The 57,671-nt window shown below is 37.0% G+C and carries 62 protein-coding genes, 2 tRNA genes and 1 pseudogene (1 of these 65 running past the window's edge); all 65 read right to left on the bottom strand.

What is annotated here, in order from left to right; genetic code table 11:
• Nucleotides 1-400 carry the 5' portion of a 50S ribosomal protein L5 gene (gene rplE, locus PHY73_04095; GenBank protein ID MDD3374888.1) on the bottom strand. 146 nt of this gene lie to the left of the window's left edge, so 400 of the gene's 546 nt are visible here — the first part of the coding sequence; the start codon lies at nt 398-400; its stop codon lies off the left edge, out of view.
• A 1-nt stretch (nt 401) separates the two neighbouring features.
• Nucleotides 402-710, bottom strand: a complete 309-nt coding sequence (rplX, locus tag PHY73_04090; protein ID MDD3374887.1) for a 50S ribosomal protein L24 — start codon at nt 708-710, stop codon at nt 402-404.
• A 4-nt stretch (nt 711-714) separates the two neighbouring features.
• The gene (gene rplN / locus PHY73_04085) at nt 715-1,083 is read right to left on the bottom strand and encodes a 50S ribosomal protein L14 (protein MDD3374886.1); all 369 of its coding nucleotides are present in this window, start codon (nt 1,081-1,083) and stop codon (nt 715-717) included.
• The gene (gene rpsQ / locus PHY73_04080; protein MDD3374885.1) at nt 1,083-1,346 is read right to left on the bottom strand and encodes a 30S ribosomal protein S17; all 264 of its coding nucleotides are present in this window, start codon (nt 1,344-1,346) and stop codon (nt 1,083-1,085) included. The genes rplN and rpsQ overlap by 1 nt, the downstream gene beginning before the upstream one ends.
• The gene (rpmC, locus tag PHY73_04075) at nt 1,343-1,534 is read right to left on the bottom strand and encodes a 50S ribosomal protein L29 (GenBank protein MDD3374884.1); all 192 of its coding nucleotides are present in this window, start codon (nt 1,532-1,534) and stop codon (nt 1,343-1,345) included. Before rpmC ends, rpsQ begins: the two co-directional genes overlap by 4 nt.
• Before the next feature lie 14 nt (nt 1,535-1,548).
• Nucleotides 1,549-1,968: a 50S ribosomal protein L16 gene (gene rplP / locus PHY73_04070; GenBank protein ID MDD3374883.1), complete on the bottom strand. Its 420-nt coding sequence runs from the start codon at nt 1,966-1,968 to the stop codon at nt 1,549-1,551.
• Nucleotides 1,969-1,972: 4 nt separating this feature from the next.
• Nucleotides 1,973-2,665 carry a 30S ribosomal protein S3 gene (gene rpsC / locus PHY73_04065; GenBank protein ID MDD3374882.1) on the bottom strand — a complete coding sequence of 231 codons (693 nt, stop codon included), beginning with the start codon at nt 2,663-2,665 and terminating at the stop codon, nt 1,973-1,975.
• 11 nt (nt 2,666-2,676) lie between these two features.
• A complete protein-coding gene (gene rplV, locus PHY73_04060; protein ID MDD3374881.1) occupies nt 2,677-3,015 on the bottom strand; it encodes a 50S ribosomal protein L22 in 339 nt (112 codons plus the stop codon).
• 12 nt (nt 3,016-3,027) lie between these two features.
• Entirely contained in the window at nt 3,028-3,315 is a 288-nt protein-coding gene (gene rpsS / locus PHY73_04055; GenBank protein MDD3374880.1) for a 30S ribosomal protein S19, read from the bottom strand.
• A gap of 3 nt (nt 3,316-3,318) precedes the next feature.
• Nucleotides 3,319-4,164 (bottom strand): 50S ribosomal protein L2, encoded by an 846-nt coding sequence (rplB, locus tag PHY73_04050; protein ID MDD3374879.1) that lies wholly within the window; start codon nt 4,162-4,164, stop codon nt 3,319-3,321.
• Nucleotides 4,164-4,442, bottom strand: a complete 279-nt coding sequence (gene rplW / locus PHY73_04045) for a 50S ribosomal protein L23 (GenBank protein MDD3374878.1) — start codon at nt 4,440-4,442, stop codon at nt 4,164-4,166. The genes rplB and rplW overlap by 1 nt, the downstream gene beginning before the upstream one ends.
• A gap of 60 nt (nt 4,443-4,502) precedes the next feature.
• Nucleotides 4,503-5,126 (bottom strand): 50S ribosomal protein L4, encoded by a 624-nt coding sequence (gene rplD / locus PHY73_04040; protein ID MDD3374877.1) that lies wholly within the window; start codon nt 5,124-5,126, stop codon nt 4,503-4,505.
• 112 nt (nt 5,127-5,238) lie between these two features.
• Nucleotides 5,239-5,835: pseudogene (gene rplC / locus PHY73_04035) on the bottom strand (50S ribosomal protein L3).
• A gap of 12 nt (nt 5,836-5,847) precedes the next feature.
• Nucleotides 5,848-6,156 (bottom strand): 30S ribosomal protein S10, encoded by a 309-nt coding sequence (rpsJ, locus tag PHY73_04030; GenBank protein ID MDD3374876.1) that lies wholly within the window; start codon nt 6,154-6,156, stop codon nt 5,848-5,850.
• A gap of 7 nt (nt 6,157-6,163) precedes the next feature.
• Complete coding sequence (gene tuf / locus PHY73_04025) at nt 6,164-7,357, bottom strand: elongation factor Tu (GenBank protein MDD3374875.1); 1,194 nt, start codon at nt 7,355-7,357, stop codon at nt 6,164-6,166.
• Nucleotides 7,358-7,391: 34 nt separating this feature from the next.
• A complete protein-coding gene (fusA, locus tag PHY73_04020) occupies nt 7,392-9,485 on the bottom strand; it encodes an elongation factor G (protein ID MDD3374874.1) in 2,094 nt (697 codons plus the stop codon).
• Nucleotides 9,486-9,491: 6 nt separating this feature from the next.
• Nucleotides 9,492-9,962 (bottom strand): 30S ribosomal protein S7, encoded by a 471-nt coding sequence (gene rpsG / locus PHY73_04015; GenBank protein MDD3374873.1) that lies wholly within the window; start codon nt 9,960-9,962, stop codon nt 9,492-9,494.
• Nucleotides 9,962-10,333, bottom strand: coding sequence for a 30S ribosomal protein S12 (rpsL, locus tag PHY73_04010; GenBank protein MDD3374872.1), 372 nt, complete (start codon nt 10,331-10,333; stop codon nt 9,962-9,964). The genes rpsG and rpsL overlap by 1 nt, the downstream gene beginning before the upstream one ends.
• Nucleotides 10,275-14,378, bottom strand: a complete 4,104-nt coding sequence (rpoC, locus tag PHY73_04005; protein ID MDD3374871.1) for a DNA-directed RNA polymerase subunit beta' — start codon at nt 14,376-14,378, stop codon at nt 10,275-10,277. The genes rpsL and rpoC overlap by 59 nt, the downstream gene beginning before the upstream one ends.
• A 6-nt stretch (nt 14,379-14,384) precedes the next feature.
• Nucleotides 14,385-17,834: a DNA-directed RNA polymerase subunit beta gene (gene rpoB / locus PHY73_04000; GenBank protein MDD3374870.1), complete on the bottom strand. Its 3,450-nt coding sequence runs from the start codon at nt 17,832-17,834 to the stop codon at nt 14,385-14,387.
• A gap of 33 nt (nt 17,835-17,867) precedes the next feature.
• A complete protein-coding gene (rplL, locus tag PHY73_03995) occupies nt 17,868-18,254 on the bottom strand; it encodes a 50S ribosomal protein L7/L12 (GenBank protein ID MDD3374869.1) in 387 nt (128 codons plus the stop codon).
• Between the two features lie 73 nt (nt 18,255-18,327).
• Nucleotides 18,328-18,858 (bottom strand): 50S ribosomal protein L10, encoded by a 531-nt coding sequence (gene rplJ / locus PHY73_03990; GenBank protein ID MDD3374868.1) that lies wholly within the window; start codon nt 18,856-18,858, stop codon nt 18,328-18,330.
• Nucleotides 18,855-19,535: a 50S ribosomal protein L1 gene (rplA, locus tag PHY73_03985; GenBank protein ID MDD3374867.1), complete on the bottom strand. Its 681-nt coding sequence runs from the start codon at nt 19,533-19,535 to the stop codon at nt 18,855-18,857. Before rplA ends, rplJ begins: the two co-directional genes overlap by 4 nt.
• Nucleotides 19,528-19,956: a 50S ribosomal protein L11 gene (gene rplK / locus PHY73_03980; GenBank protein MDD3374866.1), complete on the bottom strand. Its 429-nt coding sequence runs from the start codon at nt 19,954-19,956 to the stop codon at nt 19,528-19,530. Before rplK ends, rplA begins: the two co-directional genes overlap by 8 nt.
• A 1-nt stretch (nt 19,957) precedes the next feature.
• The gene (gene nusG, locus PHY73_03975) at nt 19,958-20,482 is read right to left on the bottom strand and encodes a transcription termination/antitermination protein NusG (GenBank protein MDD3374865.1); all 525 of its coding nucleotides are present in this window, start codon (nt 20,480-20,482) and stop codon (nt 19,958-19,960) included.
• Nucleotides 20,483-20,486: 4 nt separating this feature from the next.
• Nucleotides 20,487-20,672 (bottom strand): preprotein translocase subunit SecE, encoded by a 186-nt coding sequence (gene secE / locus PHY73_03970; GenBank protein MDD3374864.1) that lies wholly within the window; start codon nt 20,670-20,672, stop codon nt 20,487-20,489.
• Nucleotides 20,673-20,690: 18 nt separating this feature from the next.
• Nucleotides 20,691-20,764 (bottom strand) — tRNA-Trp (locus PHY73_03965).
• 3 nt (nt 20,765-20,767) lie between these two features.
• Nucleotides 20,768-20,920 (bottom strand): 50S ribosomal protein L33, encoded by a 153-nt coding sequence (rpmG, locus tag PHY73_03960; protein ID MDD3374863.1) that lies wholly within the window; start codon nt 20,918-20,920, stop codon nt 20,768-20,770.
• A 26-nt stretch (nt 20,921-20,946) separates the two neighbouring features.
• A tRNA-Thr gene (locus PHY73_03955) sits at nt 20,947-21,019 on the bottom strand.
• Nucleotides 21,020-21,123: 104 nt separating this feature from the next.
• Nucleotides 21,124-22,305, bottom strand: coding sequence for a tyrosine--tRNA ligase (tyrS, locus tag PHY73_03950; protein MDD3374862.1), 1,182 nt, complete (start codon nt 22,303-22,305; stop codon nt 21,124-21,126).
• Between the two features lie 74 nt (nt 22,306-22,379).
• The gene (rpsA, locus tag PHY73_03945; protein MDD3374861.1) at nt 22,380-23,960 is read right to left on the bottom strand and encodes a 30S ribosomal protein S1; all 1,581 of its coding nucleotides are present in this window, start codon (nt 23,958-23,960) and stop codon (nt 22,380-22,382) included.
• Between the two features lie 165 nt (nt 23,961-24,125).
• Nucleotides 24,126-24,725 (bottom strand): lysophospholipid acyltransferase family protein, encoded by a 600-nt coding sequence (locus tag PHY73_03940; GenBank protein ID MDD3374860.1) that lies wholly within the window; start codon nt 24,723-24,725, stop codon nt 24,126-24,128.
• A 1-nt stretch (nt 24,726) separates the two neighbouring features.
• Nucleotides 24,727-26,154, bottom strand: a complete 1,428-nt coding sequence (locus PHY73_03935; protein MDD3374859.1) for a phosphoglucomutase/phosphomannomutase family protein — start codon at nt 26,152-26,154, stop codon at nt 24,727-24,729.
• A 32-nt stretch (nt 26,155-26,186) separates the two neighbouring features.
• The gene (gene nadD, locus PHY73_03930; GenBank protein MDD3374858.1) at nt 26,187-26,768 is read right to left on the bottom strand and encodes a nicotinate-nucleotide adenylyltransferase; all 582 of its coding nucleotides are present in this window, start codon (nt 26,766-26,768) and stop codon (nt 26,187-26,189) included.
• A 25-nt stretch (nt 26,769-26,793) separates the two neighbouring features.
• On the bottom strand, nt 26,794-28,074 hold the full coding sequence (locus PHY73_03925) for a glutamate-5-semialdehyde dehydrogenase (protein ID MDD3374857.1): 1,281 nt from the start codon (nt 28,072-28,074) through the stop codon (nt 26,794-26,796).
• Nucleotides 28,062-29,150 (bottom strand): glutamate 5-kinase, encoded by a 1,089-nt coding sequence (proB, locus tag PHY73_03920; GenBank protein ID MDD3374856.1) that lies wholly within the window; start codon nt 29,148-29,150, stop codon nt 28,062-28,064. Before proB ends, PHY73_03925 begins: the two co-directional genes overlap by 13 nt.
• Nucleotides 29,123-30,106: a GTPase ObgE gene (obgE, locus tag PHY73_03915; protein MDD3374855.1), complete on the bottom strand. Its 984-nt coding sequence runs from the start codon at nt 30,104-30,106 to the stop codon at nt 29,123-29,125. The genes proB and obgE overlap by 28 nt, the downstream gene beginning before the upstream one ends.
• Before the next feature lie 28 nt (nt 30,107-30,134).
• On the bottom strand, nt 30,135-30,452 hold the full coding sequence (gene rplU, locus PHY73_03910) for a 50S ribosomal protein L21 (protein ID MDD3374854.1): 318 nt from the start codon (nt 30,450-30,452) through the stop codon (nt 30,135-30,137).
• Between the two features lie 33 nt (nt 30,453-30,485).
• Nucleotides 30,486-31,784, bottom strand: a complete 1,299-nt coding sequence (locus tag PHY73_03905; GenBank protein MDD3374853.1) for an Rne/Rng family ribonuclease — start codon at nt 31,782-31,784, stop codon at nt 30,486-30,488.
• Between the two features lie 5 nt (nt 31,785-31,789).
• Nucleotides 31,790-33,208 (bottom strand): type IV pilus secretin PilQ, encoded by a 1,419-nt coding sequence (gene pilQ, locus PHY73_03900; protein ID MDD3374852.1) that lies wholly within the window; start codon nt 33,206-33,208, stop codon nt 31,790-31,792.
• A 1-nt stretch (nt 33,209) separates the two neighbouring features.
• Nucleotides 33,210-33,560, bottom strand: coding sequence for a hypothetical protein (locus tag PHY73_03895; GenBank protein MDD3374851.1), 351 nt, complete (start codon nt 33,558-33,560; stop codon nt 33,210-33,212).
• Between the two features lie 13 nt (nt 33,561-33,573).
• Nucleotides 33,574-34,170: a type 4a pilus biogenesis protein PilO gene (pilO, locus tag PHY73_03890; protein ID MDD3374850.1), complete on the bottom strand. Its 597-nt coding sequence runs from the start codon at nt 34,168-34,170 to the stop codon at nt 33,574-33,576.
• Nucleotides 34,151-34,756 carry a PilN domain-containing protein gene (locus tag PHY73_03885; GenBank protein ID MDD3374849.1) on the bottom strand — a complete coding sequence of 202 codons (606 nt, stop codon included), beginning with the start codon at nt 34,754-34,756 and terminating at the stop codon, nt 34,151-34,153. The genes pilO and PHY73_03885 overlap by 20 nt, the downstream gene beginning before the upstream one ends.
• Nucleotides 34,746-35,837, bottom strand: a complete 1,092-nt coding sequence (pilM, locus tag PHY73_03880) for a type IV pilus assembly protein PilM (protein ID MDD3374848.1) — start codon at nt 35,835-35,837, stop codon at nt 34,746-34,748. The genes PHY73_03885 and pilM overlap by 11 nt, the downstream gene beginning before the upstream one ends.
• A 257-nt stretch (nt 35,838-36,094) precedes the next feature.
• The gene (locus PHY73_03875; protein ID MDD3374847.1) at nt 36,095-36,484 is read right to left on the bottom strand and encodes a prepilin-type N-terminal cleavage/methylation domain-containing protein; all 390 of its coding nucleotides are present in this window, start codon (nt 36,482-36,484) and stop codon (nt 36,095-36,097) included.
• A 253-nt stretch (nt 36,485-36,737) separates the two neighbouring features.
• Entirely contained in the window at nt 36,738-37,775 is a 1,038-nt protein-coding gene (locus PHY73_03870) for a hypothetical protein (GenBank protein ID MDD3374846.1), read from the bottom strand.
• Nucleotides 37,776-37,780: 5 nt separating this feature from the next.
• The gene (locus tag PHY73_03865; GenBank protein MDD3374845.1) at nt 37,781-38,989 is read right to left on the bottom strand and encodes a type II secretion system F family protein; all 1,209 of its coding nucleotides are present in this window, start codon (nt 38,987-38,989) and stop codon (nt 37,781-37,783) included.
• A 56-nt stretch (nt 38,990-39,045) separates the two neighbouring features.
• On the bottom strand, nt 39,046-40,752 hold the full coding sequence (locus PHY73_03860) for a GspE/PulE family protein (protein ID MDD3374844.1): 1,707 nt from the start codon (nt 40,750-40,752) through the stop codon (nt 39,046-39,048).
• Nucleotides 40,752-42,473 carry an ATPase, T2SS/T4P/T4SS family gene (locus PHY73_03855; protein MDD3374843.1) on the bottom strand — a complete coding sequence of 574 codons (1,722 nt, stop codon included), beginning with the start codon at nt 42,471-42,473 and terminating at the stop codon, nt 40,752-40,754. Before PHY73_03855 ends, PHY73_03860 begins: the two co-directional genes overlap by 1 nt.
• Nucleotides 42,470-42,922, bottom strand: a complete 453-nt coding sequence (locus tag PHY73_03850; protein ID MDD3374842.1) for a hypothetical protein — start codon at nt 42,920-42,922, stop codon at nt 42,470-42,472. Before PHY73_03850 ends, PHY73_03855 begins: the two co-directional genes overlap by 4 nt.
• Nucleotides 42,923-43,003: 81 nt before the next feature.
• Nucleotides 43,004-44,110, bottom strand: a complete 1,107-nt coding sequence (rodA, locus tag PHY73_03845; GenBank protein MDD3374841.1) for a rod shape-determining protein RodA — start codon at nt 44,108-44,110, stop codon at nt 43,004-43,006.
• A 6-nt stretch (nt 44,111-44,116) separates the two neighbouring features.
• Nucleotides 44,117-45,832 (bottom strand): penicillin-binding protein 2, encoded by a 1,716-nt coding sequence (gene mrdA, locus PHY73_03840; protein MDD3374840.1) that lies wholly within the window; start codon nt 45,830-45,832, stop codon nt 44,117-44,119.
• Nucleotides 45,808-46,293, bottom strand: a complete 486-nt coding sequence (gene mreD / locus PHY73_03835; protein MDD3374839.1) for a rod shape-determining protein MreD — start codon at nt 46,291-46,293, stop codon at nt 45,808-45,810. Before mreD ends, mrdA begins: the two co-directional genes overlap by 25 nt.
• Before the next feature lie 19 nt (nt 46,294-46,312).
• Nucleotides 46,313-47,104 (bottom strand): rod shape-determining protein MreC, encoded by a 792-nt coding sequence (gene mreC / locus PHY73_03830; GenBank protein ID MDD3374838.1) that lies wholly within the window; start codon nt 47,102-47,104, stop codon nt 46,313-46,315.
• 19 nt (nt 47,105-47,123) lie between these two features.
• Nucleotides 47,124-48,200 carry a rod shape-determining protein gene (locus PHY73_03825; GenBank protein MDD3374837.1) on the bottom strand — a complete coding sequence of 359 codons (1,077 nt, stop codon included), beginning with the start codon at nt 48,198-48,200 and terminating at the stop codon, nt 47,124-47,126.
• A gap of 69 nt (nt 48,201-48,269) precedes the next feature.
• A complete protein-coding gene (gene aroA / locus PHY73_03820) occupies nt 48,270-49,559 on the bottom strand; it encodes a 3-phosphoshikimate 1-carboxyvinyltransferase (GenBank protein MDD3374836.1) in 1,290 nt (429 codons plus the stop codon).
• A complete protein-coding gene (locus PHY73_03815) occupies nt 49,556-50,377 on the bottom strand; it encodes a hypothetical protein (protein ID MDD3374835.1) in 822 nt (273 codons plus the stop codon). The genes aroA and PHY73_03815 overlap by 4 nt, the downstream gene beginning before the upstream one ends.
• Nucleotides 50,378-50,473: 96 nt before the next feature.
• Nucleotides 50,474-51,367 (bottom strand): RluA family pseudouridine synthase, encoded by an 894-nt coding sequence (locus PHY73_03810; GenBank protein MDD3374834.1) that lies wholly within the window; start codon nt 51,365-51,367, stop codon nt 50,474-50,476.
• Entirely contained in the window at nt 51,339-52,064 is a 726-nt protein-coding gene (gene lgt, locus PHY73_03805; GenBank protein ID MDD3374833.1) for a prolipoprotein diacylglyceryl transferase, read from the bottom strand. The genes PHY73_03810 and lgt overlap by 29 nt, the downstream gene beginning before the upstream one ends.
• Nucleotides 52,040-52,510: a signal peptidase II gene (gene lspA / locus PHY73_03800; protein MDD3374832.1), complete on the bottom strand. Its 471-nt coding sequence runs from the start codon at nt 52,508-52,510 to the stop codon at nt 52,040-52,042. The genes lgt and lspA overlap by 25 nt, the downstream gene beginning before the upstream one ends.
• A gap of 20 nt (nt 52,511-52,530) precedes the next feature.
• Nucleotides 52,531-52,914, bottom strand: coding sequence for a TraR/DksA family transcriptional regulator (locus PHY73_03795; GenBank protein MDD3374831.1), 384 nt, complete (start codon nt 52,912-52,914; stop codon nt 52,531-52,533).
• Nucleotides 52,915-52,974: 60 nt separating this feature from the next.
• A complete protein-coding gene (ileS, locus tag PHY73_03790; protein MDD3374830.1) occupies nt 52,975-55,755 on the bottom strand; it encodes an isoleucine--tRNA ligase in 2,781 nt (926 codons plus the stop codon).
• Between the two features lie 3 nt (nt 55,756-55,758).
• Nucleotides 55,759-56,616, bottom strand: coding sequence for an S-methyl-5'-thioadenosine phosphorylase (mtnP, locus tag PHY73_03785; protein ID MDD3374829.1), 858 nt, complete (start codon nt 56,614-56,616; stop codon nt 55,759-55,761).
• Nucleotides 56,617-56,621: 5 nt separating this feature from the next.
• Nucleotides 56,622-57,410, bottom strand: coding sequence for a pyrroline-5-carboxylate reductase (proC, locus tag PHY73_03780; protein ID MDD3374828.1), 789 nt, complete (start codon nt 57,408-57,410; stop codon nt 56,622-56,624).
• Between the two features lie 24 nt (nt 57,411-57,434).
• The coding region (locus tag PHY73_03775) for a YggS family pyridoxal phosphate-dependent enzyme (GenBank protein MDD3374827.1) at nt 57,435-57,671 on the bottom strand (237 nt) is incomplete at its 5' end.

Below are 57,671 nucleotides of genomic sequence, written 5' to 3'. Positions count from 1 at the left end.
TAATGCCTAGCGTATAATTTCCTGATTTATCAAAAGATTTCCTTGAAACTCCATTAAAATCACGAATTCGAGGAAGTGCAATATTTAAAAGACGATCAAGAAATTCATACATTTTAAACTTTCTTAACGTAACCTTGCATCCAACTGGTAACCCTTCTCGTAATTTAAAATTAGAAATTGCCTTCTTAGAACGTCGAATAATCGGTTTTTGTCCAACAATCATGCCTAAATCCTTAACCGCAGCTTCAAGAATCTTAATATCTGCAACCGCTTCGCCAACCCCCATATTAACAACAATTTTCTCTAAACAAGGAACAGCCATTTTATTCTTAATTTCAAACTTTTCCTGAATCTTTGGAACTATTTCTTGTTGATATCGATCTAAAAGTCTTGGTTTCATTTTAATTTGCCGCTCCACACTTTTTGCATTCACGAATTTTTGCTCCATCTTTAAGAACTGAAATCTTCGTCCGAATTCGTTTACTGCACTGTTTGCACACAAGCATCAGATTGCTCAAATTAAGCGGTGTCTCAATTTCAACAATACCACCTTTTTGATCTTCCTGAGTTTTGCGTCTTGCTTTCTTTATGATATTAATATTTTCAACAACTGCCTTCTGAATTTTTGGAAAAACACGCAAAACTTTTCCTTTTTTCCCTTTATCTTTTCCAGCAATTATTTCAACAATATCGTTTTTCTTAATTTTTATCATCTTACACAACCTCTGGCGCTAGTGAAACAATTTTCATATAATCCATATTTCTTAATTCTCGAGCAACTGGTCCAAAAACACGTGTTCCTTTTGGATTACCGTTGTCGTCAACAATGACAACTGCATTGCTATCAAATTTAACATATGTTCCGTCAACGCGGCGTACAGGGAATTTTTGTCGAACAATAACAGCCTTAACAACTTCACCTTTTTTAATTCCAGCCCTAGGAGCCGATTCTTTAATATTCACACGCACCATTTCGCCAACCTGAGCAGAACGCCGACCATGAGCATTTAAAACGCCTATAAAAGACGCTTTGCGTGCTCCTGAATTATCCGCAACATTTAAAATTGTTCCCATATAAATCATTATTCAACTTCTTTCTTTAGAATTTTCTTAAGGATCCAACGCTTGTCTTTTGAAAGGGGTCGTGTTTCCATGATTTCAACAAGATTTCCTGGTTGCGTTTCATTCTTTTCATCATGAGTTTTGTATTTCTGAGATCGTTTAACAGGCTTAAGATATTTCTTATGTTTAGCATGCCAAGAAATCTGAACAACGCACGTTTTGTCCATCTTATTGCTGATAACCGTACCGGTCATTACTTTTCTTCTATTCGCTCTTTCGGTCATTGCGTTTTTCTTTCCTTTAAAACAGTTTTAATTCGTGCCACATCTTTTCTTAGCAAACTAAATCTTGCAGGTTTTTCAACCTTTCCAAATTTTCTTTGATAATTTAGGCCGAATAATTCTTTTTTAATTACTTTTTCTTTTTGAATTAGCTCTTCGATATCTAAAGCTCTTAAATCTTTTGTATTCATGACACTTACCTTTATTAAACCTGTCCTGAACGCGAAACAAATTTTGTTCGAACTGGCATTTTAAATGCAACTAAACGGAAAATGGTTTTTGCAAAATTTTCTGGAACGCCACCAATTTCAAAAAGAATTTTTCCTCGCTTCACAGGGCAAACCCAGTGATCAAGGTCCCCTTTTCCTTTTCCTTGACGTGTTTCTGCTGGCTTTTTAGTAACTGGCTTTGATGGAAAAATGTTAATCCAAAGTTTTCCAACGCCCTTCATTTTTCGAGCAACAGTAATACGTGCTGTCTCAACATGATTGGCCCGAATCAGGCCGTTTTCCAACGCCTTAAGCCCATATTCACCAAAAGTCAAACGACTTCCTCTTACCGCAATACCGCGATTCTTACCTTTTTGAGCTTTTCGAAACTTAACTTTTCTTGGCATTAAAAGCATATGTCTATTTTTCCTTTAACTGCTTTTCTTCTATTTTTGGTTCTTCTATTTCTTCTTCTTTTTTCTTATCTAAAATGGCATCCCCATGATAAATCCAAGTTTTAACGCCAATTGTTCCATAAGTAGTCTGTGCTTCCGCAAATCCATAATCAATATCAGCACGAAATGTCTGCAAAGGAAGCTTTCCCTCTTTATACGTCTCTCGCCTTGCCATTTCAGCACCATTAAGACGCCCAGAACATCCAATTTTAATTCCCTGCACACCTGATTGCATTGCTTGGTCGATCGCTCTTTTCATAGCACGTCTAAAAGCAATGCGTTTTTCAAGCTGAAGAGCAACACTCTGTGCGACTAAGTTCGCGTCAATTGCCGGATTCTTAACCTCTTTAATATCAATTGCAAGTTCTTTTGTTGTCAATCCACTTAAATCTTCTTTAAGCCGATCAATATCAGCACCTCGTCGACCAATAATAACTCCAGGGCGCGCGGAACTAATGCGAATTCTTACTTGCCCTCTTAATCTCTCAATTTCAACTTGAGCAACAGCCGCATGTGCAAACTTCTTTTGAATGTGCTTTCTAATTCGATAATCTTCAGTAACGTTTGTTGCAAACTCTTTCTTTCCAGCAAACCAACGACTTTGCCAATCTTTAATATAACCAATGCGTAAAATAATAGGGCTAACTTTTTGTCCCACAGAATACCTCTCTACTTTTTTGTCTTTAAATCTAATTCAACGGTTAAATGAGTTGTTTTCTTTAATATTCCAACTGCACGTCCAAATGCTGCAGAGCGATATCTGCGCCACGATGAGCCTAAATCTGCCGTGATTTTTGAAACAAGAAGCTGATTTTCATTCAAACCTTTTTGCTTAGCATTGCTTACAGCAGAATTTAAAACTTTCTTAATCCGATCAGATGCCCCTTTTGGTAATTGATCTAAAATTGTCAAAGATGTTTTTACATCTTTACCGCGAATCAAATCAATAACTTGCCGAACCTTAGTCGGAGTAACTCGAATAAATCTTCCTTTTGCTTTTACAATCATAACAATACCCTTTTATGTCTTTGTTGCAGCTTTTTTAGCTTTAACGCCGCCATGCTTTCTAAATGTTCTTGTTGGAGCAAAGGAACCAAATTTGTATCCAACCATATTTTCTGTAATGAAAACCGGGACATGCTTTCTTCCATCGTGAACTGCAACCGTATATCCAACAAAATCAGGCGTTACAGTCGATTCTCTTGACCATGTTTTAATAGGAAGTTTTTGTGCTGACTTTTGCATTTTTTCTAACTTCTTAAGCAAGTGATCAGCGATATATGGTCCTTTTTTAATTGAACGTGGCATATCTTACCGTATTCCTTTTTTTCTTCTTCGAATAATAAACTTGTCTGAATATTTTCCTTTTACCCGCGTCTTATACCCTTTTGTTGGCTTACCCCAAGGAGTTACTGGATGCGGACTTCCTTGTGCCTTTTTTCCTTCACCGCCACCATGAGGATGATCTACAGGATTCATAGCAACGCCTCGAACATGTCCTTTGCGACCAAGCCAACGAGAACGGCCTGCTTTTCCAATAGATATTGATTCATGCTCAACATTTCCAATTTGTCCAATAGTTGCGCGACAATTAACTTTGATTTTTCGAACTTCACTAGAAGGAAGACGAATATGCGCTTCTTGTCCTTCTTTTGCCATAATCTGAGCAGATGTTCCTGCAGACCGGACAATTTTTCCACCTTTTCCAGGTAAAAGCTCAATATTATGAACAGCTGTCCCTAGAGGAATCTTTTCAATGGGCATACAGTTACCTGGCAAAATTTCAGCATTTTTATCCTGTGTGCTTACAACCTTGCTACCAACCTTTAATTCTAATGGCGCTAAAATATAAGATCTAGTTTTGTCTAAATATTCAATTAATGCAATACGTGCAGATCGGTTAGGATCATATTCAATAGCTAACACTATTGCTGGATCATCAATTCGATTACGCTTGAAATCAATCAAGCGATACATTCTTTTATGACCACCAGAACGATAACGTGCAGTCACTCGTCCGTAACTATTTCGTCCTCCTGATTTTTTTAGCGGAGTTAAAAGAGACTTTTCTGGTTTTGACTTTGTAATTTCAGAAAAATCAGAAATAACAGTATGTCGTAATGCATTTGTTGTTGGGCGAAATTTTTTTAATCCCATTAAGTTACCTCGATTTTGCTTCCTTCTTTAAGCGTTACAACTGCTTTTTTCCAGTCTGGCGTTCGCCCTAAAGCTTGACGTACACGTTTCTTTTTTCCTGGAACAATAATGGTGTTAACGTCTTGAACTTTAACTTTATAAATATTCTCAATTGCTTTTTGAATATCAACCTTTGTCGAACGTGAATCAACCTGAAAAAGATATTTTCTTTCTGCTTCTAGAACAGTTCCCTTTTCAGTTCGAATTAATGTTTTAACAATATCGTAGCTATTAGCCATTTTTTAAAAAACTTTCTTTTATATTTTCTTTATCTTGTTTAACAATCGGAAAATATTTATTTATGTAACCCGTTTAAGCAGTTGCTCAAAAGCAGATTTTGTAATTAAAACTTTTTTGCTTTTTAGAATATCATACGCCGTAACATCGCAAGGACGTATCATGCTAAAAAATGGAAGATTTCTTGAAACTCGAGTTAATTTCTCATCTGCCAAATCAACTAGCGCTAGAACCTTACCTCTTAAATTTAAACTTTTTAGCGTTTTTGCAAAATCTTTTGTCTTATCTGTTTCAACGGCTAGTTTATCAATACAAACAAGATCGTCACTGCTATATTTTGCATTCAAACTTGCCCTTAAAGCAGCGTCTCTCATTTTCTTAGGCAATGTATAATTAAAATCTCTCGGAAGAGGACCAAATGTAGTTCCGCCACCTTTCCATAAAGGCGATCGCGTTGATCCAGCTCTAGCTCGACCAGTACCTTTTTGACGATATGGTTTTTTACCGCCACCTGATACTGATCCACGCTCCTTAGTTGAAGCATTGCCTTGCCGGAGATTTGCTTGATACATCACAATCGCTTGATGCAAAACAGCTTTATTAATATGTCCTCCAAAAATAATCTCTGGAAGATCAAATTCTTCTATTTTTTTCCCTTTAATATCGTGTACTATACAAGCTGGCATCTTACTTCTTACCCTTTGCTTTAGACTTACTTTGTTTCATTGGATTCTTCTTGCCCTCATGAACTGCCTTCTTTTCATCCAAAGAACGAAATACTTTTCGCTTTGATTTATTAATAACAATATAACTTCTTTTGTGTCCAGGAACCGCACCTTTAATCATCAAAAGATTATTTTCAGCATCTACATCCATAACGCGTAATCCTTGCGTCGTTGTCTTTTCAGCGCCCATATGTCCTGGCATATGACGTCCTTTGATAGTCCGTGAAGGATCGGCACTTGAACCAATAGAACCAACGCGTCTATGATGCATTGATCCGTGTCCTTCCGGACCACCTGACCAATTCCATCGCTTCATACCACCCTGAAAACCTTTTCCAATAGAAACACCTGACACATCAACAAAATCACCAGACTTAAACAAATCTGCTTTGATTTCTTGTCCAATTTCGCAGGCGTCACCTTCTTGCGTTTCAAATTCTTTTATAATACGCAACGGCTTAACGCCGCTCTTCTTAAAAAATCCTAACTGAGCTTTGTTAAGTCGAGATTCTTTCACTTCCCCGTATCCAAGTTTAATCTTAACAGGAGATTCCTGAAGCTCAAGAACATAGCATGGACCTGCTTCAACAACCGTGACAGGAATAACGTTCCCGTCTTTGTCGAAAATCTGAGTCATGCCCAACTTCTTTCCTAATAAACCACGAACCATTTGAAAAATCTCCTATTGTTTTATTTCAACGTCAACACCGGCAGGAAGATTGAGTTTTCGTAACGCCTCAACCGTTTTTGCTGTTGGATCGATCAAATCAATCAAACGTTTATGTGTTGCGAGCTTAAATTGTTCTCTCGATTTCTTGTCAATGACTGGAGATCGAAGAACCGTGAAGAGTTCTTTCTTTGTTGGAATCGGAATAGGACCAGAAATTTTAGCACCAGTCCGTTTTGCAGTCTCAACAATCTCTTCGGTTGACTGATCAATTAATCGATGATCAAAAGCTTTTAATTTTATTCTTATTTTTTGCATGTTTATTCTTATCTTACGCGATAATCTCTGAAATAACTCCAGCACCAACAGTTCGTCCACCTTCACGGATAGCAAACCTTAGCTCTTTTTCCATAGCGACTGGAATAATTAATTCAATTTCAAGCTCAACGTTATCTCCTGGCATAACCATTTCAACGCCTGCCGGAAGCTGTGCTGTTCCTGTAACATCTGTTGTTCTAAAATAAAACTGTGGTCGATATCCCTTAAAAAATGGAGTATGTCGCCCACCTTCCTCTTTTGTTAAAATATAAACAGATGCCTTAAACTTTGTATGAGGTGAAATTGAACCTGGCTTGGCCAAAACCATTCCACGTTCGATCGCTTCTTTAGCAACACCTCGAAGAAGGAGCCCAACGTTATCGCCAGCCTGTCCTTGTTCAAGTTCTTTTCTAAACATTTCAACACCTGTAACAACAGTTTTTCCAATTTCTGGTCGAAGTCCAACGATATCCACTTCTTCTCCAACTTTAACAATACCTCTTTCAATTCGACCTGTCGCAACAGTACCACGACCCGAAATTGAAAAAACATCTTCAACTGCCATTGAAAACGGCTTATCTAATTCTCTTTCTGGAGCTAAGATATAATCATCAACAGCTGCCATAAGATCTAAGATTGGCTTTGTTTTCGTTTCATCGTCTTGATTATTTAACGCATCTAATGCGCTTCCCATAATGATTGGAGTATTATCTCCATCAAACTTATATTTTGAAAGAAGTTCTCGAAGCTCTAATTCAACAAGCTCAAGAAGTTCTTTGTCTTCAACTTGATCGCATTTATTTAAAAAGACAACAAGTCTTGGAACGTTTACCTGACGAGCCAAAAGAATATGCTCTCTTGTTTGAGGCATAGCACCATCAGCTGCAGAAACAACAAGAATTGCACCGTCCATCTGCGCTGCACCCGTGATCATATTCTTAATATAATCAGCATGTCCTGGACAATCAATATGAGCATAATGACGATTTTCTGTTTCATACTCAAGATGAGCGATATTAATTGTAACGCCTCTTTCCTTTTCTTCTGGAGCATTATCAATCGAATCATAACTACGCAGCGCAGCTAAACCTTTTTTCGCTAAAATTGTTGTAATTGCCGCACTTAAAGTTGTTTTTCCATGATCAACGTGACCAATTGTTCCAATATTCAAATGAGGTTTATTTCTTACGAATTTTTCTTTTGCCATGTTCTTTTTCCTCCCTTAAAAACTAAATTCTTTTTTAATTGCCTGATTTTCCTGTATTTCGTCCTTGTATTTTTTCGGCTACAAAGCTAGGAACCTCTGCATAATAAGCTGGCTCCATTGAAAAAGTAGCACGTCCTTGAGATAGTGATCGAATTGCACCAGCATAATTAAACATTTCTGCTAGCGGAACCTCACAACGAGCTGTTTTTAAAACACCTCTGTTACCCATCTCGGTAATTTTTGCTCGTCTTGTATTTAAGTCACCAACAACTGTTCCCATAAATTCTTCTGGGACAACAACCTCAATATCCATAATCGGCTCTAAGAAAACAGACTTTCCTTTTCGAAGAGCTTCGTGCAGCGCATTCTTTGCAGCCAACTGAAAAGCTAATTCGCTTGAATCAACATCATGATAAGAACCGTCGACAAGAGTGACTTCTATGCCGTCTACGGGATAACCGCCCAAAACACCAGTAAGTGCAGCACTTCGAATACCTTGCTCAACAGGCTTAATATATTCTCGAGGAATTGCACCACCTTTAATTTTATCAACAAAAGTAATACCTTTTCCTCTCTCCTCATGAGGCTCAACATTAATGATAACATGCCCGTATTGACCACGACCACCAGACTGAGTAATATGTTTTCCTGTGATACCCATTGCTTTTTGAGTAATTGTTTCTTTATAGGCAACTTGTGGACGCCCAACTTTTGTTTCAAGACCAAATTCTCTTTTCATGCGGTCAACGATAATTTCTAAATGAAGCTCACCCATGCCAGAAATAATAGTTTCGCCTGTTTCCTTATCATAATTTGCTCTAAAAGACGGATCTTCATCCAAAAATTTCTTTAAAGTCATTCCCATTTTATCTTGGTCTGCCTTTGTTAAAGGCTCAACAGCCATAGAAACAACTGGCTCAGGAATTCTCATGCTCTCCAAAACAATTCGATTAGATTCGTTGCAAAGTGTATCTCCAGATTTCGTTTCTTTCAACCCAACTAACGCCACAATTTCACCAGGACCCGCTTGGCTTATAATTTCTTGTTTATTTGAATGCATAACAACGATCTTGGAAATCTTCTCTTTAACACCTTGTGTTAAATTATAGATTGGGACTCCTGAAACAATTTTACCCGAATAGATACGTGTAAAAAATAACTTTCCAACATAAGGATCCATTGCAATCTTAAATGCCAATGCAGCTAATGGTTCAGACTCTTTTGGGTGACGTATAATTTCTTCTTCAGTTTTTGGATCAAGTCCTTTTACAGGTGGGACATCCAAAGGAGACGGAAGATAATCGCAAACAGCGTCAAGGACCATCTGAACACCCTTATTTCGAAGAGCTGTTCCACACAAAACTGGAATAAATGTATTAGCAACAACCGTTCTTCTGATCGCGCCATTAAGATCTTCCATTGTAATTTCTTGCTCTTCTAAAAACTTCTCCATCAGCTGATCATCAACTTCAGAAACTTTTTCAATCAACAAATGCTTATACTCTAAAGTTTTAGCTTTTAATTCTTCAGGAACATCTTGCTCAACTCTTTTAGATCCTTCTTTATCTTCATAAGTAATAAGTTTTTCTCTAATAATATCAACAATTCCTGTAAAATCGTCTTCGGCTCCAACAGGAAATTGAATCGCTGCTGCATGTGCACCTAAACGCTCATACATTTGACCTAAAACATTGTCAAAACTTGCTCCAAGACGATCCATCTTATTTATAAAAACAATGCGTGGAACACTATAGCGATCTGCTTGACGCCAAACAGTTTCTGTTTGTGGTTGAACACCGCTTGTTGCACAAAGCACAACAACGGCTCCATCTAAAACTTTCAAAGAACGCTCTACCTCAACAGTAAAGTCAACATGCCCTGGTGTATCAATAATATTAATTTTGCAATCTCGCCAAAAACATGTCGTGTTTGCAGAAGTAATCGTAATGCCTCTTTCTTGCTCTTGCTCCATCCAATCCATAACGGCTGTTCCTTCATCAACCGTACCCATGCGATGAATAACGCCAGCATAAAAAAGAATACGTTCTGTAGTCGTAGTCTTACCTGCATCGATATGCGCAATAATTCCGATATTTCTAACTTGATCTAATGTATGTTTATCTGCCATGCTGTTTTACCATCTCAAATGGGCGAAAGCCTGATTAGCTTCAGCCATCTTATGTGTTTCATCTCGTTTTTTAACAGCTGGCCCTTCGCCCTTAAAAGCAGCATAAAGCTCATCAGCTAATTTAACTTGAATTGGTTTTCCTTTTTTTGCTAACGCAAAATTTCGGATCCATCTAAGCGCAATAGAATTACCCTTAAGAGGTGAAACTTCCATTGGAATCTGATATGTTGACCCGCCGACTCTTCTAGCCTTAACTTGATTCCTTGGACGAACATTGTCAATCGCTTTAGAAAAAACTTTAACCACATCTTCTTCGGATGTCTTTTTCTTTAATAAATCAAAAGCACCATAAACAATGCGCTCTGCCAGCGTCTTTTTCCCCTCAAGCATGATCATCGCAATAAAAGTTGAAACTAATTGACTTTTATATTTTGGGTCTGGCTGTACTTGTCTTTTTTCTGCTCTACGTCGTCTCATTACTTTTCTCTTTTAGCTCCATATTTGGATCGCGATTTCTTACGACCTTTAACACCTGTCGTATCTAAAGTTCCTCTTACTATATGATATCGAACACCTGGCAAATCCTTAACTCGTCCACCTCGAACAAGAACGATGGAATGCTCTTGTAAATTATGTCCTTCACCAGGAATGTAGGAAGTGACTTCCATCTTGTTTGAAAGTCGAACCCTAGCAATCTTTCGTAAAGCCGAATTTGGCTTTTTAGGAGTCATTGTTTTAACTTGCAAGCAAACGCCGCGGCGTTGCGGGCAATTCATTAAAGCAGGAGATTTACCCTTCTTGCTTTTCTGCGTTCTTCTTTTCCTGATCAACTGTGTTATTGTCGGCATATTTAACCATCTCTATATTATGATAAGTTTTAAAGCCCGTCCCGGCAGGAATCAAATGTCCCACGATAACGTTCTCTTTGAGGCCTCGTAAATAGTCCACTTTACCAGAAGTTGCTGCGTCTGTCAAGACTCTTGTCGTCTCCTGAAAACTTGCAGAAGAAATAAAACTCTCCGTCGACAAAGAGACCTTTGTGATACCTAAAAGAAGCGGTGTTGCAGAAGCAGGCTTACCTTTTTTCTTTAATACAGCTTCATTAGATTTTTTAAATGCAACACGATCAACTTGTTGTCCAATAAGAAATTCTGTGTCGCCTGATTCTTCAATTTTAACCTTCTTAAGCATCTGTCCAATAATCAATTCAATATGCTTATCACTAATGTTAACACCTTGTAAGCGATAAACTTCTTGAACTTCGTTTAAGAGATATTCCTGCAAAACCTTGTCTCCAGAAACTCTCAAAATATCATGCGGAACGACTGGTCCTTCAGTTAACTGTTGACCAGCAAAAACACGATCCCCCTTATAAACATTAGGATGCTTTCCGTGTGGAATAACATATTCTTTGCTCATTCCAGTTTGACTTCGAACAATAATCTTTCGCGATCCTTTTCGATCTTCACCAAACTCAATAAACCCATCAATTTCACTAATAACCGCTGGATCTTTTGGACGTCGTGCCTCAAAAAGCTCAGCAACACGAGGAAGGCCGCCGGTGATATCGCGTGTCTTTCCAGATGCACGAGGAATCTTTGCCAAAAGCTCACCAGCACCAACTTCTTTCTTATCTCGAACAAGAATATGGGCTCCAACTGGAATGGAATAAATTCCAAGCACTTCTTTTTTTAAATCTGTAACAATGATTTGCGGATGATACTCTTGCTTATGCTCAACAACAACACGTTCAGTAACACCTATAATCGGATTTAGCTCTTCTTGAATAGTTACGTTTTCTTTGATGTCTTCAAAATTAACAATGCCTTGGACTTCTGAAATAATTGGAATCGTATAGGGATCCCAGCTAGCGAAAATAACACCTTTTTTGATCTCTGTTCCGTCGGAGAATTTAATTGTTGATCCCTGCAAAAGCGGATATCGTTCAAATTCACGACCAAATTCATCATTAACAGTAATCGTACCATTTCGATTTAGAACAACATATTCATCACCTTTTTGAACAACTCGAAGCTTATGATAATGAACAACACCAGCATTCTTAGAGCGAATGAACGACTGCTCAACCGATCGGCTTGCCGTACCACCAATATGAAACGTTCTCATAGTTAGCTGTGTTCCAGGTTCACCAATACTTTGTGCCGCAATCGGTCCAACAGCTTCCCCGATTTCAACTAACCTTTGTGTCGCTAAGTTACGTCCATAACAACGAATACAAACACCTCTCTCTGATTCACAAGTTAAAACGCTGCGAATACGGACTTTCTCGATACCAAGCTGCTCAATAATCTCTGCTTTTTCTTCCGTGATTTCTTGACCCGCTTCAACAACAAGCTGATCTGTCACAATATCAACAATATTATCTAAAGCAACACGTCCAACAATGCGTTCTCTTAAACTAACAACAACTTCATCCCCTTCAATAATCGCCGAAACCGTAATACCGTTGACTGTTCCACAATCTTCCTCGGTAACAACAATTTCTTGCGCAACATCAACTAAACGTCGCGTTAAATAACCAGCATCTGCCGTCTTAAGAGCGGTATCTGCCAAACCTTTTCGAGCACCATGTGTCGAAATAAAATATTCTAAAACCGTTAATCCCTCTCGAAAACTAGCAATAATAGGATTCTCAATAATTTCTCCTGACGGTTTTGCCATCAACCCACGCATACCAGAAAGCTGACGAATCTGCAAGCGCGATCCACGGGCACCAGAATCAGCCATAATAAAAACAGGATTAAATGGATCCATTCCTTTAAAAACTAAATCTGAGATTGATTCCGTTGTATGCGTCCAAATATCAATAATTTTATTATATCTCTCGCGGGCTGTAATAATACCTTTTCGATGCTGATCTTCAACTTTTGCAACCTCTTGTTTTGAATTCTTTACTAATACCTTTTTTTCCTCAGGAATCGTCATATCCGAAATACTGATCGAAATACCAGCATTTGTCGCTGAACGAAAACCAAGATCCTTTAAGTCATCCAAAAGAACAACCGTTGAATTCTGAGCAAATCGTTTGTAACAATCAGAAATAACAGCTCCTACTTTCTTTTTCGCCATCGTGTCGTTGACAAATCCAAAATCTTTCGGTAATAAATTATTAAAAATAATACGTCCTATTGTCGTCTCAATAACAATACTCTTGCTAGGTTCTTTCTTTTCAATTTCTCCTGATGGCTGCTGCTCTGGAATAACCAACGATGGCCTTTCTTCGCCCCAGACCTTTTCATCTTTCAATCTTAATTTAATACGAGAATGCAGCCCAATAAGGCCATCGTGATACGCAATGATAGCCTCTTCTCTTGAAGCAAAAAGTTTTCCTTCGCCGAGACCTTTTATCTTGTCCTTTGTTAGATAATAAAGCCCTAAAATAATATCTTGTGTCGGAGAAAGCAACGGCCTTCCATCTGCTGGCGAAAAAACATTATTAATCGACAGAAGTTCTAATCGACATTCCATTTGCGCTTCCAACGATAGAGGAACATGAACAGCCATCTGGTCTCCGTCGAAATCTGCATTAAAAGCAGCGCAAACCAGAGGATGAAGCTGTATAGCCTTTCCTTCAACTAAAATCGGCTGAAATGCTTGAATGCTCAAACGATGAAGCGTTGGAGCACGATTAAGCATAACAGGGTGATCCTGAATAACCTCGTCTAGAATATCCCAAACTTCGTTTTTTGCACGCTCAACCATTCTCTTGGCACCTTTGATTGTGTGGACAAAACCTCTTTCACGAAGTTTACGGATAATAAAAGGCTCAAACAATTCTAGTGCCATTTTCTTTGGCAGTCCACATTGGTGCAACTTAAGCTCTGGACCAACGACAATAACAGATCGTCCTGAATAATCAACACGCTTACCTAAAAGATTCATACGGAATCGTCCTTGCTTTCCCTTTAACATATCGGATAGCGATTTTAAAGGACGGTTGTTTGATCCCAAGACTGGACGTCCATGACGACCATTATCCAAAAGAGCATCGACAGATTCCTGAAGCATACGTTTTTCATTTCGAATAATAATTTCAGGAGCGTTTAAATTAATTAATTTCTTTAATCGATTATTTCTATTGATAACACGTCGATATAGATCGTTTAAATCAGAAGTTGCAAATCGTCCGCCTTCCAAAGGAACCAAGGGGCGTAAATCTGGTGGAATAACTGGCAAAGTCTTCAAAACCATCCACCCAACATCATTGCCTGATTTCTTAAAGTCTTCCGCAGTCTTAAGCGTTTTTGCTAGTTTCTTTGCGTTTGTTCCTGCTGGATTTGCTTTATCTAAATCTTTTCGAAGCTGTTTACATAAAACACCTAAATCGACCTGCTGAAGAAGATCAAGAATAGCTTCCGCCCCAATCTTTGCCTTAAACGAATCACCATATTTTGATAAACATTCTTGATATTTATCTTCTGATAAAAATTGCTTATACTTTAATTGTGTATCACCCTGATCAACAACAACATATTCTTCGTAATAAATAATTTTTTCTAAATCCTTAAGTGTTATTTGAAGCAAAGCAGACAAGCGACTAGGAACAGCTTTATAAAACCAAATATGGGTCACTGGACAAGCAAGCTCAATATGTCCCATGCGTTCTCGCCTAACAGACGAACGCGTAACAAGGACTCCACAGCGATCACAAACGATTCCTTTAAACTTAATCCCTTTATACTTGCCGCAATTACACTCCCAATCACGAACGGGTCCAAAAATTTTCTCACAAAAAAGACCATCTTTTTCAGGCTTAAGCGTTCGATAGTTTAGCGTTTCAGCTTTCTTAATTTCTCCATTAGACCATGACATGATCACCTCTGGAGAAGCTAATTTGATGCTAATGCTATCGTAAATTTTTTCTTCATTCATAATAATCTATTTTCCTTTTTTTCGCTCTTGAGACTCCGCTTGTGAATTTTCCATTCGAATATCCAAACATAACCCTTGCAATTCTTTCATAAGAACATTAAATGATTCTGGAGTTCCTGGAGTTAATTTCTGCTCGCCTTTAACAATAGCTTCATAAATACGGCTACGTCCAGCAACATCATCACTCTTAACCGTAAGCATTTCTTGCAATGTATACGCCGCTCCATATGCCTCCAAAGCCCAAACTTCCATTTCTCCGAAACGCTGTCCACCAAAATGAGCTTTTCCACCTAACGGCTGTTGCGTAACGAGTGAATAGGGCCCAATAGAACGTGCATGAATTTTTTCATCAACAAGATGAATAAGTTTAAGCATATAGATGTAACCAATTGTTATTTTTTGATCAAACGGAAGACCTGTGTGACCATCAAAAACAGTGGTTTTTCCATCTTCTGGCAAATTTGCTTCTTTTAAAAGAGCACGAATTTCTTGTTCAGTTGCGCCATTAAAAACAGGGGTTTGACACTCAAGGCCTAAAGCATGTGCAGCCCAACCTAAATGCGTTTCCAAAAGCTGTCCAACATTCATTCGAGACGGAACACCTAACGGATTAAGGATGATTTCAATTGGCGTTCCATCTTCCAAGAAAGGCATATCTTCTTCTGGTAAAATACGAGCCACAACACCTTTGTTTCCATGTCGCCCAGCCATCTTGTCTCCCTCAGAAACTTTACGTTTTGTTGCAACGTAAACCACAACTTTCTTTAGAACGCCAGCTGGAAGTTCATCGCCACGTTTAACTTTCTCAATCTCATGCTCTTGCTCTTCAGCCAATTCCTCTGACCGATCCGCAAAAAATCTTAAGGCATCCACTGCTTCTTCGTCTTTTTTGATTTCACGAAGATTCATTTTTTCTAACTTCTTTTTATCTATGCCAAAAATCTTACAAAGCTTCTTTTCTTTTTCTTCTTCTAAAAACTTAAGCTCCTGTTTGTAATAATTTTTAACCTTTTCAACAGCAATCATTTCTTTCTTTTTATCTTCTTTTGACTTTCTTCCTCGCTCATTACGTTGAAAAACTTCAACGTTCACAACAACGCCTTCTTCTCCTGGAGGAAGCGTTAAAGATGAATCCTTAATATCAGCAGCCTTCTCACCAAAAATAGCACGCAATAGTCGCTCTTCTGGAGAAAGCTCTTTTTCGCTCTTTGGTGTTACTTTTCCAACAAGAATATCGCTGGCCTTTACTTCCGCACCAATACGAACAATACCATCTTCTGTTAAATCTTTAAGCGCTTCTTCACCAACATTTGGAATATCTCGCGTGATTTCTTCATTTCCAAGACGTGTTTCCCTGGACTCTACTTCAAATTTCTCTATATGAATCGAGGTATACTTATCTTCTTTGACTAATTTCTGACTTAAAATAATCGCATCTTCAAAGTTGTATCCTCTCCACGACATAAAAGCAACTAAAATATTTCGCCCTAAAGAAAGCTTACCGTTTTTTGTAGCCATCCCATCGGCAATCACCTGGCCTTCCTGAACGTGATCCCCAGCCTTGACAAGAGGCTTATTATGAGTACATGTGTTAGAATTAGATCGAACAAAGTTTTTTAAATCGTATGTTTTATTTCCCACAACAATTTCTCTTGCATCAACCTTGACAACTTTTCCAGATTCTTTTGCTATGACAACAGTTCCAGAATCTCTAGCAATTGTTTCCTCCATTCCCGTACCAACATAAGGAACTTCTGTGTCCATTAAAGGAACAGCCTGACGCTGCATATTTGATCCCATTAAAGCTCTGTTTGCGTCGTCATGCTCCAAAAATGGAATAAGCGATGTTGCTGCAGAAACTAACTGCTTAGGCGAAACATCCATATACTCAACTTTACTCGGATGCACAAACGGAAAATCTGCACGATAACGACAAGAAACACTTTCTTCTAAAAAATTACCGCTTTTATCGAGCAAAGTGTTTGCCTGTGCAATATATTTTGTCTGATCAATATCCGCTGTTAAATATTCAATCTTGCTTGTTACGCGTCCATCAATAACTTTACGATATGGCGTCTCAATGAATCCTAAATCGTTAACACAAGCACATGTTGCCAAAGATGCAATAAGTCCGATGTTCGGACCTTCAGGCGTTTCAATCGGACAAAGACGCCCATAATGAGTCGGATGAACATCACGAACTTCAAAACCAGCTCGTTCACGAGACAAACCGCCAGGACCTAGAGCACTCACACGTCTTTTATGCGTTGTCTCAGCTAAAGGATTTCCTTGGTCTAAAAACTGAGATAACTGACTACGACCAAAGAAATCTTGAACTTGGCTTGAAAATAATCGAGAATTAATTAAATGATGCGCCGTTAAATTCTCAAACGTATTCATAACAACAAGACGTTCTTTAATTGATCTCTCGATCCTAGAAAGTCCAATACGCACTTGATTTTGGACAAGCTCTCCAACGGTTTTGATGCGTCGATTACCCAAATGGTCGATATCGTCTGTTTCGCCATGGCCATCTCTTAATTTAAACAAATATTTAATAACTTCAGCAACCGTTGCCAAGTCAAGAATACGATTATCTAAATCTACATTCATACCAAGCTTACGATTGATAATATAACGTCCAACCTTGCTTAACTCATATCGTTTTGGCTCAAAAAATAATCTAAAAAATAAACTATCGGCGACCTCAATGGTTGCTGGCTCCGTTGGTCGCATTTTGCGATAAAAATCAAGAAGCGCTTCTTCTTTTGTTGTTGTATGGTCTTTCTCTAGAGTATTAGCTAATTTTCCTAAATCATCACCAAAAACCTTTTTCATCTCTTCTTCTGTTGAAAGCCCCATAATGCGCAGAATTTGAGTTGCAGGAAAACTCCTTCGACGATCAATGTAAGCCAACAGGACATCATTTAAATCATACTTAATCTCAAACCAAGCTCCGCGAGAAGGAATAATACGTCCTTGATAAATACTTTTTCCTGTTGGATGCATTTCTTGCTCGAACGAAACTCCTGGTGGTCTTTGAATTTGAGAAACAGCAACACGCTCATCTCCGTTAATAATGAAAGTCCCCGTTTCTGTAATCAGGGGAAAATCACCAAAATAAACTTCTTGCTCTTTAACTTCAGCAGGAGTGATCAGTCTAAGCTTAACCTTTAGAGGCGCAGAATAAGTCATTCCTCGTCGCTGACATTCGCGAGAAGAATATTTTTCTTTTCCTAAATGATAGCTAACATATTCCAGGCGAACTTGACCATCATAGCTCTCGAAAGGAAAGGCCTCTCTAAAAGCTTCTTCAAGACCACGATTGTCCCTTTCTTCAGGACTCAAGTATCTTTGCAAAAACTTTTCATAAGCCACAACCTGGATATCAAGCAAATTAGGAAGTTGAAAGCTATCTTTATATTTGCTGAAATCTCTAATTTCTCTTTTTTTCATATTTTCTTTTCTTGGTTGAAGTTCTGAGCTTTTTTATTTAATTTCAACAACAGCGCCGGCATCAGCTAATTTCTTCTTTAATTCGTCTGCCTCTTCTTTTGTAACGCCTTCTTTAACGGTTGCTGGAGCAGATTCGACTAAATCTTTTGCTTCCTTTAAACCTAGGTTTGTTGCGGCTCTGACTTCTTTAATTACTGAAATCTTATTAGCACCAATTTCTTTTAAAACAACATCAAAAGATGTTTTTTCTTCTGCGGCAGCAGTTGCGCCACCCGCAGCACCAGCCATCATCGGGGCAGCCATCATAGGGGCTGCGGCTGAAATACCAAACTTGTGTTCAAGAGCTTTAACTAAATCAGAAAGTTCAAGAGCAGTTAAACCTTCGACTGTCTTAATCACTTCTTCTAGTTTCGGTGAAATCGCCTTGCTCTCTTTTTTCTCTTCTGCTGCTGGTTGTTGGTCAACCTTTTCTTCTACTGTATTTTCTGACATTTTACTTTCCTCCTGCTTTTTCGCTTAATTGCTTTAGTATTGATAATAAGTCTCTCGTCTTTCCTATCAAAGCACCTGCTAACCTTACCAATGGAGCTTGCATTGTTTGAGCCAACATCGTCAACAATGCTTCGCGACTTGGAAGATCTGATAGTCGTTGAACTTCGGATTCAGCAATAGCCCTGCCTTCTAAAATACCGCCTTGAACATTGAGACCCTCAAAATCATTGGCGAACTTGACTAAAACTTTTGCTACTTCGACAGAATCCTTGTCGCTCCAAACAAAAGCGATCTGATCTTTAATCTTTTCGCTTAATTCGGAAATATCTAAATCTTTTAATGCTCTTTGAGCAATACGGTTTTTTGATACATAAATTTCCGCACCGACTTGAATTAACGCCTTCCTAAATTCACTCATTTCAAAAGAAGAAACTTTAGAATAGCTGATCAAAAAAGTATTTTGGCGCTCTTGAACACTTTTTGAAATTCGGCTATTAACACTTTCTCTGATTAAACGTCCAACTTTCATCATAATGACACCCTTACCCCTGGACCCATGGTTGTTGACAAAGCAACACTTTTAATTAAATCGACCTTAACAGTTTGAGGTTTTGCATGATTAATTGCATCAAGCAAATATTTTACGTTCTCCAAAATTTTATCTGCAGAAAATGAACACTTGCCAACACCAACATGAACGCCAGCTTGCTTATCAGACTTAAATTCAACCTTTCCTGCCCTTACTTCATTAACAGCCTTCTCTATATCTATTGTTACTGTACCCGACTTAGGACTTGGCATCAAACCCCGAGGCCCTAAAACCTTCCCAAGCTTGCTCAAATCTCTCATAATATCTGGGGTTGCAATAACACAATCAAAATCCAAAAGTCCTTTAAGCACATTATCAATCAAATCCTCAGCACCGACATAATCAACGCCAAGCTCCTTAGCTTTCAAGGCCTGATCTCCCTTACAAAAAACAGCAATCCTTACTTTCTTCCCTGTTCCATGCGGCAAAACAGCTGTGCCTCTCACAATTTGCTCTGAGCTCTTTGGGTCAATATTTAGCCGAATATGCAACTCAACTGTTTCATCAAATTTGACTCTTGGAGCATCCAAAAGAAATTCAACTCCTTCTTTAAGAGTATAAATTTTCCCTTTTTCAATTTTCTCGACAGCTTTTGTCATCCGTTTACTTGCTTTAACCATCAGAAACCTCAATTCCCATACTTCTAGCTGTTCCTTGAATAATTTCAACAGCCTTATCAATGTCAATGGTATTTAGATCTTCCATTTTTTGTTTAGCAATTTCTTGAACTTGTTTTATAGTAATTGTTCCAATTTTTTCTTTTCCAGCTAAACCAGAAGCTTTTGCCAAATTTGCTGCTTTTTTAATAAGAACTGAACTCGGTGGAGTTTTAAGAATAAAATCAAAAGATTTGTCTTTGTAAACTTTAATGATAGCCGGCAAAATAAGACCTTCTCTGCCTTTTGTTTTTTCATTAAACTGCTTGCAAAACATCATGATATTAACACCATGCTGACCTAGTGCAGGACCAACAGGTGGCGCAGGATTTGCTTGACCCGCAGGAACATAAAGTTTTATTTGCGCAACTACTTCTTTTGCCATATTACACCTTCTCGACTTGCCAATATTCTAGTTCAACGAGTGTTGATCGACCAAAAATCGATACACTCACTTTTAATTTTCCGCGATCCGGATGAATCTCCATAACCACGCCATTAAAACTTGCAAAAGGCCCTTCGGTAATCTGAATCGGCTCACCAATCTCAAAAATAGTTTTTGGGCTTGGCTTCGCTTCGGTCTCTTCAGTTTTCTTTAAAATATTTTCAACTTCCTTTTCTGAAAGAGCCGCTGGCTTCTTGCCTGGACCAATAAATCCAGCAATTCCTGGAGTAGTCTTAACTAAATACCAGCTTTCATTGTTCATTTCCATATTAATCAAAATATAACCAGGAAAAAACTTTCGAGCTGATATACATTTCTTTCCGCGACGCACTTCAGAAACTTGTTCTGTAGGAACAACCACTTCCTTAACATACTGCTTCAAACTAGTCGTTGCCATTCTTTTATCTAGACCGGCTTTTGCGCGCTCTTCACAACCTGTTTGTGTATGGACAACGTACCACTTCATAGTATTATTTAATTATTAATCCTAATAGTCTAGAAAGGATAAAATCGGAAGTGCCAATAAACAACCCTAAGAAAAATGTGCTAACAAGAACAATCCATGTCGCTTCAATCAATTCAGCACGTGTTGGCCAATTGACTTTCTTAAGTTCTACTACTACTTCTGAAAAAAATTTTTTAATCTTTCCAAACATTTTATTATTTTTTTTCCGCAGGCCTGGTAGGACTCGAACCTACAACACTCGGTTTTGGAGACCGATGCTCTAGCCATTGGAGCTACAGGCCTAAGTTATTTTTTCTTTTCCCGATGCAAAGTATGTCGACGACAAAAACGACAGAACTTTTTAAGTTCAATCCGTTCTGGTTTTTTCTTTTTATCTTTTGTACTAGAATAATTAATCTGTTTACATTCTGTACATTGAAACTGAATATTTTCGCGCATTTTATAAATCTCGTTAGATCGACTTAAGCCCTCGACCGGAATTGAACCGGTGACCTCGTCCTTACCAAGGACGTGCTCTTCCTACTGAGCTACAAGGGCGGATATGTGAAACCAAAGTATACTGTTTTATCTAAAATTTGTCAAGTTTTTTATTAATTATTTTTCAATCTAAAGATATTAGAAATAATAGAGTTAGATCAATTTCATATTGTCTTGATTAATTTTAAAAAACGACGTTTTCCAACCTTCAAAATACCAGGATTTAAGGACCAATTTTCGCTATCAATTTTCTTGCCATCTAAACTAATCGCGCCTTGCTTTAAAAGTCGCCTCGCCTCATTCTTAGAATCCAAAATACCTGATTCAACCAAAACATCCACAATCGAGGCACCCTGTGAAGCCAATAAAATATTGTATTCAACAATGTCCTCTGGAGTTTTCTTCTGAGTAAAAACATTTTCAAAGCTTTCTCTCTCTTTTTTAGCAACTTTTTCTGAATAAAATTGTCTAACAATTTCTTCAGCAAGAGCCAATTTTGCCTCTTTTGGATGTATTTCTTTAACTTGAAAAATATCCATATCAGTCAGAAGCTCGTAGTATTCCATCATTATTTCATCGCTAAGAGACATTATTTTACCAAAAATCTCCTTTGGCGGCTCATCAATGCCAATATAATTACCTAAAGACTTGCTCATCTTCTGAACGCCATCTGTACCCTCTAAAAGCGGCATCATCACAACTGCCTGCGGTTCTTGACCAAAGGACTCTTGTAATTGACGCGCCATTAAAAGATTAAATTTCTGATCAGAGCCACCCAGCTCAATATCTGCCTTCAGGTAAACTGAATCATACCCTTGCATCAAAGGATAAATAAACTCCAAAATACTTATTTCCTTATTCTCATCCATTCGCTTTTTAAAATCTGCCCTAGCTAACATTTGGGCCACAGTGCATCGAGCTGATAAATCTAAAACATCTTGATTCGAAAACTTTTTAAGCCATTTACTGTTAAAAACAACTTTAGTTTTCGTTTTGTCAAGAATCTTAAACACCTGGCGCTCATATGTTTTAGCGTTCTTAAGAATCTGTTTTGGTGTCATGCGAACGCGCAGCTGATCACGCCCAGTTGGATCGCCAATTTGAGCAGTAAAATCTCCAATCAAAAAAAAGACTTTATGTCCTAAATCTTGGAATTGTCTTAGCTTTCTAAGTAAGACAACGTGACCCAAATGTAAGTCAGGGGCCGTTGGATCAAATCCAGCCTTAATATGAAGTGGTTTTCTCTCTTTTCGAGATCTTAGAAGCTTGCGCTTTAAAATTTCGATATTAATGATTTCCGTGGTACCGGAGGAGATTTTTTTAATGGTATCTTCGATTTGCATAATATTCGTTTTGACTCAAAATAAATGAAAATGCGTGACCGCCACCTTTTGCGCAGTCACGCACATCAATAATCTATTTATTCTTGCTCTACTTCTTGCGGCTGGTCATCAGAAATTTTTGAACTCAAACCAATTTTCATTTGATCAACATCAACCTTGATAACTTTTACCTGAATTTTATCTAAGGCCTTCAAACTTTCAGAAGTAGCTTTGTCAATTTCAGAAGCATAAATAAGCCCTTCAAGTTCTTCTTCGAGCTTAACAAAAACACCGAATTCAGAATTCATTACAACTTCTGCCTCTAAAACTTTTCCAACTGGATATTGCTCTGCAATCTCAGACCAAGGATTTTCTTTAATCTGCTTGTATCCTAATGTAATTTTTCTTTGATCAGGATCAACGGCTAACACAACAACTTCAACCGACTGGCCCTTTTTGAAAATTTCTTGAGGGTGGTTGACTTTTCGAGTCCAGGACATGTCAGAAACATGGATCATCCCTTCAATGTTTCCATCAAGCTCAACAAATGCTCCATAATCTGTAAAGCCACGGACTTTTCCTTCTACCCTTGAATTAATAGGAAATTTTTCTTCAGCTTCAAGCCATGGATTTCTTTCCAATTGCTTAAGACTTAAAGAAATTCTTTTGGTATCACGGTCAATATTAATAATTTGAACTTCAATCATGTCGCCAATCGCAAACATTTCTTGAGGATTGACCATCTTCTTCTGCCAAGAAATCTCAGAAGAATGAAGAAGTCCTTCAATGCCTTTATCAATTTCGACAAAAACACCATAAGGCATAATGTTGACAACTTTGCCTTGGATTTTTGACCCAACAGGATATTTACCCTCAATACCCTCCCATGGATTCGCAGTAATCTGTTTTAATCCTAACGATACTTTTGAATTTTCTTTATCAAAATCCAGAATTAAAACCTCAATCTCATCGCCGGCTGCAACCAACTCCGACGGATGATTAATACGAGACCAACTCATATCTGTGATATGCAAAAGACCATCAATCCCACCAAGGTCAATAAACGCGCCAAAATCTGTAATTCCTTTAACGCTTCCGATTCGTTTTTGTCCTTTTTCGATCTTATCCCAAAGTTTCGATCTAACTTCATCGCGTTCTTTCTGAACAACTTCTCGTCTAGAAAGAATAATATTGCGTCTCTGCTTATTCATCTTAGTCACAATAAACTTATACTTGTTTCCGATGATATCCTTTGGCGCAACACCTTTAAATGCAGACAGCGATCTTGGCAAAAACGCATCAGCTCCTTGCATGTCAACGATATACCCACCGTTAACCGGCTTAATAACACGACCCTCTACAGACGATCCCTCATCAACCTCGTCCACAATTTTTTGCCATCCTTTAAGCTTTTGAGCTTTTGAATGCGAAAGAACTAATTTTCCAGCGTCATCCTCAGTTGACTCAATTAAAACATCAACTTGACTTCCTTCCTTAAGCTCCGCTAAATCCCGAAATTCACTTATAGGAATAAATCCTTCGGATTTGAATCCAATATCGACAATGACATCCTTTTCGGTAATCCCGACGATCACACCTTTGACAATTTCGCCTTCGTTAATTTCTCGCAGAGTATTCTCGTACAACTCTGCCATAATAGATTGTTTTTCTGCTGACATAAACAACACCCTCTTTCTTAGGAATTCTTTCGCATGAATACGGAAATCAATCAGCAAAGGATTCACCGCTCCAAGCAAAAGTTCCACGATTATCACGGAAAAGTCCGTTTTTGTCAACTAAAATCTTTTATCATTAATCCACAGAAGAATAATTTAAGGAAAGATTTAACGTTTTGCTTCAAAAGATAAGCTTTGAATAGCCCTCATAACAACATCTGCTATTTGTTGATATGATTCATTATCTTTTGTGTAAATAGGAGAACCAAAATAAACTGTTACTTTTGCAGGCTTAATTAATTTTGACTTAGGCGCCATAGCCTTATCAGATCCAGAAATATAAGCTGGAATAATAGGAACACCTGCTTTTGCGGCAATCATTCCTACCCCAGGCTTAATATTTTCAAGATTAATAGTGCTTGTTTGTCGTCCTCCTTGAGGAAACATAACAAGCCCTTGACCCTTTCTCAACCTTCGCAAAGCTTCCTTAATAGAACGAGGATCTGCCAACCCCCTTCGAACGGGGAATGCACCAAACTGGGACAAAAAAAAGGATGAAAATTTATCCTTAAACAAGGATGACTTGGCAAAATAACTTAATTTTCGTCCAGAGGCAACACCAAGAATCATTGGATCTAAATTGCTTAAATGATTGCTCGCAATAATATAGCCACCTTTTTGAGGTATCTTTTTTGCTTCAAAAGCCTTTAACAATAAAAGGCTTTTGAAGAGAATCCAAAACAATAAATGAGCTACCCAATAAATCATTTTACAATTTTTTTAATACCGTTTTTCCATATTCAATCAATGCCTTTGCCTTAGTCATAGATTTGGCTTCCACATAAGATCTGACCAGTGGTTCCGTACCTGAAGGACGGAACATAATCCAGCTCTCATCCTCACACACAAGCTTAACACCATCAAATGTCTTAACATCAATGACTTTCTTCCCAAGAATCTTTTTCATTGATTTTACTTTCTTCAAATCAAACGTTTTCTTATCTGTTTTAAGTCCTGCTTTTTGATAATAATATCGCCCAAACTCTTTTTCCATGTCTTGGATAAGCTTTTTAATACTCTTCTTGCAATACACCATCATTTCAAGCAAAAGAAGTCCTGCGAGCGTTCCATCCCTTTCTGGAATATAATTCTGAACGCCAATCCCGCCGGCTTCTTCGCCGCCGGCCACAATATCTTCAGCAGTCATCAAATCAGAGATATATTTAAATCCAACCGGAGTTTCATAAAGTTTTAAGCCTAGACCTTTTGCAATATTATCGAGCATTGTTGTTCCACAAATTGTCTTAACAACGCCTCCAGATCGACCTTTATTGCGAACAAGATGCAGAATAATTAATCCCAATATCTTCTGAGGACTGATATATTCGCCATCCGATGTCACAGCGGCAATACGGTCAGCGTCACCATCTAAAATAAGCCCTAAATCAAACTTTTCTTTTTTAACACGACTCATAAGCTCCGAAACATACTCCTCAACAGGTTCTGGCTTTCCTCCTTCAAACGAAGGATTAATATCTCCACGCATTACCTCAGCGCGAATATTAGTACCTTTTAAAACATCCAAAATCAAAGAATCTCCGCTCCCATGCATCGCATCCGTTAAAACTTTATAACGTGATTTCTTAATAGTTTTTAAATCAATATAATTTCGTAAAAAATTAATATAATCTTCTTTGAAGTCATAAACAATTAAATCTTTTTTATTTCTTGCCGTTTCAAAATCTATTATTTTTACTTCCGTTTTGCAAAGATATTCTTCCACAATATCAGTTATCTCTCGAGATGCGGCACCACCTTGCGCTGTCTTAATTTTAACACCATTAAACGCAGCAGGATTATGACTAGCCGTAATCATGAGGCCAGCAACACAATTTTTTCTCGTCACACCGAAGCTTAGCGTTGGAGTTGGGATAGGTGCATCAGAAAGATAAACCTCAATATTATTTTTTGCCAAAACACACGCAACTGTTCTTGCATACTGATCAGATAAAAATCTTGTATCATAACCTATGGCAACTCTCTTTCGAATACCGGGCTTCTTTTTTAATCCCCGGTTGATCCATTCACTGATCGCCTGAGATAGAATCTCAACATTCTTAAATGTAAATTCTTTTGAAATAATTGCTCTCCACCCATCTGTTCCAAATTTAATTTCATTTTTTATATTTTCACACATCAGATAACTCCTTTACCTTAATTATTTATTAATCAATTACTAATTCCATAAAGCTTGTTTTGAAAAACATAATCTAAAACTTTATCCGGCACAAAATATTTTATTGTTTTATTCTGAAACATACGCATACGAACATATGATGATGAAATATCAATTCCTGGCATTATGACACTATGATGTTTTTCATCCGAACTATTTTTCATATGTCCTGGTCGATTAACAACAATAAAATCTGCAATTTCTAAGATTTTATTAATATACTTCCATTTTGAAAGCTGAGACAAGGTATCTTCTCCGATAATAAAAAATATTTTTGCTTCTGGAGGATACATTTCTTTAAAATAACACATCGTATCAACCGTATACGATTTCCCTTTTTTCTTAATTTCAAAATCAGAAATCTCAAAAAAAGGATTACCTTCAATCGCCAGACGCACCATCTCAAAACGATGTTTTGCACCCGCAACAATTTTTCGATTTTTATGTGGAGGAATATAAGCCGGAACAAAAATAACCTTATTTAAATGCATCCGCTCTAAAGCCATCTGAGCAATCGCCAAATGACCAATATGAATCGGATTAAATGTCCCACCTAATATCCCTATTCTTTGCACGCCTTTTCATCCTTTAACAAAAGTATTACTCACGAATTTGACCTTTACCTAAAATCGTATATTTATACGTTGTCAATTCAGGTAATGCCATTGGCCCTCGAGCATGAAGCTTATCAGTACTAATGCCGATCTCTGCTCCAAATCCAAATTCATATCCATCTGTAAAACGCGTTGATGCATTAACATATACACAAGCCGAATCAATAGATCGTAAAAAGCTATCCGCTTCTTTTTTATTATTCGTAATAATAGCGTCCGAATGCTTTGACCCATAAAGATTAATATGGTCTACTGCTTCAGCAAGATTCTTAACAACTTTTACTGAAAGGATCAAATCAAGATATTCTTCAGACCAATCGACCTCTGCTGCCCTTTTAACGCCGGACACAATCTTTCGAGTGCGTGCACATCCTCGAACCTCAACACCCGCTTTATTAAAATCATTTATCATCCTTGGCAAAAACTTTTTAGCAATCTCTTCATGCACTAACATTGTCTCCATCGCATTACAAACACCCGGACGTTGAACCTTCGCATTGAAGCAAACATTACTCGCCATCTTTAAATCTGCAAGATTGCTCACATAAGTATGACAAACCCCTTTATAATGCTTGATAACAGGAATGCAAGAATTTTGCATTACAAATTTAATTAACCCCTCTCCACCCCTCGGCACAATAACATCGACATAACGATCCAACTTCAAAAGAATATTAACGGCCGTTCGATCTGTCGATGATATCATCTGAACAACATCCAAAGGAACTTTTGTCTTTTTCAACGACTTCTTAATAACACTAAAAATTGCTTTATTAGAATAAAAAGCCTCCTTGCCGCCTTTCAAAATAACAGCGTTGCCTGATTTTAAGCACAGACCAATACAATCGCTCGCGACATTTGGTCGCGATTCATAAATAATGCCAACAACCCCAATAGGAGTCCTAACTTTATTAATTTTTAAACCATTAGGACGCATAAAAGTTGCGATAATCTCACCAACAGGATCTTTGAGTTTAGCCGTATCTAAAAGACACCTCGCCATTGATTTAATCCGTTTTTCGTTTAGCATCAAACGATCAAGCAAAGCTTTTGAATAATTATTTTTAATAGCTATATCAATATCTTTTTGATTTTCTTTAATCAAGAATTTTTGATTTCTCAAGATAGCTTCAGCTATTACACGCAATGCTTTATTTTTATCATTAGTCGAAACGAGCGCCATCCTTCTCGATGCGGCCTGCGTTGATCTGGCCATCAATACAATCTTCTTCTCTAAACTCATATTTTCTCTTTTTATCTTTGACATAACACCATCTCATTACAGTGAACAACTTCCATCTCACCTTTTTTATTATTTATTTTATGCAAATCGTTAACAGAATAATTAATAATCCCACGGGCAATCTCAGAATTTGCCTGATCAACAATCGCAACAACATCTTCTTTCTTGAAATAACCTTCCCACCCAACAACACCAGGAAGAAGAAGACTTTTTCCGCCTTTCAAAAGAGCTTCTTTTGCGCCTTGATCAACAATAATCTTTCCCTTTGGTTTTACGCCAAACGAGATCCAATGACGCTTCGCCAAAAGCTTTTCTTCTTTCTCAACAAAAAATGTCCCAATACACTTTCCGCTAAGAACATCACGCACAACATTTTTCGTGTTACCATTTGCGATCACACACGGAATTTTAGCCTGCGTTGCAATCTTAACAGCCTCAATCTTTGTAAGCATGCCGCCTTTGGAAACATTCTTTTTAGCTGTGCCAAGCGCTAAGGCTTCAATCTCTTTTGTGACTTCTTTAATTTCACGAAAAATCTTTTTTTCCTTATCTCTTAAATCATACAAACCATCGACATCAGATAAAATCAAAAGTAAATCAGATTCAATTAAACTTGCAACAAGAGCGGAAAGCTTATCATTGTCCCCAAATTTAATTTCATCTGTTGAAATCGTATCGTTTTCATTAATAATCGGAACAAGACCATAATCTAAAATCTTATTAATCGTGCTACGTGCGTTATTATAACGAAGGCGAACATCGAAATCATCCCAAGTTAACAATATTTGAGCACACCGTAGTTTATTCTTCTTAAATAAATCCGTATATGTACGCATTAAAACATTTTGACCAATAGCCGCAAGCGCCTGCAAAGACGAAACATCAGAAGGCCTAACGTGCGCACAAATTTCACCTAATCCAAGAACAATTGATCCAGAACTAACTAAAACAACATCGATGCCCTTTTTGCGAAGTGCAGCAATCTCTTTAACAATAAAACGCAATCCAGAAGATTGCGGTTTCATATAAAAATTGGCAATAATACCAGACCCAATTTTAATAACAACTCTTTTTATTTTCTTTTTGAACTTTCTTGACATAGCATTTTTCTTATCTCATTAACTAGATTATCTAATCCTTGCCTCTCGGTTGCGGAAACTGAAAATATTCTTTCTGAAAATTCTTTTTTAAATCTTCTTAGGTTTGTCCTGCTTTTTGGCAAATCCATCTTATTTGCAACAACAATTCTTTTCTTAAACAATAATTTATGGCTGTACTCTTGAAGCTCATAATTAATCTTTCGATAATCCTCCAGGGGATCTCTCTGTTCAACTCCAGCCATATCCAAGACATGGACCAAAATCTTTGTTCGCTCTGCGTGTTTTAGAAACCTATCCCCTAACCCTTTGCCATCATGAGCACCTTCAATAAGGCCAGGCAGATCTGCTATAACAAATTCAAAATCATCTTGAGAAACAAATCCTAAAATTGGTTGTCTTGTTGTAAATGGGTAACTGGCAATCTTAGAGCGGACTTTCGATACAGCAGAAATCAAGGTTGATTTTCCAGCATTTGGAAACCCAATAAGACCAACATCCGCCATAATTTTAAGCTCAAGAAGAATTGTCTTATTTTGGCCTTCTTCTGGATGTTTAAACGTTCGCTTGTGATTATTTCCAATACCCCCGCGACCACCGCGAGCGACAATGATACTTTGGCCATCACAAATCAAATCTTTAATAAGCAATCCAGTATCGCCATCACGGATTATTGTGCCAACAGGAACTCTCAAAATACAATCTTCGCCAGTTCTGCCGGTCTTTCCATTACTACTAGCGTGACCGCCCTTCTTTGCTTTGTGATGTTGTCTAAATTTATAATCTAGGAGTGTTTGAACAGACTTGCTAGCCTCAAAGATAACATCGCCACCTTTTCCGCCATCCCCTCCATCAGGTCTCGGATGCCGAGTCTGCTTATCTGAATAAAAACTTTCACACCCATTGCCGCCCTTGCCAGAACTTATGAATATTCTTGCTTCATCAACAAAAGCTGCCATATCTATCCCTTTACCTTAAAACTCTAGGCTATTCTGCTGCTTCAATTGAAACAATGCTAAGAGCTGTTAGCTTTTGTCGATGACCTTTTTTAAGTTCGCTATTTTTTCTGCGCCAATATTTAAAAGCAATAACTTTTTCATCTTTTTTCTGCCCAAGAACCTTAGCTGTAACTTTTACGTCCTTTAAATACGGCTGACCAACCTTAACGGTTGTCCCTTTTGAATAAAGCAAAACCGGCTCTAATGAAAATGCTTTCCCTTCTTTTTGATCAATGGTTTGAACATCAATCAAATCGCCTTCTGACACCTTGTATTGCAACGAACCAACCTGAACAATTGCGTACATCTCTTCCTCCTTAAAACAATTTTAAAATTAATTTTATTCGATTTTCACTCTTCCGTGCCCTTGACAATACGGACAAGCTTCGAATGACATAGATTCTATCGTTTTTCCTGCTCTAGCACGAGTCATCTCTAAAAGACCTAATGACGATATTTTTGTAATTTCTGTCTTTGAATGATCTTTGTCCAATGCTTTTTGAAGGGTTTGCAAAACTTGCCTGCGATGAGCATCCCTTCCCATATCAATAAAATCGATGACAATGATACCACCTAAATCCCTTAAACGCAACTGTCTCGCGATTTCCCCGGCCGCTTCAACATTAACCATAAAAGCAGCTTCCTCTGGAGAAGCGTTGACCTTAAAGCGTCCACTATTAACATCCACGACGATAAGTCCCTCTGTTGGCTCAATAACAATATGCGCCCCAGACTTCAAATAAACCTTTCGATCATAAATTTGATTAAGCTGTTTAGCCATATTTTTACTTTCAAATAATGGCGTCTCACCTTTATAATGCTGAATTTTTCCTACCATCTCTCTCCCAATCAACATATGAACAAATTTCTTTATGCGACCATATTCTTCTTCAGAATCAACAATAAGCCTATCAACATCTTCCCTTAAGAAATCACGAACAATGCGCCAAACAAGATCATATTCCTTATAAATAAGCGATGGGGCCTTACGCTCATCAGAAAGCTTCTTGATGCGAGTCCAAATTTTATGTAAAAATTTAGCATCACGTATAATTTCGCGCTTCCCTTTTTGAGAAGCAACAGTACGAACAATAAATCCACTTTCTTCAGCAAAATTTAATCCTTTTAAAATCTCTTTTAAGCGCTGGCGATCCTCTGAAGTTTCAATCTTTTTTGAAACTCCAAGATGCTTGTCGTAAGGCATAAAAACAACAAAACGGCCCGGAAGACTAACATGCGTTGTCAATCGCGCTCCTTTGTTCCCAAAAGGTTCTTTGACAACTTGAACAAGAACTTCGGCGCCTTTCTTCAAAGAAAAATCTTTTCCTTTTTTTTGCTTCATTTTCTTCTTTTTACCATTCAGCATCCGATCAATCAATTTTCGAGGACCTGTAAATTCCTCTTCAACTAAAGGATTAATCGCATCTGTCAAATAAAGAAAACCATTCTTTTCTTGTCCAATATTAACAAAAGCAGCATTAATTGATGGTAAAATCGACTCTACGACACCTTTATAAATATTTCCAAGAAGAAAATCCTGACGATCCATCTGAATATAAAAATCATCCAAAATACCGTCTTCGATAATAGCGACACGCTTCTCGCTCGCTTTTATATTTACTAAAATTTCTTTAGACATTTTTATTATTTACCTTCGAATATTTCGAGACGTTGTTTCAGATCAGCGCTATCATCAGGAATATTATCCGTAATAATATGCGGTGTTATGAAAATAAGTAGCTCTGTTTTTGATAGTGTCTTTTCCTTTTTTTGAAACAGGAGTCCAAGAAGAGGGATGTCCCCTAAGAAGGGCACCTTTTTCTTAACATCGGTCCACTGATTTTTGATAAGGCCTGCGATAACTAACGTCTGCCCATCTGCAATCATGACCCGCGTAGAGGCTGATTCACTGCTTAATCGTGGTACACTTGTATTCTCGACTTGAACAAAATCTAAAATCGCCGTAACCTTTGGTTCTACATCCAAAGTCACAAATCCTGAATTATTGACATGCGGAGTAACTTTAAAAATAACTCCAATGTCCTTATATTCCCAATCCACAACCTGCATTGTAGCTTGATCCTTATTATACTCATATTCAGGAAATGGATACTGACTGCCAACAACAATATTCGCTGTTTGATTATTCAAAGTCACAATACGAGGATTCGAAAGAATATGTGTATTGGATCGTGTACTTAAGATCTCTAAAACAGCTTGCACCTGATTAAAATTTAATGTTCCAAAACTAAATAGGTCTGCACCGGGAGATGGAAAATCCAGGTTATTAATCGGATTCCCCTTTTCATCAACCTTTGCATCCTTTACATACTTATTGTTGCTGCTTGCTGTAAACGGCCATGTTGTTGGCCTTTTTGCACCCGAAGCTGCTGTTTGAATTGTCCAATCAATGCCTAAATTTTCTGAATTTGAAAGCGTTGTTTCGATAATTTTTGCTTCGATCAAAACCTGAGGAGTCGTTGCGTCAAGACGGCCAATAACATCCGATATCAAAGAAACATTGCTCACAGAATCTGTTACAATAAGTGTGTTTGTTCTTTGATCAAAATTGATTGATCCTCTTTGTGTTATCATCTTCTCAATCGACACAATAACATCAGAAGCATTCGCATAATTTAAAATAAATGTCTTAGTAATAATCGATTCTTGATCAGCTAAAACAAGCGCATCTTCTCTAAGCTTTTTAAGATTCTCAATCGTTGTAACAATAATAATGCTTCCTGTCTCTTCGTAGCCATAACCATATGTTCTTAAAATAACATCTAAAGCATTTTTCCATGGAACATTTGTCAACTGAATCGTTACGAGCCCTGTCACTTCTGGCCCAGCAACAATATTAACCCCACTTCGATAAGAGAGAATTTGCAAAACATTACGAATATCTGCATCACGAAAATCCAATGTGACACATCCTTCACATGTATCGCCAAAAACATCCAACGCTGTTTCCTCTGCCACAGGCTGAGATTGCTGATCCTGCGAATACCCTACACTAGTGAGCAATCCAATCATGATAAGGAAAATCAATAATTTTCGAATCACTTTATCTCCCCTTTCTTATTTCTAAAACAAATTCTTTATTATCTTTGATCAAAATAACCCTATTTTCTTCTACCTTAGATAACATATATCCAACAACCTGATTTCCAACATTGAAAACTTTTCCGTTGATAATAGCCAAGCTCTTTCCATTAGGGTCGTAAACAATTCCTTCGAGACTCAAGTCTCCATAATCAAGATTCTTATCATAAGTAATAATCGCCCCACTCGGACTCACCAAAGGCCAAAAAGGATCCCGCTTACCTTGAGCATTGTAAACAAATGGTTCTCTCTCCTCAGCAAACAATGCTCCGGAAGAGACAAAAATAAAGAACATTAACAAAAAATATCGCATAGCCACCTTTTTATTAATCTTTTTCCACAATAAAAATTGTAATAGCAATCTTAAAAATATGGTTTCTTAAATGAGCGCTATTTTGCATAATATCAAAATCTTCAATATTCATAAAAATTTGATCTCCTTCGATGCGACTAAATAATTCCCCAATCGCATGATAACCACCCTGTCCTTTAACATAAATTGGAAGCGCAAAATATTTTGCCCCCTCACGCTCTAAAACAAGTTCTTGAGAATCTTTTAACGGCATAATCTGGTCAATTTGAACACCTGCTGCTATAGCAAGACGAGAAATCTTCTCAAGCATCATAGGAATTTCTTCTCGAGACAAAACACTTGCGTCAACTCTGACAAGCTTTTCTCTAAGCCGAGAAACTTCTTTTTGATAATGCGGCATATTTTCAAGATTACGCTTTAGCTCTTTCAAATTCTCTGATAACTCAATATTTTTTGGACTAATCGATTTAAGGGCGTTGATCTGAAAACGCATAAACAAAACATAATCAAAAAATAAAATAAAAACAACAAGCCCAGCAAGAAGATAATATTTCATCTTCTCTGCCATTTCTGGAATTTCAAAAGGTATTTTATTTATCAAATTTTTCATCGAGCCTCAATGTAATAACAAAATCAGCAATTTGGGTTGAATGAATATCTCTCCTTTGAATCGAACCAACTTCTATGTCCTGCAAGCCAAACATAAATTCTTCTCGCTCCTTCAAGCTAGAGCTAAAATTTCCGACACTTGTCATCTCATCATTTTTTTTAGATACAGCGCTTCCTTTAATAAGAAATATATTTTTACTTAACGATATCTTATCAAGCCAAACGCCCTGGGGAACAGCATCACTAATCGCATTTAGTTTCTCAGCCCAAAAAATTCTTTTTTCAACTGTAATTTTTTCCACAACATCAATTCTTTTTTTTAAAATTTGAAGATTTTCTAAAACTTTATCAACGCTCCCTTTTTCAGGTGCAATCGACGTCCAATGTGCTTTATGCTGCCCATAGCTTGCAAGCTTCAAGAAAATAGAAATCTGTAACAAAACATGAACCCCTATCAAAAGAATCAAAACTCCCGCAGCGGTTCCAACTAAAGTTTCCAAAGGAATAACCTTCAAAATCTTTTTAAAAATTTGACCCTTTTTCTTTTTTTGTAACTCTTCTGGAATTAAATTAATTTTAATCATCATCACAAAGTGAAAGCCCTAATGCAACAGGTAATTGATGAATGTTCTCGCTAAAGCTTTCGCGAGAAACCTTGTCCGAAAAATCTAACGCATCAACAGGATTCCATCGCTCAGCTGGAATACCTAATTCTTTCATAAAGAAATCCTCAATTTTTGGCAAATAAGAAGAATCTCCTGTCAAATAAAGCCTTGTTACCTCTAGGCTATTCTCCGAAGTAAAATAATCAAACGAAAGTCTGATTTCTGAAACTAAACTCGACAATGTTGACTGACATGCTGAAAGCATTTCATCTGATTTAACGCCAGGATTTTGCCTTATTGCTTCAGCCTGAACAAGATCTACGCCAAATACATTTACAATCTTCTGCGTAAAATCTTTACCCCCAACAGAAATATCTCTGGTAAATTTTGGCGTATTCTTGTCTAAAATAACAAGACTGCTTTTAATCTCCCCGATATCCAAAACTGCAACTGTGCTTAATGATGGATCTTGACTACTCTGCCCATCTTTTTTATTCTTTTGAAGTTTAATAAAAGCATTTGAAAGAGCAACTGCATTTAGCCCGATACAATTAGATTGAAATCCTAAAGAAGTAATAAAATCTATGCGCTTCTTCACAATCTCATTTTTAGCAACAGCAACTAAGACCAAGACTTTACTATCTTTACCTTTGTTATCTTCAACAATGTGACAATCCATGAAAATTTGGTCTTTCGAAAAAGGAAAGTATTTATCTGTCTCAAGGGAGAGTGACTGACGCAATTGCTTTAATGGCATACGCGGCATTTTGATAAATCGAATTAGTATCCCTTGACCAGACAGCCCTGTAAAAATATTTTTTGAAGAAAATCCAAATCGACTTAAAATCTTCCGAATTGAGCTCTCCACGTCTTCGCCATCAACAGGCTCAACGGCCCAATTAACAATTTTAAAAACCCCTGAACTTGATAAAATCATTTCCACTGCCTTGCAAGACCTTGCGCCAATGTCCAAACCAACACATGACTCTTCAGGCTGCTTTGGAATGCGACTTCGGATAAATAAAAAATATTTCTCTAAGAATTTTGATATCTGAGTAAACATAAATAATCGTTACATATAGTTGCGTTATGAATTAACTAATATATATAGTATATATATTATATATTAGAAATATTGTTTTCTCTATAATAAACTTCTTTTTCTGTATGTAAAGAATTTTATCATCTTTTTTAAACCTCTAAACACAGAGCTTTTTCTTGTAAGAATTCGTATAATTTATTTTTTTAGAACTAAAACCAAAAAAATAAGCGAGAGGCTTAAAACCTCTCGCTTATCAACATACTTATTTAGCAGTAAAATTATTCTGCTGACAAAACACCACCTGAAGTCATCGTAAAAGTTGATGATCCAGTTGTACCTCTTGTAACAGGAGTTGCTGTTAATGTATATCCAGTATTAGCAAATGTACAAGCATATACATATCCAGATACTGTTGAAGAACAGTATGCTGAATTTAGATACGGTGGAGTTGCTGTTGTTAACGATGCAATCGCTCCGGGATAACTTCCAGAGTTAGCAGTTCCAAATGTTTCTGCCGCTGTAGAGATTGTGCGAAGCGTGCTTTGTGCAAGCGCATCATTAGCTGAAATTCTTGCCCTAAGCAAATTAGGGATAGCAATAGCAGCTAATAAAGCAATGATCGCAACAACGATCATAATTTCAACGAGTGTAAAACCTTTTCTATTCATTGTTCTGACCTCCTTTCAGGACTCAGAATAAGCTATTTCTGAAAAACCTCCTGAAAGAAAGAAAAAACAAAACATATGATGACATTTTAAAGCTTTTCTTTTCAGGATAATTTCATTCAACAGCTCAAATCCTTTGTATTATCTTATCCTCGCCTCCCTTCTTTGTCAAATCGTTTTCAAAAAACTTTATCTTTTACCTGATACAAGTATATCACGCAAAAATAAACTTTGCCAAATAAGGAAAAGCAAAATATTAGTAACTTTTTATAAGACTTTCAATTTGTTGCGTTTGCTTTTGAGATTTAGATAGATTTTTTTTAAGCTTTTTAAGCTCAATTTGCAAATCTTTATTTTCTTCTTCAAGTTTTAAAGCTTCGGATCGAAGTATTTCTATTTTTTCTGTGCCAATATGCTGCTTTAAGCTTCGATTCCTATCCTCTATCGCAGCAAGGCTATTTTGGAGCTCTTGTTTTTGACCTTCCAATTGAGCAATTTTACTTAAAAAGATACCCGACTCTTTTTGATACTGATCCAAAGCAACAACATGCTCATTTTTTAAAGAATCCTGTTTAGATAGCAAAACAAGAATATCTTCATAAATATTAGACATTTCTGAATAAATTTTTTTATTTTCATTATTAAGTTTTTGAAATCGCTCACGAAAAGACAAAATTTCTTCATTAAGACTTTCAATCTTTTTTTTCCAAACTTTGCAATCTTCCTGACTCGTTTCGATAAGCTGTGCAAGCCGAGCCTTTTGAGTCACATAATCGCTAGAGACTTGCTGATATTCTTTTTTTCCAAATTTACGCTCTTCTTCTAAGGAACGAATGTCCTCCTTAAGCTGATTTATTTTTATTCCCATTTGCTCATTTTGCTTCTCTTTTTTTTCAATATCATCTCCAAGCTTGTTTGCTTTTTGTTCAAAATCTGTTTTTCTTTTAATCAACTCGCTTAAGACTTTTTCAAGACGAAAAACTTCAGCTTGATCGTTCTCCATTGTCTGCAATGTAACCGTATCCTTAACGCTAAGATTCTCTATTTGCTCATTTGTTTTTTTCACTTGTTCTAGCAAATATTTTAAATCTTCGGCCAACTGCTTATTTTCCAACAAAACCGAATCGTTCTGCTCGGAAAGTTTATCCATGCTAACTTTAAGCTCAGAAACACTTTGAGCCCAATAATCAGCAAGGCTAGAAACAGATGTCTGATTTTGCGAAAATACAGTGCTAGCACGAAACAAAAACCCTATAACAAACACTAAAATAAATATAAATAATTTCTTTTTCATAAATTTTAATGAATTATTGTTGTTAAATTAATAATCGGTAAAAACAACGCAATGACAATAAATCCGACTACAACACCTAAAAATCCAATAATAAGAGGCTCAATCATACTTGTTAACCCAGAGACAGCAGCATCAACCTGATCTTCATAAAACTCAGCAATCTTTGTTAGCATTGTTTCCATTTTTCCTGTTTTCTCTCCAACAGAAATCATGCGAATAACCATCTGCGGAAAAACTTTACTTTTTGCCAATGGTTCTGAAATACTTTCGCCATCTCGAATGTGAGTGCAGGCATCAGTTGAAACTATTTCAATAACACGATTACCAGAGCTTTTTCCAACAATCTCTAATGATGTAAGAATAGGAACGCCACTCTGTATTAATGTTGCAAGTGTTCGGCTAAAACGACTAATGGCAACTTTCTGAATAAGAGGACCAAAAATCGGAAGCTTGAGACTAACACGATCAATCTGAAGACTTCCGTTTTTTGTTTTCTTATAATTAATAAAGAAAATAAAAATTCCGATAAAACCAAAAATGAGCAAAAGAAAACTTGACCTCAAATTTTCACTTACACTGATAAGTATCTGCGTCATCGCAGGCAATTCTTGCCCTAAAGAATCATAAATTTCTTTAAATGTTGGAACAACTTTAATTAATAAAACTAAAGTAATAACAATCGCCATAGAAATAACAACAATCGGATATACCATTGCTGATTTAACTTTTCGTTTTAATTTAAGCGTTTTTTCCATATATCCAGCAACACGATCCAAGAGCTCATTTAAAGCACCTCCTGTTTCACCAGCTTTGACCATACTTACGAAGAGAGTATCAAAAACCCTGGGATGCTTTGCAAACGCAACCGACAAACTATTGCCCACCGAAACATCTTCTCTAACGGTTGCAATAACCTCTTTAAAATATCGATCCGTTACCTGCTCTCCTAAAGCTTCTAGACTTTGTAGAATAGGAATGCCTGCCTCAATCATTGTTGCAAGCTGGCGCGTAAAAACAACCAAATCATCTGGATTAACCTTATTGCCTCCAAAAGAAATATTTCGTACATCTAAACTTTTTGTTTCTTCAATCGAAACAATAATTAAATTACGCTTACGTAATTCTTTAATAACAGCATCTTCGTCCTCAGCAACAACCTTACCGCTAATTGTCGCAGCACTTTCATCCTTTGCAATGTATTTATAATTTGGCATAATTAAGCTCCTATTTTAAAACCCTTATGTTAGCAAAACAATGCTCTTCCATACGTTTATTCCGAACTTGCAACTCTAAAAACTTCTTCAATCGTCGTAACTCCAGAAAGGAACTTCTCGACCATATCGTCCCAGAGTGTTGTCATTCCATTTTTTACTGCATAATCTTTAATCTCTGAGGTGCTGGATCCCTTGATCAACATTTCTCGCACATGTTCGTCAACTTCCAAAACCTCAACAATGCCAATCCGGCCATGATATCCTGTTTGCCGACAAAAATCGCATCCCTTCCCATGATAAAATTTTGTTCCTGGCTTAATCTTGCTTTTAATTTCCTCTAAAACACTCTCCGGCAATTGAATTTCTTCTCGACATTTCGGACAAATCATTCGACATAATCGCTGCGCGCAAATAGCAATCACACTCGAAGATACAAGAAAAGATTCTACACCCATATCAATGAGTCGTGTCAAAGCACCAGCTGCATCGTTAGTATGTAAGGTCGACAAAACAAGCTGACCAGTTAAAGATGCCTTGATAGCAATATCCGCTGTTTCAGAATCACGAATTTCGCCTAACATAACAACATCCGGGCTTTGCCGTAAAATTGATCTTAGGCCGGAAGCAAAAGTAAGGCCAATATCTGGACGTGCCTGAATTTGAGTAAGACCGTCAACCAAATATTCAACAGGATCTTCAACTGTAATAATATTTTTATCAACCGTATTAAGCTGATTAATAATCGAATAAAGAGTCGTTGATTTTCCACTTCCCGTTGGCCCGGTAACTAAAATCATCCCGAAAGGTTTTTCAATTGCCTCTTTTAATTTAATTAATGGTTTTTCTGAAAAACTAAGCCCATCTAAACCAGCTGACAAATTACTTTTATCAAGAATACGAATAACAACCTTTTGTCCAAACGTTGTCGGAAGAAGCGATACTCGAAAATCAACTTCTTTAGATGAAAGCCGCATTTTAAAACGGCCATCTTGAGGAACCTGAGTTTCTGTAATGTTAATACCTGCCATAATCTTGATACGCACAATAACAGCATTTTGATTTACTTTTGGGATGTTTAAAACTTCCCTTAAAACACCATCAATACGATAGCGAACCCGAGCCGTAGATTCACTCGGTTCAATGTGAATATCAGAAGCCCTTTCTTTTAACGCCTCACGAATAACCAAATCAACCATGCGCACAATTGGAGCACGCACACTTTCTTCAAGATTAACTTCTTTCAACCCATCTTCTTCTTTTTCGCTGACCACTTCAAAATCTTTAATATCTATATCTCTGCTAACATCAGCCACGCTTTCAACATCCTGGGCACCATAATAGTTATCAAGGGCTTGTGCAATCTTAGACTCTTCGCTCATAACCACATCTACATTTCTATTCGTCAATGTTTTTAAATCATCAACCGCAAAAATATTAAATGGGTCTGATAGGGCAACTGTAATTGTTTTTCCAATTTTTGATATAGGAATCAAATGATGTTGACGTGCAATACGCGCTGGAATTATTTCCTTAAGGGATGGATCAATTTTATACTTAGAGAGATTAATAGTTGGAATTTTAAACTCTTTAACAAGAAGAACCAATAAATCCTGCTCGGAAACAAGACCTTTTTCAATTAAGATTTTATCAAGCCCAACACCTCTTTTTTGCTGTAAGGCAACGGCATCATTAAGATCTTTTTGGCTAATCCCGTGCGAGTGAGCAAGAGCATCTAAAACTTTTTCTTTAATCGTTATCGCCATTATTCTTTCATCTCTTCATCTAAAGCTGTTACTCTCAAAACCTCTTCAATTGATGTTAGGCCTACAGCAGCCTTTTCAAGAGCATCCTCTCTCATTGTTACCATATTTTCTTGACGAGAAACTTCTTTAATGCGGTACTCACCAGATCGTTCTAAAATACATTTTTTAACGGCTGGAGTCAAAACCATAATCTCCGTAATTCCGACTCTTCCTCGATATCCCAATTCAAAACAATGCTTACATCCCTTAGCTTTAAAAAATGTCGGCTTTTCATCAAATTTTAATTTAGTTAGTCCGATCTTCTCAGCGACGCAATCCGGAACATCATAAGGCTCTTTACATTTATCACAAAGTTTTCGAAGCAAACGTTGGGCAACAACACTCAAAACAGACGAACAAATCAAAAATGGCTCAATACCCATATTCATCATCCGCACAATTGACCCTGCCGCGGTAGTCGTGTGAAGCGAACTTAAAACTAAATGGCCAGTCAACGCTGCTTTAATAGCAACGTCTAAAGTTTCAAAATCACGAATCTCCCCAATCATGATAACATCCGGATCTTGACGTAAAATCGATCTCAAGGTTGAAGCAAAAGTCAGGTTGACTTGAGGTTTAATATTAACCTGATTAATCCCCTTCATCTGATACTCAACAGGATCTTCAACTGTAATAATATTTTTTTCTGGAGAATCAATAAACTTTAAAATAGAATAAAGCGTTGTCGTCTTTCCACTTCCTGTCGGCCCACAGGTTAAAATCATACCATGAGGTTTTAACGAACACTCTTTGAGAGTTTCAAGCGCCTGTCCTTTAAGTCCAAGTTTTGTAATATCCAACATCGCTGCATTTTTGTCTAAAACACGCAAAACAACTTTTTCACCAAATGCAGCTGGCAATACACTCACACGAAAATCCACTTCTTGCTTTCGATCAGTCATAATCTTAAAACGTCCATCCTGAGGAAGGCGATGCTCGGAAATATCAAGATTAGACATAATCTTGATTCGTGAAATAACAGGAAAATGGAGATTCTTAGACATCCGCTCTACTTCTCTGATGATGCCATCAACACGATAGCGGATACGCAATGCTTTCTCTAAAGGTTCGATAAAAATATCGCTTGCCTTAGCAGTAATCGCTTGCTTAATAATAGCGTCTGTTAGCCTTATTGTCGGCGCATCTTGGGTTAAATTCTCAACATGCTGTTTTTCAGTAATCTTTGACGAATCTTTGACAAGCTCGAGCTCCTCTGAGTCAGAGATATCTTTTATAATTTGATCAAAAGCAATATTAGCATCTTCAGAATAATAAATCCCAATTGCCTTTTCAATATCTTCAAGCTGCGACTCAACAGGGCGGACTTTAAAACCCGTCAAAGCATTAATATTATCAATCGAAACAATATCAGATGAGTTAGCCATTGCCAAAACAAGAACATGCCCTATGCGTGCTATTGGCATAACTTGATAATTCAAAACAATTGCCTTAGGAATAATACTAAGTACATCAGGAAAGATTTTTAAGTCAGAAACATCAACCGATATCGCTCCCAGTCCCTCAACAAAGAAATCAACAACTTCTGATTCTGATGCAAGTCCCTTTTTGATAATATAATCAACAAAAAACTCACCGACAGCTTCTGCTTGATCAAAAATAACAGGATCAATGCTCTTTTTCTCGATTAATATTTCTTTTAATTTCTTGAGTGGCGAAATCATTTCTTTGCTCGATAATATCGATCTATCGTATTTCGCACATCCGTTGATGTGCTAACAAATGTTTGAACAGAACATTTTGTTAATTCTTCAATTTCTTCAATCGCCTCGGAAACCAGCGGATTTGCCATAGCTAAAGTCAAGCTTGCTCCAATCTTATCAATGGGAACTAAGCAAAACTTTTCACAGAGATGAAGAGGAACAGAAGAAAGAACATCTTCTTCAATCTCATAGTTCGATAAAGGTAAATAAGGAAATCCATATTGAGAAGTTAACGCTTGTGCGATGTCTTCTTCTGAGGCATGTTTAAGCAAAATCAAAGCCTCCCCAATTAAGACTCCCTTTTTGCTTTGATAAAGGATAGCCTCATCTAGTTGCGTTTTATTAATAACGCCTCTTTCAATAAGAAGCTCCCCTAAAAACTTTTTATTAGCTCGTTTATAATCTTCCATAATGTATAAATATACCTATTTATAAAAATATATAATATATTACCTTAAAACTAAGAATATTACAAATTTAATCGTTGACATTTAAAAGATTGTTCTTCTTTTTCCAAGACTTAACAGAAAACCCATCATCAAAACAAAAACAACAAAAGAAGACCGACCATAACTAACAAAAGGTAAGGTAAGGCCCACAATCGGACAAAGCCCTAAAACCATGCCAATATTAATAACAGTTTGAAGTGCCAAAATAGTAACAATACCAATACCTGCCAAATATCCAAACTTTTCTTTAGTTCGTTCAATAAGATCAAGCGCTTTCATAAGAAGAATAAAAAAACAAAAAATTAAAAAAACAGAACCAACGAGACCCCACTCTTCTCCCACAACCGAAAAAATAAAATCTGTGTGCCTTTCAGGCAAAAAATTAAGTTGATTTTGTGTTCCAGACAACCACCCTTTGCCGAATATTTGACCAGACCCAACGGCAATTTTTGATTGAATAATCGTATATCCCGCTCCTAGAGGATCAATATTCGGATTTAAAAAAACTAACAATCGATCTTTTTGATATGACTTCATGAAGCTCCAAAGAACAGGGAGAGAAACAAGCCCAAGACTAATTAAACCTAATAAATATTTATACGCAATCCCACTTGCATACAACACAACAACAAAAATTCCAAAAAGTAAAAGAGCTGTCCCCAAATCAGGCTGTTTAAAAACTAAAAAGGCTGGAAAAGCGACAATAACAAATGGAACTAGAAAATCCGAAAAGAACTCTGAATTGACTCCATAGCGATGAAAAGCAATCTTTGGCTTATTATCAGCAAAATATCTCGCTAAAACTAAAATAATTGAAAACTTCATCAACTCCGATGGTTGAAAATTTAAACCAAAAAATTCAATCCATCTTTTTGCACCAAGCGCGTAATGTCCAAAAATAAAAATTCCAAGCAAGAAAATAACATTCGCCGCATAAAGAACATATGCTATGTCATAAAATTTCCGATAATCCACATGACTTAACCCCCAAATAGCTAAAAACCCAACAACAGCTAAAATAAGCTGATCAAAAAAAACTTTTTGCGAAACTCTTGCATTTTGATACGAGGCGCTATACAACGCAAGCAAACCGACAGAAACAATAACAATCATTGCAATCCAAATAATTTTATTTAAATTTCGGCTCATAAATAACTATATAATCCCTTCTTCTCTCATTCTAAGCAAAAACTTTTTGGCTAAACGACACGCGTAATAACTAGAGCCACCATGCTCTAGAAAGATACAAAATACTATTTTTCGTTTTGTCTCTGGGCAAAAACCAGCAAACCAAGAATGAGAGTTCTTCCCTCCAGATGTTTGTGCTGTCCCCGTCTTTCCAAGGACTAAAAGATTTTTTATCGCCAATAAATGCGCTGTCCCCGCATAATCTCCAACGGCTGCTTTCATACCAGTTTTAACATCCTGAAAATATTTCTTAGGAACATCCATATCTCGGGATAAAATCAACTTTTTGTTCTCCATATCTCCAAGAGAGATCATCACATGTGGAGTAATTTCTTTTCCTTCGCGAGCAACAGTTGCAATCATATTAGCAAGCTGAATTGGTGTCGCTAAAACATCTCCTTGCCCAATAGAGAAATTTAACGTATCTCCTTTGCTCCAAGACCGCCCAGAACGCTTAAAGGCCCTATCCGGATCTGGAATCAATCCAGGTTCCTCGTACGGAAGATCAATATTCGTCAAATTTCCTAAACCAAATCGATGCGCATATTCCTCCATTTTCTCAGGGCCTAGCAATAATCCAACATTATAAAAGTAAACATTGCAAGAATGAGCAATCGCTTCAGTAAAATTCTGAATCCCATGAGAATGAGAACACCGGAAGGATCTATTCCCTAAGCGATAGACACCATTGCACAAAAAAGTTTTTTCAACTGAAACCTTCTTTTGATCTAACGCAGCAATAGCCATCGGAATCTTAAATATTGACCCCGGCGGATTCTGGCCACTAATCACTCGATTCATCATTGGAGCAGAAGAATCTAAAAATAATCGACCTCTTTCTTTAGATTTTGAACCATCCGTAAAAACATTAGGATCAAACGACGGAACACTGACCGAACCCAACACTTCTCCTGTGTCAAGATCCAAAACAACAATAGCCCCTTTTTGGTCAGAAAGAAGCTCACTTGCAATTTCCTGAATTCGAACATCAATACCCAGCACAATGTCTTGACCTTTAACCGGTTCTTTCTTTCCCAGCAAACGCACTTGCTCACCACGGCTATTAACTTCTACCTGAAAACCCCCATCCTGTCCTCTTAAAAAATTGTCATAATATTCTTCAACTCCAGAATATCCAGTCACATCCTGAACAGAATATCCATAACCCTTAAACTTCTTCATCTTGTCCCGATTTATCCTTGAAACATAACCTAAAACATGCGCACCAACTTTACCAAAAGGATATTCTCTTTTTGCACCCACTTTCACAAAAAGTCCAGGAAATCGAAATTTATTCTCCTCTAAAGCAATAGCTTTCTTTTGATTAACGTCCTCTTGAATAATAACCGGAACAAAAGGAGCCGCTGATTTCTCTCTAAAAATTTTTATTAATGCATCGCGATCAATTTCCAAAGTTTTACTTAAAAACAGAAATAAATCCTCTTTATTTTTAATTTCTTGAGGAACAACAACCGCATCAAACGATACACGAGTATCTGCCAAAACAACGCCATTTCGATCTAAAATACGTCCCCGATTACCCTCAATCGATACAATACGAATACGGTTGTATCGACTCAATTCATAGTATTCATTACCCTTGATAATTTGAAGATAAAAAAGCCCCAAAATTAAAACAAGGAAAAGACTAGAAATAATTAATTTAATAACTTTAAGTCGCATTTTCTAAGATAATCAAAACAAAACGGCGAAACCGCAACGGTTGCCGCAACTTCGGGAAGAAAAATGAAAATAAAAACATCGCTAAAATTAATCTTTAAGAATATTGAACTAATAAAATAAATTAAAATAACATTAAGAGAACTAAAAAATCCAGAAATAATAAACTTAAAAGAAAGAGCATCAAACTGTAAGAAATACTTCCTAACCAAAGCTAGAATATACGAACAAAACATAAAAGATATAATATGAACACCGAAAATTCCAGAACCAAAACTATCAGAAAGAATACCCCCGATTAAAGAAGCAAAAATCCCATAACGAATGCCAAACTTTAAATTAGAATAAACTACAAGCAAAATAAGAAGATTAGGCTTAAACCAAGACCCAAATATCTGAAAAATTGCTACTTCGGCTAAAAATAGCACAAATGAAAAAAAAGCAATTCCAAAAAGTTTTTTCATAAATTCTAAACACCTAAATTTATTCCCGTGGTATTTTAAGCACAATCACTTCTTCTATTTGTGATAGCGAAACAGCTGGCTCGACAAAGCATTCGATTGTCGGACTACCAGGACTATCCTGAACAGCAATAACTTTTCCAACCAAAAGCCCTTCCGGAAAAAAAGAACTCAACTTTGATGTAATAACATTATCACCGATATTAATTTTTGACTCTGGTGACAAATATTGCATTCGACAAATCCCCTGCAATGTTCCAGAAACCAAGCCCTGCTCTCGATTGCGCTGAATAATAGCGGCGACGCTAAAACTTGGATCTGTCAAAAGCATCACTTTGCTTACTCTAGATCCAACTTCTAAAATTTTGCCAATGACACCTAAAGAGCTGACCACCGGCATTCCCTGCTCTAATCCATCAACTTCTCCGCGATCAATGACAATAACTGCGCTCCAATTCGATGGATCTCGTCCTACAACGCTCGCTGCAACAGAAGAAAAAACAGATGCTGACTGAAAATCCAAAAGATTTTTAAAACGGCTATTTTCTTTCAAAACTTCCTCTTGTTCAATCAAGCGCCTTCTAAGGGTTTTGACCTCGTCGGTTAAAATTCTATTTTCATTAAAAGTTTTTCGATAAAATAAAATCTTTTTAACTTCTTTTAAGGGAAAGGTAACAATCTTGATTGGCCAAGAGGAAGCAGAAATGACAGCTGTTCGCAATCCAGAAAAAATATTTTGATTAAAGAATAAAATAAAGAATGGAAGGGCAAGAATTAAGAAATATATAAATTTTCGTTGTGAGCTTCGAAACACATTAATATTCTTTCAAACATTAGAAATCAATTTTAGTAGGAACCACAAGGCCTCGACGTAATCTTAAAGGCATATCCAACATCTGACCGGTTCCTAACACAACAGCTGTCAACGGATCATCAGCGATGTGAACAGGAAGTCCTGTCTCTTCAGCAATCAATTTGTCAAGACCTCTTAACATAGAACCACCGCCTGCCATGACAATGCCTCGATCAATAAGATCAGCGGCAAGCTCTGGTGGAGTCTGCTCCAACGTCACCTTCGATGCATCAACAATAGCCCGAACTGGAGGCTGAAGCGCTTCACGAATTTCTGCAGAGGTAATCGTAATTGTTTTCGGTAAACCAGAAATAAGATCTCGCCCTCTAACATCCATAGTCAATTCTTCATCCAGAGGATAAGCAGATCCAATGCGAATCTTAATCTCTTCAGCGGTACGCTCACCAATCATCAAGTTGTACGTCTTGCCTAAGAAATCAATAATAGCTGTATCCATCTCATCTCCTGCAATTCTAATAGATTGCGAATTAACAATGCCTCCTAAAGAAAGAACCGCAAACTCTGTGGTTCCCCCTCCAATATCAACAATCATATTGCCGGCCGGATCTTCTACAGGAAGACCAGCCCCAATCGCAGCAGCTTTTGGCTCTTCAATTAAATCAACAGAGCGTGCACCAGCCCGCTCAGCAGAATCTTTAACAGCTCTTTTTTCTACCTCTGTAATACCCGACGGAATCGCAACAACCATCGCCGGACGGACTAATACCTTTCGAGAATGAACTTTCTTAATAAAATAACGAAGCATTGCTTCTGTTATCTCGAAATCAGAAATAACACCATTTCGCATTGGGCGTATCGCCACAATAGAGCCAGGAGTACGACCGAGCATTCTTTTAGCTTCTTCACCAACAGCCAAAACTTGGCCAGTCTCTTTATGAATAGCGACAACAGATGGCTCGCACAGAACAACCCCTTGTCCCTTAATATAAACTAAAGTAGTAGCCGTTCCTAGATCGATTCCCATGTCATTGGAAAAAAGACCAAAGATATAATTTATACCTTTTTTAGCTTTCTTCCAGAATCTTCGCAGTATCATATTATTGCTCCTATTGGTAACAAAAACATCTTATATGAAAAGAAAAGCAGTGTCAATCCCAAAGGCTTTTTATATTTTATCAATCTTTGCCCCTAATTTTCTAAAATCAGAAAGAAAGCCTGGATACGATTTATTAATACATTCTATATCTTTAACTCTCGCACCAACTTTTAACCCTAAAACACAAAATGACATTGCCAACCGATGATCATGATGAGGGTCAAGTAAAACATTTTTCCTGTATTCTTTTTGAGGATAAATAATTATCTCACCTTTTTTCTCAGTAATCTTAGCCCCAATCTTCATTAATTCTTTCTTTAAATCGCCAATCCGATCCGATTCTTTAATCCGCGCATGCTCAATACCATAAAGACGTGTCTTTTTTTGAGCAAAAAGAGCTAAAATACTCATAATTGGAAGAAGATCCGGACAATCCTTCAAAGAAAAAGAACCGCCATTTAAAATAAAAGGGCCTTTAAGCTGCAAAGAACTCTTCGTCCTGCTTATTTTAACGCCCATTATTTTTAAAAAATCCATTATTTTGCCATCGGCCTGAATCAAACTCGAATCCAAAAATCCTTTTAAACTTATATCAGATGAAACCAAAGCCCCGGCCGCTAACAAAAAAGCAGCCAAGCCGTAATCTGACGGAACTACAAAATTCTTCAATCCTTTAAATTCCTGATTAGCCTTAACCAGAAAACAATTCCTCGATACGCGCCGAACCAAAACACCAGCTTTCTCAAGAACATTAATTGTCATCTCAATATACGTCTGAGAAACAAATGTTTTTCCTTTAATAAAAAGCTGCAAATCATTTTTCAAGAACGGCGCAGCAATTAAAAGCGCAGATATAAACTGGGAACTCAAGGACCCATCAATGCTAACTTGTCCCCCTTTTAAACAACCACCTTCAATGCTAATCGGAACTGTTTCTTTGATTCCTTTTCCTTTTACGTCTCGCCCCATTTCTCGCAATACTTTTGTTAAAAAATGATTTGGTCGAGAGCAAAGTGTTCCTTCCCCAAAAACTTGACTTTTATTATTTTTTAATGCCAAAAGAGGCAAAACAAAACGCAGCACTGTTCCGGATTCATTAACATTAACAATAAAAGATTTCTTTTCTTTTGAAAAATTTGCTTTAACAAAATAATCTGTTTTCGAAAAAGAAATAACACTCGACCCTAAATATTTTGCGACACAAATAGCAGACTTGACATCATCGCAAGAAGAAAGATTTTTAATTCTAGATGTGCCGCCACAAGCACTAATAATAACAGCACGAATCGAATAAGATTTTGAAGAAGGAAGAAAAATACTTCCCTTTAAATTTTTGATAGGACCGACCGAAAGAATCATTGCGGAACAACAACCTTATCGTTAACTTTTATTTTCTTTGCAAGCAAGGGAGGCAAGACATCAGCAACAGACATTAATGCCTGAACACGCGTTACCTTTGCTTCCCCTAATAACGATTTACCACGATATATTTTAACAACAGCATCTTCTTGCATTTTGCTTTCCTGACCTAAATTAATAATAACAAAATTATTTTCACGATTAATCTTTAGTATCTTGCCTTCGACAGCTTCTGGCGACTTTTCAGAAACGCCTTCTTGAGTCTCAATAGATTCTACTGGCTCACCCGGTGTAATTACAATTTTATCAAGATCAACTTTATCTTGCTCTGTCGCCTCTTCTAAAGACTTAATCCTTTCTTCTCTTTCTCTTAATTTCTCCGTGAGCTCTATTCCCAAATTTTTTGATGCTGTTAATTCCTGATCTAGCGATGCAGTTTTCTCTCTCAAAGCAATCGCTTCCTTTTGAAATTTATTTTTTTCGACAGTTAAAGAATCAACATTATTCTTTAAAACCAAATTTTCTTTTTTGATCTCTTCTTTTAATGCTTTTTCTAAATCAAAATCATCTAAAAGACCATTAATTTTTTCATCCGCTTCTTTAAGTCGTTGCTCAAACAAAGTATTTTTTGCAATAGATTCTTCTAGCTCTCCAGATATTCTGGCCCTGTCTTGCTCAGAAACTTCCAATTTTGCCTGAGCTCCTTGACGCATCTCACGTTCTTTTTGAAAGAAGAATATCGAAATAGCCGTTAGGGACAAAAGTAAGATTGAAAAAACGACAAGAAAAATTGTTAGTGTTTTTCCTGATTTATTCATATTCTTTTTCTCCTTTTAAATTTTATACTAATATTATTATAAGAGAAAGGATTCATAAGTAAAGCAGATTCGAAAAAAACCAAAAAAACGAATCTCTCAAAAATCTTCCTTTAAAAACTCTTTTGGAATAATGGAAGAAAACCCAATCCATTTGAATTTCGTTGGATGTTTAAAAACAATAGATCTTGCATGTAGCGCTAATCTTGGGAAATTCGCTTTCTTCCCATATTTATCATCCCCTAAAATAGGATGGCCCAAGTAAGCCATGTGAACACGCAACTGATGCGTCCGTCCTGTTTTGGGCATAAGAGCAACAAGCGTAGATTTCTTAAATCGCTTTAAAACCCTATAAACTGTTTCAGCAGACTTTGCGTTCGCAGCAAGGATAGCCCTCTTTTCTCTATGTTGCGGATGCTGACCTAAAGGAACATCAATCTTTCCCTCGTCAAATTCAATTAAATTCTCAACTAAAGCAACATATTGTTTTTTCACAATACGTTTTTCAAATTGCCCTGCCAAGCGAACATGTGATTTGTTGTTTCTTGCAACAACAATCAACCCTGATGTCTCCTTGTCTAGGCGATGCACAATACCAGGACGAAGAGCATCGCCAGCAGTCGACAGCTCTTGATATCGATATAAAAGAGCGTTCACCAAAGTACCGCTACGACATCCTGGCGCAGGATGCACCACCATGCCAACTGGTTTATTGACAACAACAATATCTTCATCTTCATAAAAAATATCTAATGCAATATCTTGTGGTGTTGCGCGCAATTCTCCAGGAAGCTCAGATTTAACTTCTATGGCATCCCCAATCTGAATCTTGTAATGAGGTTTGACAATTTTTTGATTAACAGAAACCAAGTTTTGATCAATTAAATGCTTTGCAAAACTTCGAGATGGGCATTGCGGAAGATTCGATGCTAAGAAAATATCTACGCGTTCATTAACATGATCTTCACCGACGATTAAGGTATGCGTATCCATAAGTGGCCACTAAAATAATACAAATATTAATAATTTGGAAAATTCCTAAATTTAAAAAAATGGGATCATAATCTGCGCGCACGAATTGAATAAAAAACCTTTGCGTGGAAGATAAAATAAAATATAGAATAAAAACTGTCCCTGGTGCAATATTCTTTTTTTGGAAATATTTAAGCGTAAAAAATATGGCAAGAAGGCTTGCAAATGAATACAACTGCGTTGGTTGCAATTTTGCAGAATGGACAGGAAAAAAGATTCCCCATTGGGCTTCTTTCCCGTAACAACATCCATTTAAAAAACATCCCAATCGACCAATGGCTTGACCCAAAGCAATATATGGAGCGACTAAATCTATTACTTGTAACAAAGGCTCTTTTTTTCTTTTAATAAAAAGAAACCCTGCTAGTGACCCTAAAATCAATCCACCCTGCCACGCCAATCCCCCCTTATAAATCATAATAATTTCGAAAGGGTGATCAATGAAATAAGAGATATTCAAAAAAACAAAAAATATCCGGCTTCCTAAAATACCAAAAATAGCAACCCAAAAAACAAGATCAAAAATAAAGTCTGGATTAATCCCTTTTTGCTTTGCTTCTTTTTGAAGCAAAAAAGAGCAAACCACAATCGCAAGAGCCAACATTGCTCCATACGAATAAATGGTTAACGATCCTATTTTGAAAAGAATGGGATACATGTCATTAAAATAATAATTGTTCCAATGGTAATCGCACTATCAGCTAAATTAAAGACAGGCCACACTTGAAAATCAATAAAATCAATCACATATCCAAAGCACACTCGATCAATTAGATTTCCTAAAGCACCACCGATAATCAAAGAAAAAGCAAAAATATAAAGTGGTCCAAAATGCTCATCTTCTCTATGCAAATAAAGATAAGCGCTAAACAAAAGAATCGCAATTGCAGAGATAACAACAAAAACAATGCCTTGATTCTTAAAAAGACCAAAAGCAATACCTGTATTATGAACCAACGTCAAATGAAAAACATTTCGGATCGCAGGAATAGATTCACCGAGAGAAAGTAATTGAGAAAAAAATATTTTTGAAATCCTATCAAGAAAAACAATTGCCGTGATAGTAAAAAATGAAATGAAAATAGTCAGCTGAGATCTTGTCATGAATGGCCATTAAACAAAATTTATTGAGACTCTAGCTTTTCTTGACATTTTAAGCAATTCTCAACATACGGAAGCGCTTTTAAGCGAATTTCTCGAATAGGACCATCACATTCTTCACAAATGCCAAAGACTCCATCTTCAATACGCTTTAAGGCTTTATCTATTTTTGAAAGAAGTTCTCGATCATTGGAAGCCAATCCTAAAGAAAATTCTCGATCATACATATCTGTTGCAACATCTGCCAGGTGCATCACGTGACCTGAAATATCTCCAGACTCTCCTCGATCTGACGAAGAAGAATTCTTAGAAATTTGCCGAATATCACTAGTAATCTTTTCTTTAAGATTAAATAAACTTTTTTGATATTGAGCAATCTTATTCTTATCCAAATCCTTTTTTTTCATCTAAAGCTCCTTTATCCTAACTTTTAACCAAAATGATTTTTAAAAATTTATTCTACTTTGTCACATATTTTGAATAACCGGAAGACAATGCTCGCATAATTCTGGATGCTCTTTATCTTGACCTATTTTGCTGCTATAATTCCAACACCTCAAACATTTCATGCCATCCGCTCTCTCCACAGTAATATTAAAACCCTGAGCCGCTTTATTTATCTCAACAGCAGAAACAATAAAAATAGTCTTTAAATCAAACATTTTATCGCATGCCTGCCACCGTTGAAGCATTGCGTTGTCTGCAATATTAAAAATAATCCTTGCTTCTTGAGAACTGCCAATAATGCCTTGTTGCCGCTTTTCCTCTAAAGAGGCTAAAACGCTAGGCCTTACCTCTTCGATAATTTTAAAACTATCGGAAACTTTTTTATTCTGCCATTGATTTAATTGGTCTGGCCAGCTCAAAAGATGTATGTTTGAGTTTTCTTGCACTGCTGACTCTTTAGGCATCGCTTCAAAAATCTCTTGAGAAGTAAAGCTTAGGATTGGAGCAGTTAATCGAACCAAAACATCCAAAATATAAAAAAGAGCAGTTTGCGCTGAACGTCTATGAATCGACTTGGATGCAGAAGTATACAATCTATCTTTTAGGATGTCAAGATATTTGCCTGACATTTCCTCGTTACAGAACGAATAAATCTTCTTATAAACATCAGAAAAATTGTATTGGTCAAAACTCTTTTCTACTTCTTCAGCCATGGTGGCCATTTTATCTAAAGCCCATTGATCAAGCGCCAACATTTCCTCGCAAGAAACAATATCTTTTTCAATATCAAAATCAAACAAATTACTTAACATAAAACGGGCCGTATTTCGAATTTTTCGATACGCATCAACTAAACGATCCATAATTTCTTTTGAAATACGAATATCTTCATTATAATTGCTAGAAGCCACCCAAAGTCTTAAAAAATCTGCACCATAATTTTTAATAATATCTAAAGGAGACATCACGTTCCCTAAAGATTTTGACATTTTTCGCCCATTGCCATCAACAACAAATCCATGTGTCAAAACAGCCTTAAACGGTGGACAACCCTCCATCGCCACAGCTGGAATCAAAGAAGACTGGAACCATCCTCTGTGCTGATCAGACCCTTCTAAATACAAATCAGCCGGGATGGTTTTATCAATCTTTCCTTTAAGCACAGCTTGATGGCTTACCCCAGAATCAAACCAAACATCTAAAATATCATTAGCCTTCTCAAAATCAGCTTTTCCGCAATCAGGACAAACAAATCCAATTGGCAAAAGATCCTTGATGTCTTTTTCAAACCAAACATCAGTTCCTTCCTTTTTAACAAGATCAGCTAAATGCTCAACAACATCCGAAAACAGTTTTTGTTCATCCCCGCATCCATGGCAAATAAGCGCCGGAATAGGAACGCCCCAATATCGCTGTCGAGATAAACACCAATCTGGACGCGTTTTAACCATTCCCAAAATACGATCCTCGCCAGATTCAGGAATCCACTGAACTTCTTCTTTGATCGCCTTAACAAGCTTTGAACGCAAATGATCATGATCAATCGATACAAACCATTGCTTCGTTGCCCTAAAAATAATTGGCTTCTTGCAGCGCCAACAATGCGGATACGAATGCGTAACATCTTGACTGAAAAAGAGAATTCCTTTTTCAGTTAATCGCTCAATAATTATTGGATTTGCTTTAAAAACGTGCATCCCTTTAAACTCAGCACCTTCATCTGTAAAAACACCTCGATGATCAACAGGAACAACAACATCCAATTTGAATTTCAGGCCTGTTTCATAATCTTCTTGCCCATGACCAGGAGCCGTATGCACAAGTCCTGTTCCATCTTCCCTTGTAACATAATCAACACTGACAACTGGACAATGTTCTCGAAGCTCAAACGGGTGCGTATAAAAAAAGTTCTCTAAATCTTTCCCACTACATTCTTTGATAATCTTAAAATCTTGAACTCCACCTTTTTCTAAAACAGAGACAGATAATGTTTTTTCCAAAACAAGGATCTCATCGCCGACATCAACAAATACATATCGATAACTCGGATGAACCGCAACCGCAACATTAGCCAAAAGCGTCCAAGGCGTTGTTGTCCAGACAAGCAATGAAATCTTTTTTTTCTGATCAGCCTCTTTACATTGCTGAGGATTCTCAACCTTAAATTTAACAAAAACAGATGGAGAACTGTGGTTTTCATATTCCACTTCAGCTTCAGCCAATGCTGTTTCACAAACCGCACACCAATTGACCGGCTTCAAACCTCTGTAGAGATATCCTTTTTTATTAAGCTGGGCCAATGATTTTAAAATCCAATATTCATATTCTGGATCAAGCGTTAAATAAGGATCGTCCCACTCACCAAAAATACCAAGGCGCTTAAATTGTTCTTTTTGAATCTCAACATATTTCATTGCATAGTCATGCGCTTTTTTTCTAAAATCAACCAACTCAACCTGAGACTTATGCGCCTTCATTTCTTTAAGTAATTGATGCTCAATCGGAAGCCCATGACAATCCCATCCAGGCACATACAAACTATCAAATCCCTGCATGGTTTTAAATTTAACGATAATATCTTTTAAAATTTTATTTAAAGCATGGCCAATATGAATATTGCCGTTAGCATACGGAGGTCCGTCGTGCAGAATAAATTCCTTTTTGCCTTTGGCATTCTTTCGGATGGCTTGATAAAGACCTTGTTCTTCCCATTTCTTCAAAAGATCAGGCTCTTTTTTTGCAAGGCTAGCACGCATAGAAAAATCTGTTTTTGGTAAATTTAATGTGTCACGATAGTTCATAATTTATTTAATATATTTCCCAATAATAATATCTAAATCTTTTTTTATCTTCTTAGAAATCTTTGTCCTATCTGTCACTATAGCAAATTGAAGCGCGTTCTCAGCCTCAAAACATTCCACCTTAGCCGCCTCAACAATAGCTTTTTTTAAAATCTTTTTTGCATTATCAACATTCTTTGTTAAATATTTAATAATCATATCAACCGTAACACTTTCGTGGGATTCATGCCAACAGTCATAATCTGTCACAGCCGCCAACGTAGCATAAGCTACCTCAGCCTCACGTGCAAGCTTTGCTTCAGTTGCATTCGTCATCCCAATAATATCCAAACCCCAAGATCTATAAAGATTAGACTCAGCTCTTGTTGAGAATTGCGGACCTTCCATGTTCAAATAAGTTCCGCCACGATGAACGCTAACCCCAACAGTTCGAGCACTTTTTTCTAAGATATCCGAAAGCTTTGAACAGGTCGGATCTGCAAACCCAACATGAGCAACAATTCCACTTGAGAAAAAAGTCGATTGCCGCTTAGTGGTTCGATCAATAAATTGGCTTGGAATAACAAAATCCATTGGTTTTAATTCTTCTTTTAAGCTACCGCAAGCTGAAACAGAAAAAATCGCACTAACACCTAGTTTTTTCATACCATAAATATTAGCCCGATAATTAATTTCACTTGGAGAAATTTTATGTCCCTTATCATGACGCGGCAAGAATACAACTTCAACTCCTTGAAGCTCTCCACAAACATAAGCATCCGAAGGTTCACCAAAAGGCGTCTGCACTCTTACCTCTTTAACATTTTCAATACCTTCAATATCATAAAGCCCGCTTCCACCAATAATTCCGATTTTTCGCATAAAAACTATCTCCTCGATAATGCTTTAGACCGCTTTTGAGCTGCTCTTAAAGCTTGCTTAAAAATAACATCTATTTTGTTCTTTGAGAAAACATCAATCGCAGCCTGCGTTGTCCCGCCTTTTGAAGTTACCCTTTTTCGTAATATCTGTGCATTATCCTTACTCTTCTTCAACAGCTCGATACTTCCATCAAACGACTGAAGAACTAAGTCGCTCGCTATTTTCTCATTAAACCCTAGCGCCTTTGCTGCTTTAATCATTTCTTCAATAAAAAGATAGATATATCCCGGTCCACTTCCCGAAACAGCTGTGACAGAATCCATAAGATTTTCTTTTACAACAATCGTTTTTCCGATTGTATCAAAAATAGACACCGCAACTCTAATGTCTTGCGAGCTACTATATTTCCCTCTACAAACAGCTGTCGCCCCTTTTTGTATTTTTGCGGGCAAATTTGGCATAGCACGAACAACACGGGCCTTTGCACCTATTTTCTTTTCTAAATAATTTGTCGTAATGCCTGCAGCAATTGAAATAAAAAGTTTCTTGCTAAGAGCCGCTCCTTTTAATTCCTGTAGCGCATCGTCAATACCCTGAGGCTTAACCGCTAACACAACGACATCGCAAACTTTTAAAAGATCTGCAATGCTCTTAGTTGTCAGACGATAAACTTTCTTTAAATACTTTTGGCGCGTTCGGGATGTCTCGCTAACAATAATCGAAAACTTAGATCGAGCTCCTGCCAAAATAGCCTCGCCCATATTGCCACAACCAATAATACCAATTTTTTTCATAATTTTATCCAAAAACAATAATCTCTAAGAAAAAATAGCCTGCCCAATACGAATCATATTTGACCCCTCTTCAAGTGCGATTTCATAATCATTTGACATGCCCATTGATAAAAATTTCATTTGAACATGCGGCACTTTACAAAACTGATCTGAGATCTTTTCTTTCAAATCACTCAAACGCTTGAAACAATCACGAACAATTATTTTGTCCTGCGTCCAAGGAGCTATTGTCATAAGCCCCTGAATTTCAATATTCTTAAA

Source organism: Candidatus Omnitrophota bacterium (genome assembly GCA_028693815.1).
GTDB lineage: Bacteria > Omnitrophota > Gorgyraeia > Zapsychrales > Aceulaceae > Aceula.
The sequence above is the reverse complement of the archived record's forward strand: the minus strand, read 5'-3'. Positions and strand labels throughout refer to the sequence as shown.

Bases quoted from the DNA above. Each gene is read 5' to 3' on its own strand.
- rplN (MDD3374886.1), bottom strand. From the start codon at position 1,083: ATGATTTATATGGGAACAATTTTAAATGTTGCGGATAATTCAGGAGCA.
- PHY73_03815 (MDD3374835.1), bottom strand. From the start codon at position 50,377: ATGAATAAATCAGGAAAAACACTAACAATTTTTCTTGTCGTTTTTTCA.
- fusA (MDD3374874.1), bottom strand. From the start codon at position 9,485: ATGGCAGATAAACATACATTAGATCAAGTTAGAAATATCGGAATTATT.
- PHY73_03855 (MDD3374843.1), bottom strand. From the start codon at position 42,473: ATGATTTCGCCACTCAAGAAATTAAAAGAAATATTAATCGAGAAAAAG.
- rpmC (MDD3374884.1), bottom strand. From the start codon at position 1,534: ATGAATACAAAAGATTTAAGAGCTTTAGATATCGAAGAGCTAATTCAA.
- lgt (MDD3374833.1), bottom strand. From the start codon at position 52,064: ATGTATCCCATTCTTTTCAAAATAGGATCGTTAACCATTTATTCGTAT.
- aroA (MDD3374836.1), bottom strand. From the start codon at position 49,559: ATGATTCTTTCGGTCGGTCCTATCAAAAATTTAAAGGGAAGTATTTTT.
- PHY73_03940 (MDD3374860.1), bottom strand. From the start codon at position 24,725: ATGATTTATTGGGTAGCTCATTTATTGTTTTGGATTCTCTTCAAAAGC.
- PHY73_03925 (MDD3374857.1), bottom strand. From the start codon at position 28,074: ATGTCAAAGATAAAAAGAGAAAATATGAGTTTAGAGAAGAAGATTGTA.
- rplD (MDD3374877.1), bottom strand. From the start codon at position 5,126: ATGCCAGCTTGTATAGTACACGATATTAAAGGGAAAAAAATAGAAGAA.
- PHY73_03850 (MDD3374842.1), bottom strand. From the start codon at position 42,922: ATGGAAGATTATAAACGAGCTAATAAAAAGTTTTTAGGGGAGCTTCTT.
- rpsL (MDD3374872.1), bottom strand. From the start codon at position 10,333: ATGCCGACAATAACACAGTTGATCAGGAAAAGAAGAACGCAGAAAAGC.
- rpmG (MDD3374863.1), bottom strand. From the start codon at position 20,920: ATGCGCGAAAATATTCAGTTTCAATGTACAGAATGTAAACAGATTAAT.
- rplA (MDD3374867.1), bottom strand. From the start codon at position 19,535: ATGGTTAAAGCAAGTAAACGGATGACAAAAGCTGTCGAGAAAATTGAA.
- PHY73_03795 (MDD3374831.1), bottom strand. From the start codon at position 52,914: ATGAAAAAAAAGGATTTGGATAAGAATAAGATTGCTCAATATCAAAAA.
- rplB (MDD3374879.1), bottom strand. From the start codon at position 4,164: ATGGGATTAAAAAAATTTCGCCCAACAACAAATGCATTACGACATACT.
- obgE (MDD3374855.1), bottom strand. From the start codon at position 30,106: ATGGCAGCTTTTGTTGATGAAGCAAGAATATTCATAAGTTCTGGCAAG.
- rodA (MDD3374841.1), bottom strand. From the start codon at position 44,110: ATGAGCCGAAATTTAAATAAAATTATTTGGATTGCAATGATTGTTATT.
- pilM (MDD3374848.1), bottom strand. From the start codon at position 35,837: ATGTTTACTCAGATATCAAAATTCTTAGAGAAATATTTTTTATTTATC.
- PHY73_03885 (MDD3374849.1), bottom strand. From the start codon at position 34,756: ATGATGATTAAAATTAATTTAATTCCAGAAGAGTTACAAAAAAAGAAA.
- rpsQ (MDD3374885.1), bottom strand. From the start codon at position 1,346: ATGACCGAAAGAGCGAATAGAAGAAAAGTAATGACCGGTACGGTTATC.
- rpsA (MDD3374861.1), bottom strand. From the start codon at position 23,960: ATGTCAGCAGAAAAACAATCTATTATGGCAGAGTTGTACGAGAATACT.
- rplK (MDD3374866.1), bottom strand. From the start codon at position 19,956: ATGGCAAAAGAAGTAGTTGCGCAAATAAAACTTTATGTTCCTGCGGGT.
- PHY73_03875 (MDD3374847.1), bottom strand. From the start codon at position 36,484: ATGAATAGAAAAGGTTTTACACTCGTTGAAATTATGATCGTTGTTGCG.
- rpoB (MDD3374870.1), bottom strand. From the start codon at position 17,834: ATGAAAAAAAGAGAAATTAGAGATTTCAGCAAATATAAAGATAGCTTT.
- proC (MDD3374828.1), bottom strand. From the start codon at position 57,410: ATGAAAAAAATTGGTATTATTGGTTGTGGCAATATGGGCGAGGCTATT.
- rplW (MDD3374878.1), bottom strand. From the start codon at position 4,442: ATGGCTAATAGCTACGATATTGTTAAAACATTAATTCGAACTGAAAAG.
- PHY73_03865 (MDD3374845.1), bottom strand. From the start codon at position 38,989: ATGCCAAATTATAAATACATTGCAAAGGATGAAAGTGCTGCGACAATT.
- rplU (MDD3374854.1), bottom strand. From the start codon at position 30,452: ATGTACGCAATTGTTCAGGTTGGTTCGTTGCAATACAAGGTGTCAGAA.
- rpsS (MDD3374880.1), bottom strand. From the start codon at position 3,315: ATGCCACGTTCAATTAAAAAAGGACCATATATCGCTGATCACTTGCTT.
- secE (MDD3374864.1), bottom strand. From the start codon at position 20,672: ATGTTTGGAAAGATTAAAAAATTTTTTTCAGAAGTAGTAGTAGAACTT.
- lspA (MDD3374832.1), bottom strand. From the start codon at position 52,510: ATGACAAGATCTCAGCTGACTATTTTCATTTCATTTTTTACTATCACG.
- tuf (MDD3374875.1), bottom strand. From the start codon at position 7,357: ATGGCAAAAGAAAAATTCGTAAGAAATAAACCTCATTTGAATATTGGA.
- PHY73_03810 (MDD3374834.1), bottom strand. From the start codon at position 51,367: ATGGATACGCATACCTTAATCGTCGGTGAAGATCATGTTAATGAACGC.
- rplJ (MDD3374868.1), bottom strand. From the start codon at position 18,858: ATGATGAAAGTTGGACGTTTAATCAGAGAAAGTGTTAATAGCCGAATT.
- ileS (MDD3374830.1), bottom strand. From the start codon at position 55,755: ATGAACTATCGTGACACATTAAATTTACCAAAAACAGATTTTTCTATG.
- mtnP (MDD3374829.1), bottom strand. From the start codon at position 56,616: ATGCGAAAAATCGGAATTATTGGTGGAAGCGGGCTTTATGATATTGAA.
- PHY73_03935 (MDD3374859.1), bottom strand. From the start codon at position 26,154: ATGTGTGAAAATATAAAAAATGAAATTAAATTTGGAACAGATGGGTGG.
- PHY73_03860 (MDD3374844.1), bottom strand. From the start codon at position 40,752: ATGGCGATAACGATTAAAGAAAAAGTTTTAGATGCTCTTGCTCACTCG.
- mreD (MDD3374839.1), bottom strand. From the start codon at position 46,293: ATGAAAAAACTTTTTGGAATTGCTTTTTTTTCATTTGTGCTATTTTTA.
- rpsG (MDD3374873.1), bottom strand. From the start codon at position 9,962: ATGAGACGACGTAGAGCAGAAAAAAGACAAGTACAGCCAGACCCAAAA.
- rpoC (MDD3374871.1), bottom strand. From the start codon at position 14,378: ATGAATGAAGAAAAAATTTACGATAGCATTAGCATCAAATTAGCTTCT.
- PHY73_03825 (MDD3374837.1), bottom strand. From the start codon at position 48,200: ATGATACTGCGAAGATTCTGGAAGAAAGCTAAAAAAGGTATAAATTAT.
- proB (MDD3374856.1), bottom strand. From the start codon at position 29,150: ATGTCAAGAAAGTTCAAAAAGAAAATAAAAAGAGTTGTTATTAAAATT.
- pilO (MDD3374850.1), bottom strand. From the start codon at position 34,170: ATGAAAAATTTGATAAATAAAATACCTTTTGAAATTCCAGAAATGGCA.
- rplV (MDD3374881.1), bottom strand. From the start codon at position 3,015: ATGATTGTAAAAGCAAAAGGAAGATTTATTCGAGTTACTCCGACTAAG.
- rplP (MDD3374883.1), bottom strand. From the start codon at position 1,968: ATGCTTTTAATGCCAAGAAAAGTTAAGTTTCGAAAAGCTCAAAAAGGT.
- PHY73_03905 (MDD3374853.1), bottom strand. From the start codon at position 31,784: ATGTCTAAAGAAATTTTAGTAAATATAAAAGCGAGCGAGAAGCGTGTC.
- mrdA (MDD3374840.1), bottom strand. From the start codon at position 45,832: ATGCGACTTAAAGTTATTAAATTAATTATTTCTAGTCTTTTCCTTGTT.
- nusG (MDD3374865.1), bottom strand. From the start codon at position 20,482: ATGAAGTGGTACGTTGTCCATACACAAACAGGTTGTGAAGAGCGCGCA.
- PHY73_03870 (MDD3374846.1), bottom strand. From the start codon at position 37,775: ATGAAAAAGAAATTATTTATATTTATTTTAGTGTTTGTTATAGGGTTT.
- PHY73_03895 (MDD3374851.1), bottom strand. From the start codon at position 33,560: ATGCGATATTTTTTGTTAATGTTCTTTATTTTTGTCTCTTCCGGAGCA.